Here is a 57671-nt window from a genome sequence, read left to right on the forward strand (position 1 = left end):
GGTATATGAAGAAAATTACCTGGATAGCCTTTGTAGGTTATATTGCAGGTATTCTTTCTTACTATCTTATTCGTTCATTCATATTCAAAACTCCATTGTAAAAAACAAAAGAATATAATAAAATAAGAGAAAGGTTATCATCGTAAAGTTAAATTTAGACTACGATGATGACCTTTTTCAGTCTCACTATTGTGAAACTTTCTAATAAGCTAGACAAGCTATCTAATTCCAAATATCTATTAATCTGAGAAACTTTTTGCAGAAAATATACACAGATGGAAAAGAATTGTGTATATTTGCAACGGAAAAACCTATTTATCCTTAGCGAAAATAGAATTCTTATAACCATTATACAACAACAATTAAAAACAAATCAGATTATGGAAATACCATTTGCTGAATCTTGGAAAATCAAGATGATCGAATCGATTAAGAAAAGTACACGTGAAGAAAGAGAACAATGGCTAAAAGAGGCACATTATAATGTGTTTCAGCTAAAAGCAGAACAAGTTTACATTGATTTACTTACTGATAGTGGCACTGGTGCAATGTCAGATAAACAATGGGCAGCAATGATGTTGGGCGATGAAAGTTATGCAGGAGCTACCTCTTTCTATAAATTTTCAGAAACAGTACAGCGACTTCTTGGAATGAAATATGTTATTCCTACTCATCAAGGACGTGCTGCTGAGAATGTTCTCTTTTCACATCTTGTAAAAGCAGGTAATGTTATACCAGGAAATGCACATTTCGATACAACAAAAGGACATATAGAGAGCAGAAAAGCGCATGCAATTGACGTTACAACTGATGATGCGAAAGATACTCAAAAAGAAGTTCCTTTTAAAGGAAATGTCTGCCTAAATAAACTTGAAAAAGTATTGAAAGAAAACAAGGGTAATGTTCCATTTATGGTACTCACTGTTACAAATAATACAGTAGGAGGCCAGCCCGTTAGTATGAAGAATATAAAAGAAACTTGTGCTCTTTGTCATAAATATGGTGTACCCGTTATTATGGATTCTGCTAGATTTGCAGAAAATGCTTATTTCATAAAAGTGCGCGAAGAAGGTTATGCTGATAAGACTATCAAAGAAATTGTGCACGAAATGTATGAAGCAGCTGATGCTGCTACAATGTCTGCAAAGAAAGATGGCGTAGTAAATATGGGAGGCTTTATTGCTACTAATAATAAAGAATGGTTCGAAGGAGCAAAAATGTTCTGTATCCCAATGGAAGGTTATGTAACTTATGGTGGAATGAGTGGACGTGATCTTAACGCATTGGCACAAGGATTAGAAGAAAATACAGAATTCGATATGCTTCAAACACGTATTCATCAGGTAGAATATTTAGCAAAGAAATTAGATGAATATGGAATTCCTTATCAACGTCCTGCTGGAGGACATGCAATATTTGTAGATGCAAGCAAAGTTCTTACTCACGTTCCTAAAGAAGAATTTCCAGCACAAACATTAACATGTGAACTTTATCTTGAAGCAGGTATTCGTGGCGTAGAAGTTGGTTATATGCTTGCAGATCGTGACCCAGAAACTGGTGAGAATCGCTTTGGAGGACTCGATCTTTTACGTCTAGCAATCCCTCGTCGTGTATATACAGATAATCACATGAATGTTGTTGCGGCTGCTTTGAAGAACGTTTTTGATAGAAGAGAAAGTATTACTCGTGGTGTTGAAATTGAATGGGAAGCTCCATTAATGAGACATTTCACAGTTCAATTGAAACGTCTTCAATAATATCCATTTAATTCTGGTTAGAATATAAGTTCGTAGAAATAGAATCAGATTAAATAAAATCAAAAGAGGGTGTGTCAAAATTGATACATCCTCTTTTTATTCTCCCTTTACCTTGTCTACCACATAATTCGTTAATTACTGCAGCTATGCTGCTAATTTCATATAAAATGATTTATTGGGCTTTAAATAGCCTATATAAACTTGTATAGAGCATCTGAAGGTGCCTAAAAGTACCTCCATAATGTCTTTTAGTTCCTTGAGATTGGTTTTTCTACACATTTTCCCTATGTTAAAGGCTATAGCAAAGAAGGCAAAGTCCATATTGACCTTGTCTTTTCCAAAATGCCTAAACCTCTTGTAGGTCTTATTATATTTTGTTTGTCCAAAAACAGCTTCAGGTTCTATGCACCTTTGTCCTCGATGCTTGATGCCTTCTTTAGAGGTCAGTAGTTCCCGTGCCTTTTGTTTATAGTGCTGTAGTTGGTGGTTTACTTCTATAATTCTGTTCCCTCTTGCCTTAAAACATGAGCCTCTCAACGGACAACCATCACAGCGTTCTGCCTGATAACGTACGCTGTAAGTAACGAATCCGTTAGAGGTTAGGGAACGCTTCATGCCTATACGTTTCATATGCTGTCCCATAGGGCAGACGTAGAAATCCTGTTCCTTATTATAGTAAAGGCTTGCGGGACTGAATGGGTTAGGTGTGTAACGTGGACGCTGCTCTTTATGGAAGTAGTTATACTTCACATAGGCTTCCATATTATGTACGTCCATGAACAGATAGTTCTCCTCGGAGCCATACCCTGAATCGGCTACGACTGTCTTGGCATAACGATGATAGCGTGATTTGAAAGACTCCAAGAAAGAAGGTAGTGTGAGTGTATCTGTACGATTAGCATAGAGTGCAAAGTCGGTGATAAACTGGTTCTCAGTTGCTATCTGCAGATTATATCCAGGCTTAGTCTGTCCGTTCCGCATAGCATCCTCCTTCATGTGCATAAACGTGGCATCAGGATCGGTCTTGCTGTAGGAGTTTCTCTCGCCCATAACCTCAAGGTGTTGGTCATACTCCTGGAGTTTATTACGTTTCTTCTCTAGCTCTTTAAGCTGTTTTTTCTTGGTTCTAACAGCCTGCTTCTCTTCTTTTGTCTTAGGCTCAGGGACTGATTCCAAAGACTTGTTCAATTCCTCGGATATCTCATCGAGCAGAGCTGCAGTAAACTCGACACCTTCTCTCTTAGCGGCATTGTCCTGCGCTATGACATCATCAACTTGAAGCAAGAGTGTGCGTATTTGTTCCTGCAACTTGGCGCGGTTCTTTTCCACGGTTCTCTTCCAAACGAAGGTATACTTGTTGGCTTTCGATTCTATCTTTGTGCCGTCAATATATTCAACGTCAAGACTTATCAAACCTTTGGCTGCAAGTACTAATACGACTTGTGTAAAGATATTGTTGATTTCCTTTTTCGCACGATTACGAAAACGATTGATGGTAATAAAATCAGGCTGCTCATATCCTGCCAGATAGATGAAATGAATGTCACGCTTGAGAAGCGACTCTATACGACGGCAGGAATAGATATTATTCATATAGGCGTAAAGAATCACCTTGAGCATCATTTGTGGATGATAAGGCTTGCGACCACTGGGCTTATAAAGCTTGTAGACATTATCCAACATAAGATTATCCACCAAGGCGTCTAAAAGACGAACAGGGTCGTCTTCTGCGATATCCTTATCAATTCTTTGAGGAAAAAGAATCATTTTCTTGTGTATGTAAGAACGAAAGTGTATCTTTGTCATAATGAGATTTTTTTAATGCCTAAAGGTACAAAAACTTTAGGAAATAGCAAAGCCCTGGCTTGAGAAAGTCGGGGCTTTGTGCATAAAAAGAGGATGTGTACATTTTGACACACCCTCTTTTTTAATTTCTTATTCAATAGCCTTTATCCTTTTTATTTTATAATGCTAATTAAATTCCAAATTTGTTTGGTAATGTGAGTTTTACGCTAAGATTATTTTTCATTCTACCATTAATATATAGTCATTCAAATAACTTTATAAAATCAAAGATGTTATCTGCCTCTTTTTTCATATCTACAGATCCTAATGCGCCAAGATCATTTGAGTATATTGAGTTATTGTTAGGATTGTTTCTAAAAATAAAGAAAGCTAAATCGCCATCTTGTCCAATCATAAAGTATTTAGGTTCAAATTCATAAACTTGGTAAGTCTCATTTCTTTCTTCTAAATCAGAATATGAATACATACATATTCCAGTATTCTTTATTTCAAAAGTGTCACCATCATTTATCTTAGACAAAAAATCGACATAAAGATCAGGGAATTTTACATTTATTTTTCTCTCAAGTTCAATTATTTGTTTTTTAATTTCTTTTGTATCCATAATGATATTTTTTATAAACCTGATTTTTCAATACTTAAAGCAGAAACTGCAAACTCGGTAAAATGAATTCGGCTAACTGATATAGATATTTTTCTTCCATAATGCAAAGGAAAGAAAAATATATCAAATAAAGAAATTTCCCCACCTTTTTCCTACTGAGCCCTTATTTTCTATTGACAAAACACTCTACCTTATTTTCTACAGGGGCATAAAAAAAGAGTTCAGATAAAAAATATCTAAACTCTTTTGTGATTCCGGCGGGATTCAAACCCACAACCTTCTGATCCGTAGTCAGATGCTCTATTCAGTTGAGCTACGGAACCATTTTTTTTAATTGCATATATTAGAGCAATTATATTGTTCCTTAATTGCGAGTGCAAAGGTACGACTTTTTATTATTACTGCCAAATTTTTTTTATATTTTTTCTATATAAAAATTAATCTTCATCTCGTAATATGGGCAATTGAATATGATAATATACAGCTACAAAACGAATTAGAACGATTAAGATAAATGTAGTGATGACTGTAAAGGTAATGCTAAAATTTAATACTAATAGTATCCAATAGAGCACCCCTCCTGCAACACTTGCAATTGCATAAATTTCTTTTTGCAGAATAACGGGTTCATTGTTTAATAGAACATCTCGTATAACACCACCTGCAACTCCCGTAATACACCCCATAACAATAGCAACCCAAAAGGGAAATCCTAAAGTTAAAGTTTTCTGCATTCCTGCAATTGTGAAGAAAGCTAAACCTAATGTATCGAAAACGAACCATGCGTTGTTTAGTTTCTTCATACGTTTTCTTAATATTATAGCAAGAAATAAGGCAATAGCAGTAACAAACAAATAACGGATATCTGTTGTCCAGAAAGGTTTCACGCCTAATATTGTATCACGAATAGTTCCACCACCTATTGCAACAGCAAATCCGCATACATATCCTCCAAACCAGTCGAAATGTTTTTCTGCAGCATGCCTTATTCCTGAAATTGCGAAAGCTAATGTCCCCAATCCTTCAATAAGTTCTAAAAGAGCATCTGCGAATTGTGGATCGTTGAATGTCATAGTTTATTTTTTGTGTTGTGTTGATATTTTAATTTGATATTTATTTGTTTACAACATTTTGCGGATTACCTGCTATAAATGTTTTTATATTTTCAACACAAATATTCATTAGTCGCTGACGTGCTTCAATAGTAGCCCATGCAATATGTGGTGTAATATAAGCATTTGGCTGTTTTATTAATGGATTATCTTTACGTGGAGGTTCTTGTTCCATAACATCGGCACAATAAGCCTTTAAATGTCCCTCTTCTAATGCATTAGCTACAGCTAATTCATCTATCAATGCACCACGTCCGGTATTAATTAAAATTGTACCTGGTAGCATTTGTGCTAATGCTTCTTTATTAATCATGTGTGTATTTTCTTTTGTTAATGGACAATGAAGTGTGATGATATCGGCAGTATGATAAAGTCCTTCCAAAGTTGTCTTGCGAATCCATTCTGGTAAATTACTACTATTTTTACTTGTATATGCCGAAATATCCATTCCTAACATGTGTCCTATCCATGCAACCTTTGTTCCGATATTGCCTAATCCGATTATACCTAATGTTTTTCCTGCAAGTTCAAAGAGAGGTTCGTCCCAATAACAGAAAGTTTTCTTACTACTCCAAACTCCTTTACGTGTTTGACAAGCATAATGATCTGCGTGAGTTGCAACATTTAATAGGTGAGCAAAAACAAACTGTGCAACACTATCTGTGCTATATGCTGGAATGTTAGTAACAATAACACCATGTTCTTTGGCTGCTTGTAGGTCTATATTGTTGTAACCAGTAGCTAATTCTCCAATATATTTTAATTTGGGCAACTGTTCTATAATTTCTCTTGTCATATTTATTTTATTGACAAGAACAATCTCTGCATCTTTTGCCCTTTCTATAATTTGATTATCTTCAGAATAATCGTAAAAGGTAAATTCTCCTAATTCTTTTACACCGTCCCATGAGATATCTCCAGGGTTAGCTGCATAACCATCTAAATCTACTATTTTCATTTTCTTTTATTTTTTATATTTATCTCCCCAACATTGTAACATCCACTGATAGTATTTTTCTTCTTGTGGTGAATGTTGTGGATTCCAAAAACGTTTATTTGTAAGTGTATCTGGCAAATATTGTTGTTCTGTAAAGTGTCCTTGATATTCATGTGGGTTCTTATATCCATCATGATATCCCAATGATGCCATTAATTCTGTAGGTGCATTACATAAATGAAGCGGAACAGGTTGGTTTCCACTGTTGCGAACTTCTGCTAATGCTGCACCAATTCCTTGGTAAGTTGAATTACTTTTTGGTGATACGGCTAGGTAAACTGCTACTTCGGCTAAAGTAATTCTAGCTTCAGGCCAACCAATTTTCATTACACTATCGAAAGCCGCATTTGCTAAAAGTAAGGCATTTGGATTTGCTAATCCTATATCTTCAGCTGCACTAATAATTAATCTTCGAGCAATAAATTGTGGATCTTCCCCTCCTTCTATCATTCTAGCCATCCAATAAAGTGTGGCATCTGGGTCACTTCCACGAATAGATTTTATAAATGCCGAAATAATATTATAGTGCATATCTCCATTTTTATCGTATGCAAGGGGTGTTTGTTGTAAACATTCTATAACAAGCTCATTGGTAATAACTATTTCGTCGTCTTGTTTTGAAGCATCAATTGTAAGTTCGAAGATATTTAATAGTTTTCTAGCATCACCACCACTATATCGTAATAAGGCATCGGTCTCTTTAAGTTTAATGTTCTTTTCTTTGAGATAGATATCTTGTGTAATTGCATTCGTAAGCAATTTAAGCAATTCTTCTTTATTTAGGCTTTTAAGAACATAAACTTGACACCTAGATAATAATGGTTTTATAACCTCGAACGATGGATTTTCGGTTGTTGCGCCTATCAACGTTACTATTCCTTTTTCGACAGCTCCAAGCAATGAGTCTTGTTGAGACTTAGAAAAACGATGAATTTCATCAATAAACAAAATAGGTGAGGGCGAATTAAAAAATCTTCCATTCTTAGCTCTCTCTATTACATTACGTACATCTTTTACACCACTTGCAATAGCCGATAAAGTATAAAAAGGAGTTTCAAGTTTATTAGCTATAATTTGTGCTAATGTGGTTTTTCCTACACCAGGTGGACCCCATAAAATGAATGATGGAATATGTCCTGAGTCAATCATATTCCTCAAAACAGCATTTTTACCCACTAAATGACTTTGTCCAACATATTCGTCAAGTGTGTGTGGGCGCATTCTTTCTGCTAATGGCTCCATTCTGTTCGTTATATTATAGCTGTATGCAAAGATAAGAATTCTATTTTATTTTAGCAACCACTTTGGTTGATTTTTCGTAACAGGTATATTTTTACTAAAATTTTCTTGCAAATTTAGTTTTTAGTATTTACTTTTGCACCGCTATCTATAAGGTATTGTTAATAAAAAGAAGATATGAAGCAACAAGAAAAATCACTTTCATTGAAGAATTTAACAAAATCTACAGTTTGGAATATTCAAGAGAATGATGTATTCCGATTGTGGGCTCAAGCAGAACGTGATGCTGACCTAAAAGATAATGAAAACCATTATCTAGATATTATTAAAAGTGCTTTTACTATTGAAGAAATTAGAGTAGATAAGAAAGAAATAGTAGATAAGTATGAAGAACGCGGTTATAAAGTTGGACAAGTAAGGTTAGACGATGGAGTTGTCGCAAAATGGGCAATAAAGAAAAAACCAATAAATCGGATATCTGACCTCACTAAAGACAATATTCATCATATTTCTGCAAGAAAACTTATAGAAGTTCTCGAAAGAAATTTCGGTGGTGGTTGGGATAGTTTATCAAAAAATGTGCAAGATATTATTTTGAGTGCCTTTGAAGTTACAACAACAACTTTACCAACTACCCGATTGAAACAAAAAGGCGGATTGTATGAAAAGAAAATCTCAGATGGATACGAAGTTCTCGAGATAAATAAAGGTGGTTGGACAGAAGCTATTTTTGTGAAAGATGTAGCAAACACTGTAGATGATAGCGATATTGAACTCGATAAAATGAAAACGCACATTTCAGAGGAGGAAGAAACTGATTTTGATGATGTAGACGATGATGATTTTCCAAAGGATTCTGATGATGAAACCGATGATGAAGATTTTGACGATGATAAATTCATAGAAGAAAGTTATAGAACTACATTTGAAACAGACCCCGAAGACCTTGATATACAAGCAGAAGATATAACAGACGACAGTTTTTAAATTTTAAAGTAACGGTATAGATATCTGCAATAAAAAGAAATAGGTGGGACGTTTTCTCATACCTGTCTTATACAATTCGTAAAAAGATATTAATTTTTCTGCAGATTAAAACTTGCTTAAATTGTAATAATTATGACGGATTCGATAGTGCATTGTAATAATGACCTATCTCCCTAATAATTCAACTTAAATCGGTTATTGGAATAGTGACGAAACACTTTTTCAATAACCGATTTACTTTATACCAGTTATTGAAAAATAATATGCTACAATGTTTATATCAAATGTAATATAAATGTTAGAAAAATTGGAATCTTATTTTTTTATTAAAAAGCAGGTGATTTCTAATTATAATTTTTAATTTTATAATTAAAAATTTTTATTTTCTTATTATAAATTCTGAATAGTCTTCAGTCTTTTGAATTTTCCAGATTTTACTATTCATTTCTTCTGTTATATTAGATATTTCTTTAGACCTTCTTTTTTGTTATACGTGCTATATAACGGGGCACAAAATAACAAATAATGTTAGAATAATATGCCACTTATTTTCCTGCGATGAAATAAATTGGCGAAGAAAAGTTTTATCAGGCGCAATAAAAGTTCTTCACTGTTATTCTTCTGTTTTTATAGAATATTTTAGTTTCTATTATAAAAAACAGTATATTAAGTGGAAGTTCATTAGTTTTTTACTATCTTTGCAAGTTGAAAATTGGTTCCTTCCACACAGGAACAATAAATAAAAAAAATAATCGTGACTGAGACAAAGTACATTTTCGTAACAGGCGGTGTAGTTTCCTCACTTGGAAAGGGAATAATCTCGTCGTCTATTGGAAAACTTCTTCAAGCAAGAGGTTACAATATTACTATCCAAAAGTTCGATCCTTATATTAATATAGATCCAGGAACATTAAATCCCTATGAACATGGTGAATGCTATGTTACAGTTGATGGTATGGAAACCGATCTTGATTTAGGACATTATGAGAGATTTACAGGAATTCAAACTACAAGAGCCAATTCTATGACGACAGGACGCATTTATAAAAGCGTCATTGATAAAGAAAGACATGGAGATTATCTTGGAAAAACAATTCAAGTAGTACCTCATATTACCGATGAAATAAAGCGGAATATCAAACAGTTAGGTCAAAAATACCATTACGACTTTGTTATTACAGAGATTGGTGGAACAATAGGCGATATAGAATCAGCTCCTTTTCTAGAGGCTATCAGACAAATGAAGTGGGAATTAGGAAAACGTGCCATAAATTTGCATCTTACATACGTTCCTTATCTTAGTGCTGCCGGCGAATTGAAAACAAAACCAACACAGCACAGTGTAAAAGAACTACAAAGTGTAGGTATTCAGCCCGATATTTTGGTTTTACGCACAGACAGACATCTTGATAACGATATCCGAAAGAAGGTAGCAGCTTTCTGTAATGTAGATTTAGACTGTGTTGTGCAAAGCGAAAATATGCCAAGCATATACGAAGTTCCAGTAAATATGCAGGCACAAGGTCTTGATGCAGCAATATTGCGTAAATGTGGAGAAGAAGTAAAACCAGCTCCAACATTAGGACCATGGAAAAACTTCCTTGATAAATTGCGTAGTGCAACAAAAGAAGTGCACATTGGACTTGTTGGAAAATACGATTTACAAGATGCTTATAAAAGTATTCGTGAAGGACTTTTACAAGCAGGAACTTACAACGACCATAAAACTATTCTGCATTTTGTAAATTCAGAACATCTAACAGAAGCAAATGTAGCCGAAAAATTGAAAAATCTTGATGGAGTAGTTGTATGTCCAGGATTTGGACAACGAGGTATCGAGGGAAAATTAGTGGCTATAAAATATACCAGAACGAATAATATACCAACTTTTGGTATATGTTTAGGAATGCAAATGATGGTAATAGAGTTTGCACGCAACGTTTTAGGATATAAAGATGCTAATTCGCGCGAAATGGACGAGAAAACCGAACATAATGTTATCGACATTATGGAAGAACAAAAGAATATTACCAATATGGGAGGTACAATGCGCCTTGGTGCTTATGAGTGCGTATTACGACAAAATTCTCGTGTATTTAATATTTATAAACAAGCATGTATTAGTGAACGACACCGCCATAGATACGAATTCAATAACGATTTTGAGAAAGAATTTGAAGAAAATGGAATGATGTGTGTTGGACGCAATCCAGAAAGTGATCTTGTGGAGATAGTAGAAATACCATCTTTAAAATGGTTTATTGGTACACAATTCCACCCAGAATATCAATCAACCGTACTAAAACCACATCCACTTTTCCTCGATTTTATTAAGACGGCAATAGAAAATAAGAAAAAATAAGAAATGGATAAAAATACTATCACAGGGTTTGTGCTTATGGCCCTGGTACTTTTTGGTTTTGCATGGTGGCAAACTCCTTCAGATGAAGAAATTGCTCAGGAACGTGTTGAGTTTGTAAAAGATTCTATTGCAAAAGCTCAAAAAATAGCAGAGCAAAAGCAAGAAGCTTCTAAAGCGGCAAATAAAACAAACACAGCTAATACAGATACAACATCTTTATTCTATACAGCAACAAAAGGTGTTGCAAAAGATATTGTGTTGCAAAACTCAAAAATAGCACTCACATTTAATACAAAAGGTGGAGTAGTAAGAAAAGCTATTATAAAGGGATACAAAGGACATAATGTTGCAAGTAAAGATCGCAAAACAGATAAAAATTATGTTACCCTTTTCGATGAGGCAGATCAGAATTTAAATTTCATTTTGGCTACTAAGAACCAAAATATTGAAACACAAAATCTTTATTTCACCCCATCAAATTTAACCGACTCTACACTAACATTAACAGCTACTGCTGGAAATGGTAAAACACTGACCTTAGATTATAAACTAACCAAAAATTATATGTTGCGTTTAGATGTAAAGGCAACAGGAATGAATGGTTTGTTTAATCCTGGGAAAAATCAATTAATTGTAGATTGGCAAGATAAATGCAAGCAACAAGAACTTGGACATTCTTTTGAAAATCGTTATGCAACAGTTACTTATAAAAAAACTGGTGGTGGCGTAGAACATCTAAGTGAAGCACAAGACGATGATAAAAAAGCAGAAGAAATGATCGATTGGGTTGCATTTAAAAATCAATTCTTCTCTGCAGTAATCATTTCTAAAGATGGTTTCACTACAGGTGCCAATTTAAAAAGTACACCTTTAGCAAAAGAAACACACTATCTGAAATCATATCAAGCAAATTTAAGCACCATATTCGATCCAACTGGCGTAAAAGCTTCAGACTTTGAATTTTACTTCGGACCAAATGATTTCCGTTTATTGCAAAGTATCGATAAAGAAAGTCATTTTGGAAAAGATCTTGAAATGCAACAATTGGTAAACCTTGGTTGGCCTTTATTCCGTATTATTAATCGTTGGTTTACAATCTATGTGTTTGACTGGTTAAGCAAATTCTTCCCAATGGGTGTGGTATTAATTCTCATTACATTGCTTTTGAAGTTTATTACTTATCCAATGGTAAAGAAGAGTTATATGAGTTCTGCTAAAATGCGCGTACTAAAACCAAAACTTGACGAGGCAACAAAGCAGTACAATAAACCAGAAGACCAGATGAAGAAACAGCAAGCAATGATGCAAATGTATTCTGAATATGGCGTTAGTCCATTGTCAGGTTGCTTGCCTATGCTTATTCAGATGCCTATTTGGATTGCGATGTTCAATTTTGTTCCAAATGCAATACAGTTACGAGGTGAAAGTTTCTTATGGATAAACGATTTAAGTACATACGATCCTATTATTTCGTGGAATCACAATCTGTGGTTAATTGGAGACCATCTTTCATTAACCTGTATTCTTTTCTGTTCTGCTAATATTCTTTATACATGGTTTACAATGCAACAACAGAAAGACCAAATGGTTGGACAACAAGCCGACCAGATGAAAGTAATGCAGTATATGATGTTTTTAATGCCTGTATTCTTCTTCTTTATGTTTAATGACTATTCTTCAGGTTTGAATTTCTACTATTTTGTATCGTTGTTCTTCTCAGCTGCTATAATGTGGACATTGCGTAAAACAACGAATGACGAGAAGTTACTATCAATATTGGAAGCTCGACGTGAGGAAAATAAGAAAAATCCAAAGAAAAAAAGCGGATTAGCTGCACGTATGCAGGCTATTCAGGAGATGCAACAAAAACAACAGGCAGAATTAGAGCGCAAAAGGCAGAACCTAAATAAAAATAAATAACTAAAATTATGAACAAAAATGTTTCAATTGCTATTACAGCTGCACTTGTTATGAATGGTGGAATTGTAAATGCTCAAGAAGCAACCAACATCGGAAAGCATAACATAACACTTAGTAAAGATGTTATGACTCCCGAAACATTGTGGGCTATGGGACGAATAGGGAGTGCACAAGCTTCTCCTGATGGTAATAAAATTGTTTACCAAGTGGGTTACTATAGTGTAAAAGAAAATAGAGGACACCAAGTAATCTGTGTAATGGATTCCGATGGACAGAATGTACGTCAGCTAACAACATCTGCAAAGAGCGAAGGAAGTCCTGTATGGTTAGATAACCATACCATTGCTTTTCTTCTTGATGGACAAATTTGGTCTATGAATTCTGATGGAACTAATCGTAAAAAGCTTTCATCTTCAGATATAGAAATAGAAGGATTCCGCTTCTCGCCAGATGGAAAGAAGGTTCTACTTATAAAGAGTATACCTTATTATGGTACAATTAAGAAAAATCCTTCCGACCTTCCAAAAGCTTCAGGTCGTCTTATAACAGATATGAACTATCGCCATTGGGATCATTATGTAGAAACTATAGCACACCCGTTTGTTGCAGAAGTTACTGCCAATGGTATTAGTAAGAACGATGTGGATATTATAGAAGGTGAACCTTACGAAAGTCCACTTGCACCATTTGGTGGAATAGAACAATTCGATTGGAGTAAAGATTCAAAACAGATAGCCTATACTTGTAGAAAGAAAGAAGGTGTGAAATATGCAGTATCAACCGATGCAGACATATACCTTTACAATATAGACACAAAGAAAACAGTGAATTTATGTAAACCTGCTGATTATGTTGAGCCAGAAACAAATATGACAAAGTCGCTTCGTAATCAAAAGGTGAATCATCAAAATGGCGATTTCAATGTAGGTTACGATGTAAATCCTAAGTTCTCTCCTGATGGAAAGTATATTGCATGGCAAAGTATGAAGAACGATGGGTATGAAAGCGATCGTAATCGTCTTTGTGTTTACGACTTTAGTACGGGGAAAAAGACTTATGTAACAGAAAAGTTCGATTCTAATGTAGATGATTATGTTTGGGCTCCAAATTCAAAAGAACTTTATTTTATAGGTGTTTGGCATGCAACAGTAAATGCATATCAAACTAATTTGAAGGGCGAAGTTAAACAATTAACAGATGGCGATCATAACTATGTTTCAATTGCACTCTTAGGCAATAGTGGTAAGAAATTATTAGGATTGCGGCAAAGTATAAAAAGTGCAAACGAAATATTTGCCATTATACCAGCAAATAAAGATAAACAAAGCGAACAAGTACAGTTGAGTTTTGAAAATAAACATATTTATGACCAACTTGCACTTGGTGATGTTAAATCTCGTTGGGTAAAAACTACTGATGGAAAAGATATGTTGGTATGGATTATTACTCCTCCTCATTTCGATCCTAATAAAAAATATCCTGCTCTTCTTTTCTGTGAAGGTGGACCACAAAGTCCAGTATCACAATTCTGGAGCTATCGTTGGAATTTCCAAATAATGGCTGCAAATGGTTATGTTGTAGTTGCACCAAATCGTAGAGGGTTGCCAGGTTTTGGTAGCGAATGGAATGAAGAGATTAGTGGCGATTGGACAGGTCAATGTATGAAAGATTATTTATCGGCAATAGACGATGCTGCAAATAATCTTCCATTTGTAGATAAAGATAGGTTAGGTGCTGTTGGTGCATCATTCGGAGGTTTCTCTGTTTATTATTTGGCAGGACACCATAACAAACGTTTCAAAGCATTCATTTCGCACGATGGAGCATTCAACCTCGAAAGTATGTATACCGATACTGAAGAAGCTTGGTTTAGCAATTGGGAATACGATGATGCATATTGGAATAAGGATCGCACAGCAGCTGCAACTCGTACATACGAAAATAGTCCACATCTTGATGTAGATAAGTGGGATACTCCTATTCTTTGCATTCATGGAGAAAAAGATTATCGTATTAATGCAACACAAGGAATGGGAGCATTTAATGCAGCTCGCTTACGTGGTATTCCTGCCGAGTTATTACTCTTCCCTGATGAGAACCATTGGGTATTGAAGCCACAAAACAGTGTATTATGGCAACGTACATTCTTTAACTGGCTCGACCGTTGGTTGAAGAAATAAATACAAAAGAAACTTTTATCAATAATAAGAAAAACAATTATATATTATGACAGAACAAATTAAAAAAACTCTTAGAGACTCTGCTGCTGCACGTTGGACAGCTCTTTTACTCTTATCGTTGGCAATGTTCTGTTCCTACATCTTCGTAGACATTTTGTCTCCAATCAAAGACTTGATGCTTACTCAAAGAGGTTGGGACTCAACAGCATTCGGAACAATGCAGAGTTCAGAAACATTCTTAAATGTATTTGTATTCTTCCTTATCTTCGCAGGTATCATTCTCGACAAGATGGGTGTTCGTTTTACGGCTCTTCTTTCTGGTGCTGTTATGCTTACAGGTGCATGTATTAAGTATTATGCTATCAGCGAAAGCTTTATGGGAAGCCAACTCGAAGTCTGGTTTAATCAGAATCTAAATCATATTCCTTTGTTTGAACAATTAGGCGTTTCTCCTTTCTACGAAGGAATGCCTGCATCTGCAAAGTTAGCAGCTATTGGTTTTATGCTCTTCGGTTGTGGAACTGAGATGGCAGGTATTATGGTTTCACGCGGTATTGTGAAATGGTTTAAAGGAAAAGAAATGGCACTTGCAATGGGTTCTGAAATGGCATTTGCTCGTTTAGGCGTTGCTACTTGTATGATATTCTCTCCTTTCTTTGCAAAATTAGGTGGTAATGTTGATGTATCTCGTTCAGTAGCTTTTGGTGTTGTTCTTATTTGTATTGCTGTAATGATGTTTGTTGCTTATTTCTTTATGGATAAGAAACTTGACTCTCAAACAGGTGAAGCGGAAGAACAAGAAGAACCATTTAAGATTAGCGATCTTGGTCAGATACTTGGAAGTATGGGTTTCTGGTTGGTATCTTTACTTTGTGTACTTTATTATTCTGCAATCTTCCCATTCCAAAAGTATGCTGTAAATATGTTGCAGTGTAATCTTACCTTTACTCCCGTTGACAAGGAATCTTTCTGGGCTTCAACAGAGGTAACCATTATACAGTATGGTATTATGTTGGTAGTAGCTATTACTGCATTTATGTTCAACTTTATGAAGAATAAGAAAGTTAAGTTCTCTATTCTTTCTCTATCGGTTGTTTTCTTAATTGCTTATTGCTATATGGGTTATATGCGTCAGTCTGCAGAATCTATCTTTGCAGTTTTCCCATTGTTGGCAGTAGGTATCACACCTATTCTTGGTAGCTATGTAGACCATAAAGGTAAGGCTGCTACTATGCTAATCTTGGGTGCTTTATTACTCATTAGCTGCCACCTTACATTTGCATTTATCCTTCCAATGTTTAAAGGGCATGCTATTGGTGGTGTAATAGTTGCTTATTTAACAATTCTTGTACTCGGAGCCTCTTTCTCACTTGTTCCTGCTTCGTTGTGGCCAAGTGTTCCTAAACTTGTCGATCCAAAGATTATAGGTTCTGCATACGCACTTATATTCTGGATTCAGAACATTGGTTTATGGTTGTTCCCATTGCTAATTGGCAAAGTACTCGACAATTCTAATGTTGGAGAAACCGACCCTACTAAATACGATTATACCAATCCGTTGCTTATGTTAGCCGGTCTTGGTGTTGCCGCATTGATTATAGGTATTATCCTAAAGGCTGTAGACAAGAAGAAGGGTCTTGGTTTGGAAGCACCAAACATAACCGAATAAAGTAATTTGCAATTCTATAGATTATAAAGATTGGGCCAATACGGTCCAATCTTTTTTGTTTCTTGTTAGTGTTATTGATAATGTTTGTTTTTATTAACCTGTAAATAGGTATATATAATTGCCTTGCATAACACGCAAAAACCGACTTGAAGGTTGTTTGTCTTACTAAATTATTGTATTTTTGCATTGTAATATTAATGTTTTAATTGTAAACGATACTGTAAAAGAATGAAGATCTACAATCAGCGAGAAGCACAGCAACGCATTAACGACCTTGCAAACGCTGACAAACCATTTGTTTTTGTCATTAGCTACAATATGCAACAAGCATATATAGAGGAGATTGAACACATTGATGCTTCTGAAATGCTTTATGCTTTTCCTATGATAAACAATGTTCCAAACAACGAAATTATAAATAATAAGCCTGTTGAATGGCATTTAAAAGCACCTAATAGAGCGAAGTATCAACGCAGTATTGAATACGTGAAGGCTAACCAACGTAATGGGAATTGCTATTTGGCAAACTTAACTTGCAAAATTCCTGTCCAAACAAATCTTACGATGCGAGATATATTCCTGCGTTCCACTGCCAAATACCGTTGTTGGATTAAAGATAAGTTCGTATGCTTTTCTCCAGAAATATTCGTCCGCATTGAAGGTGAAACCATTCATTCGTTTCCAATGAAAGGTACTATTGCTGCTAGTGTGCCCAATGCAGCCAATGTGTTAATGAACAATGCGAAGGAAGCTGCAGAACATGCAACTATTGTAGACTTGATACGAAACGATTTAAGCATTGTTGCCAACAAAGTAAGCGTAGAGAAGTATCGATACATCGACAAGCTAACCACGAATAAAGGCGATATCCTGCAAACTAGTTCCGAAATAGTGGGACAGCTTCTCCCATATTATCGTACGAACATAGGCGAAATGCTTTTTAACCTGCTGCCTGCTGGTTCAATTACAGGTGCACCAAAACCCATAACTACTCGTATAATTGCAGAAGCCGAACACTACGAGCGTGGTTTCTACACGGGGATAATGGGACATTGGGCGTATGGAAACCTTGATAGTGCTGTAATGATACGTTTTATTGATACCGATGGAAAGCAACTTTTCTACAAAGCAGGGGGAGGAATTACAGCACAGAGCAACAACAACGATGAGTATAACGAGATAATAGAAAAGGTATATGTGCCAATTTATTGAGACAATGTGTGTGGAGCAGGGCAGAATAATAAATCTCGACTACCATTTAGCACGAATAATGCGCACACGAAAACATTTTTGGAATGTGCAAGCGTCAATCCCCGTAAACAGACTTTTAGCCATTGCAGCCACACAAACAGAAAGGGCAAAGCTACGTTTTGAATACGATGGCTACAATATATACAACCTTTCTTGTACACCTTATAATATAAAAAAGGTGGAAACACTTAGGTTAGTAATAAACGACGACATAGAGTACACATATAAAAATACCAATCGTTGTGTTCTTAGCCAACTTAAATCGCAAGCAGATGGAGCAGACGAGATAATTATTGTGAAACAAAACCACATAACCGATACGTCTTATACCAATATTGCTCTTTTCGATGGAACACAATGGGTAACACCTTCAACGCCTTTACTTAACGGTACCCGACGTGCCCAATTGATCGATGCAGGACGGTTGATAGAACAAGAAGTGTGTATAACCAACCTAAGTTCGTTTCAATCTATATCGCTCATCAATGCAATGATGGATCTAAACGAACTTGTATTGCCAATATCAAGCATTGTGGGTTAATGTTGAGTTTACTATCTTTTCCTATCTTATAAAATTACTTATATCTTGTTTCTTCCTCATCATTGTTATTGCATATAGATTTTTTCTTCTACCTTTGCACTTATCAATAATTCCACATTGTAAAACAATAAAACCATAGCGATACAGCTCATAGTGTTGCACATAATATTTAAGAAGCATTATTGGAGTATTTAGTACAAACAGATTAGATGGTACTTTTTAAAGAGAACAAAGACTTAACAAACAAGCAATACTCTTAAAGTAAACTACATATATAAGAATATGATAAAATTAGTAAAACAAATAAAGCAGAACCTTTTTGATGGTTACGACAACGATTGTTGGGATAAAACATTCGTGGTTGGTGGTAAGGAAATAAGGTTACTTGATATATGCAACAATCCGTTATGGAAGTTGAAAGATAGAATAAGCATAAACGACTTTAACACAGTGGTTGCTTCGGAAAACTTAAAGTCAGATAATATTGTTATCGATTCGTATAAAACGTCCAAAGGTTTAAGTACATATTATCTGTTCAATAATACTCTCCTCTATATATTCTCTTTTGTAGAATGGCAACCAACACGGTTTATCTTGAATATAGAAAGTATTTGGGAGATAGAGTAAAACCATTTTATTGCCCCTTTAGAATACAATACTTATAATTCATTTATCATAGCTTTCTCCGTATTCAATATTTGCCGATTTGCGCTTTAAAGAAAGAAGAGCAAATAAAAAGTTATACATTTACAATAATGAATAGGGCGATATAAGAAAGAAAGTTTACACACAAGATAATTTCTAATTCTATTGATATAATAAAAAAATCATAATTCTCATCAGAATAATTCTCTTTCAGATATTACGATATAAGCCTATAACAGTTGTTTTTTTTTGTGATATCTAATTTGCAACTGATAGATATCTGAGACGAATGCGATAGATATCTAAGACGAGCGTTACAGATATCTAAGACGAGCGTTACAGATATCTGAGATGAGAGTAGCAAAAAACTGACAGTTTTTCTAAATTTCTGAGGTGTTCTATTTGGTTTGTGAGTAAAAAAGTAAACACTATTAATAATTTCTCCATCTATATTCTACAGGGCCTTTATCATACCTATACAATGCATTCAATCGAACTAAATATCTTGTATTTTGTCAGAACAATTCGCATATTGTAGATTCTACCTTATTGTGCAGCCAATCTCTTTGTGAACTTTTTGTTCGGACTATTTTTTTTATGTAAATTTGCACCTATACTTAAAAATGAAATGGTGATTACCATTCTTATCTTAAATATTTAAATTATGGCGTTGCAAAGCCCATCTATAATGATGAAACGAATACAATCGACACTTTTTGGAGTTCTAATGTGTGCAACATCGTTTGCCCAATATGTGCCACCAACGGTGAAAGATACAACCAGAGTAGGAATCCTTAACGATATCAACTATAAAGTAGAGATGCAAGGTAGCTTCTCTAATACTAAAACGCCTCTGTGGCTAAATGCTAATAAATACGGACTTAGTTCGCTTGAGAAAACAAATGGTTATATTCGTACTGCTGTTTATCGACCTTTGTCTGTAGACGATGGACACAAATGGGGGATAGGCTATGGAGTTGATGTAGCAGTCCCTTTAAATTACACCAGCAATTTTGTAGTTCAGCAAGCATACATAGAAGGGCGTTGGCTGCACGGTACACTTACCATTGGGGCAAAGCAACAGCCAATGCAATTAAAGAACAATAGTTTAAGCTCTGGTTCGCAAACCTTAGGCATTAATGCGCGCCCCGTCCCACAAGTTCGTATAGCATTGGCAGACTATTGGACGCTACCTTTTGCTAATGGTTGGTTGCACTTGAAGGGACATATTGCCTATGGGAAAATGACCGACGATAATTGGCAACACAACTTTACCAATCGGCAGAATAAATATGCCGACAATGTGCTCTATCATTCTAAAGCAGGCTATCTTAAATTAGGCAACGATGAGGTGTTCTGTCCTTGGTCGTTAGAGGTTGGTTTAGAGATGGCTTCACTGTTTGGTGGCACTGCCTATCGTCCTATTGCAGGTGGTGGAATGGAGACTTTAAAGGGCGAAACAGGATTGAAAGCTTTTTGGAAAGCCTTTCTGCCAGGAGGGGCAGATATTGGCGAAACCACTTATCAGAATGCAGAAGGCGACCAATTGGGGTCGTGGGTAGCACGCTTAAAATACGAAGGCGAAATGAATAGCTATTCTCTTTATGCCGATAAATTCTTTGAAGACCACTCTGGAATGTTCTTCCTCGACTACGATGGCTACGGTACTGGCAATGAATGGCAGCAAAAAAAGAAACGTCGCTATCTTACATACGGAATGAAAGACTGGTTGTTAGGATTCGAATATCATCGCCGTGCAGACAGTTGGTTGAATACCATAGTGTTAGAGTACATTTATTCAAAGTATCAAAGTGGACCAATCTATCACGACCATACACAAACCATTGCCGACCATATTGGTGGAAACGACGACTATTACAACCATTACATTTATCCAGGCTATCAGCATTGGGGGCAGACTATGGGAAATCCACTCTATCGTTCGCCCATCTATAATAACAATGGAAAAATAGAGTTTACCGATAATAGATTTGTAGCATACCATCTTGGGCTGGCAGGTGCTCCAACCGAGTATGTTAATTGGCGAATGCTAGCCTCTTTACAAAAAGGTTTAGGAACCTATACGGAACCTTATTCTAGAGAACGCCACAATGTTAGCATTTTAGCAGAAGTAGGCTATAAAGCGCATAGTATTTCTGCAACGTGGCTAAACGGAATAGATATAAAAGCAGCATACGGAATGGATTTTGGCTCTATTCTTGGTGGTATTAATTATGGTTTCCAGCTAACTATAACTAAGACAGGAGTATTTAATTTCTAAATATATGAAAATAAAAAACATAAAACTAACCTTGTGGTCGTTCATAGTTATGCTTTGCTTTTCGGCTTGTACTCTAGAGAGCGACAGTAAGGCAGCAGGCGATTTGGCAGGAATGTGGCATTGTGTTTATATAGAAAAAGGTGCGGCAAGCGTAGAACTGAAAGATCAAAAAGTATATTGGTCGTTTCAAGGAAATCTGTTATTGCTAGAAGATAAAGCAGGCAATCACAGTAGAATATTGTATCATTTTACAAAGAATGGTAACACCTTAGAACTGAAAGAACCTTACCGCTACGACCGTGAGAATGGCGATGAACTACTTACTACACCTTCTCTTTTAAGTTTCTATGGCATCGACACTTTGGCTATAACATTTACCATTCAGCAGTCAGAAAATACAATGGCACTTGTAAGCAACAATGTAACGTTGCACTTCAAGCGATTTTAATAAAAGCTTAGTCAGAGTTTAACTAATCTTCTTGAAAAGGCTGTTTGTTGTTGCGTTTAATAATAGGGTTCAGCACGAATACATTGAGCAGAACAAAAAGTGTAATGTCTATCAAAATAATGATAGTAGGACTTATCCAACAGAACATTACCGTATTCAGAATAATAAATGCAATGGCAAGCGCTAAGATAGCTATTAATGCCTGGTGTTGCGTAAGTCCTGTTCGCATAAACTTGTGGTGAATGTGGTTTTTGTCTGGGTGAAATATACCATGTCCGTGCATTATTCTAACAATAATTACACGACAAACATCGAATATTGGTATAATGAGCAAGGTTATTGAGAAAAGAATAGAACCTTTTCGGTAAGCCATAACGTTTGGATTAACCATGCAGAACTTTACGAGCAATACACCAAGTATATAGCCTAACGTGAGTGAACCTGAGTCGCCCATAAATATTTTCCTATTCTTTTCTAACTTTCCAAAGATATTATAATAAAGAAAAGGTACCAAGACACCCATTAAGCCAGCTATCAATATGCAGTAAATCCACATTCCTTCTACGAGAAAACAATAAAAGAACCCCCCCAATGCTATAAACGATAAACTAGCAGAAAGTCCATCGATTCCATCAATCAGGTTAGTGGCATTCATAATAAATACCAATATAAATACAGTTAGCGGTGCTCCCACCCAAAAAGAAATGCTGTGTATGCCCATAAAGCCATACAAGTTGTTTATGAAGAGCCACGATATTGGAAGTAGAGATGACACAAAGATTTGTACAATAAACTTCTTTTTAGCTTTAACACCAAATATATCATCAATGAGTCCTGTAACATAGATAACGGCTAAACCCACTGCAAAATAAATGGTCCACGGACTAATTTCTATTTTTTTTCCGTTATAAGCAAACGACCATACAAGCAGCGCAACAATAGTAGCAGCAAGCATACTGGGTAGAAACGAAACTCCACCTAATCGTGGAATAGCTTGTTTGTGCACTTTTCGCGAATCAGGAATATCATATAAGTTCCTGTTCTTACAGAAGTTCAAGATGCGAGGAATAAAGAAAAAACCGCACACAATGCTTAAGCTAAAAGCAATAAGGCTAACTATTATATAGATGTATATGCTCATGTTACTATAAAAACTCTTTACAGGTTTAATTACATAACACGTTTTTCCGTCTTTTATTGTCTATAATATAAAATTAATGGTAAAACATTAAAATATTTTTTAAGCTTGTGCGTTATAAGAACAATAACTGGAAAACAGTAAACTATAAGAATGAAGATTTCAATCATAACAGCTACATATAATAGCGAAGCAACTATTGCCGATACTATAAACTCTGTATTAAGTCAAGATTATTCTGATATAGAGTATTTGGTAATAGATGGAGGTTCGTCTGATGCAACTTTAGATATTGTGAAAGCCAACGCTTCGAGATTTGGTGGAAGACTTCGTTGGATATCTGAGAACGACCATGGAATATACGATGCTATGAATAAGGGTATAAGAATGGCTACAGGCGATATTGTTGGTATTCTTAATTCTGATGACTATTACACAAGCAACGATGTGTTGTCTACCTATGCAAATGCCTTTAGAACAAGTAAGGTAGATGCCGTTTATGGCGATATTCATTTTATACGCGATGGACAACCGCACAAAGTTGCCCGATACTATTCTTCTAAAATATTCCGTCCAACATTGTTAAGATTTGGCTTTATGCCTGCTCACCCTTCTTTCTATGTTCGGCGTTCTGTTTACGAACAAGCAGGAAACTATAGTCTTGACTATAAAATTGGGGCAGACTTTGAAATGATGGTACGTCTGTTTAAGAAACATCGCATAAGTTATAAATATATTCAGAAAGATATGGTAACAATGCGTATGGGTGGTGCGAGCACAAGTGGAGTAAGTAGTCATAAGCTATTACTGAAAGAAGATGCGCGTGCTTGCAGAGAGAACCGTATCTATTCTAATACGTTTCTAATAGCCTTAAAATACTTTTATAAAATATTCGAATTTAAGTTTTAGAGCTCCTATTAAAATTGGGCGTATGGCTCAAATTGCAGGCTATTTTTTTGTATTAGATGTTCAATAGCTCAAATTGCAGGCTAGTTTTATTCAGAAAATTCAAGGAGTTTATATACCTTTGGAATGCAGTCTGAAGCATAGTGGGGCTCTGCTGGGGAGCAACTCCATGAGGAATAGGATTGTATAAAACGACAAGTATGAGCAGGAGCCGCTATGTATGTGGTCCCTGCTTTTTCATACTTAGAGTTTCTATTAATGCCAAGAAAAACCCATTAATGAACCTTTTTCGGTTCTCTTGCGTAAGCCCGCTATGATTGTTCAAGTTCTTCTTTAGGTCAGTGAATGTTCCTTCAATCTTGTTGTTGGTATTGGACATCCCCTGGCAGTCCTCCCGCTGGCAGGTAAAGAGATAAGGTAAGTAGAAATCAAGGCTGTTCATAGCTGCTCTCAACCGCTGGTGCACATAATGTAGCCTACCGTCCTTGTGCAGGCTTCGACGAGCTATCGTGTCTTTCCACTTCTCCTTCCATGCTTGATATTCGCTCCTGAAATCAGCCTCATAGATTCGGTGCAGCTTGTCCACAAGTGTCTTTAAATCTCGGCTGGCCAGCATTCTTGGATTCAGAGTAAGATACCTTCTGACAATCTGCTTCATGTGAAACTGACACATCTGTACATGGTATTTAGAGAAAGACTTGAAGAGACTCTTTTTTCCGTCAATGATCAGACCGCGTATGACATACCCACGCTTTTCAATACTGGCGACCGCATCTTCATAGTCCTTCACGGTCTCGCTTTTTACAAAGGACAAATAGAGAGGCTTTCCATTCTCCGTGTCCAATGCAAGTAGCACTCCGAAATTTCGGCCCCAATAGGTTACGTCCAGATGGACAAACCCGCTTCCCTTTAATGGAGGTTGCACCCACTCACACTTGATATTATGTAACCTGCGCTTGACTGTCGAGACACTTATCTTGAAACGCACCGATAGTTCTTTAATCGTCTGCTTCTGTTGTTGATAGGCCGTCCACAATTCATCATTGCTCACTTGGGAACCAGAGCGAAACTGATAACCGCAATCCTGACATTTATACAGTTGTAATCCTTTACGAACACCATTCTTTTTCGTGTGTGTACTGCCACACACACGACATCTCATTTTGAACATACTAGCTTTAAATTTTAAGGCATATTAAATACCCATAAAGTTAGTATACATCGGTAAGTTAGCAATGTCTAAGCCTGCAAAATGAGCTATTGAGCAATTTAAACCATCAATTTAGTGCTGAAGGTATATTGAATGGGTGAAACATAAGTAAATATCGAATGCAGAGAGCTTTTCAGCCTGCAAAATGAGCTATAGGTCGAAATTTCGGCCCCAATAGGTTACGTCCAGATGGACAAACCCGCTTCCCTTTAATGGAGGTTGCACCCACTCACACTTGATATTATGTAACCTGCGCTTGACTGTCGAGACACTTATCTTGAAACGCACCGATAGTTCTTTAATCGTCTGCTTCTGTTGTTGATAGGCCGTCCACAATTCATCATTGCTCACTTGGGAACCAGAGCGAAACTGATAACCGCAATCCTGACATTTATACAGTTGTAATCCTTTACGAACACCATTCTTTTTCGTGTGTGTACTGCCACACACACGACATCTCATTTTGAACATACTAGCTTTAAATTTTAAGGCATATTAAATACCCATAAAGTTAGTATACATCGGTAAGTTAGCAATGTCTAAGCCTGCAAAATGAGCTATTGAGCAATTTAAACCATCAATTTAGTGCTGAAGGTATATTGAATGGGTGAAACATAAGTAAATATCGAATGCAGAGAGCTTTTCAGCCTGCAAAATGAGCTATAGGTCTAAAATTGAGTTAATTCGATATAGTTGCTGTTGATAAGCTTTTATTCAGTTCTGTCTCCGTATAATTCTCTTATATGGTTCAATATTGGCTTAACATCTTTTGTCTGATTTCCTATTTTAATACTCCCATTATCAATACCTACTAAAACCTGATAAGGTGAGAACAATGTTCCTTTTTTAAATGGGTCTAAGCCTAAATCAAGAAGTTTAATGATATTTGGGGTGTACTCAATGTCATGTGCTAAAGCATATCCAAGCAAAGGAGGCTCAACCTGAATATTGATATTGGGATTGGACAATAGATAATTGAACATTTCATAGTTCTTAGAAGTAATGCAGTAATGGAGTGCAACATGCCCATTTATATCCGGTTTGTTTATATCTGCACCTAATTCTATTAGTCGTTTTGCATACCCATTTGCAAAAGGAAAGTCAACCATTACATTACTATAGTTGATAATACATTCTAAAAAGGCGCTCGTTCCTCTTTCGCTAACAGCATCAATTCCACCATGATTATTTAAGTAAGAAAGAAAATCTTCAAAGCTAACTCCATCACTAAACAGAGTGAAAATATCGATTACCTTGAAATCACTTTTTTTATTTATCTTATTTGTTTTCATAATAGCCCATAATATATTTAGCGCTTACAGAAGGCTAATACTTTTTCTTCAAACAACTTGTAGTCAGAATAGAAATCTTTAAGAAGTTTTTTTCTGTTTTCTTCATATTCTTCTTTATCAAAGGAATTGAGATATTCCTTTATATTTTCCGCCAGATTGGTTGTATTGCTTATAGCAAGTCCTAATTTATAGTCTTTAGTATATTTGCCTTGAATGGTGTCAGCGGTTGTTATCATTGGTTTTCGGAAAAATATAGAATTATAGAAACGGTTTGATAATGCTATATCGTGCGATAGTTTGCGCGGATAGAAAATATTCATCATCGTACTCTTATTGATAATTGAAGACTCGTCTTTCTTATCGTAATAACCAGAGAATACAACGTGTTTATAATTTCCTTCTTTGGCAAATTCTTCCAATCGCAGAGCATCAATACCTCTGCCAACAAACGAAACAATGAAGTCTTCTTCGTTGCCTAATGCTGAAATTATAGCCGCATTCTGTTCGTAATCCCTAATTCCGCCAATTGTTAGAACATTAATTTGCTTAGAGCTGATGGAGTACGATAAATCGTTATCATCAATAGCTTGCTTCAATATATTTATATCAAAGTTATGACTTAATACAGACTCACAGACATTGGGTAGGCATTTTATAAAACCTGGAGACGAAACAATATGTAAAGCTGCCAATTTCATAAGTCCCTCGTATATACCTTTGAAATTCTGTTCAATAGATAAATCGCGATAATCTAGTATAAATTCATTCTTATAGTGCTTCTTTAAGAACGACTTTAAGAAGATTGCTACTTGAGGACCAAAAACGATTAGCTTGTCGTATTGCTCTTTTTTGATAGTCTTACGCAAAAACCTTGAATAGTCCCAATAGTATAATAGCTTGGCAATTTTATTTGACTTGTCGTCTATCTTGCGTGTATATCTGTATGCAGCTTCTTCTTTGAGTCCTCTCTTGTCAGGATAAATAATATCGTATTGAATATTGTTTTTGTCTAATATGTCAGTATAAATCTTGACGTAAGGACAAAAATAAATGTTTGTAGGTAACAGTAGTCCAAGCTTCATAATGGATTCAATTTATAAACTTAACAAGATATTGACAATTCTTTCACAGGCTTTCCCGTCTCCATAAGGATTAATAGCCTTTGCCATTTGCTGATAGTGGTTGTGGTTTGTCAATAGTTTGCTTACGTTGCTGACAATTTTTTCTTTGTCAGTTCCAACAAGAATGACGGTTCCTGCCTCAACAGCTTCTGGACGTTCGGTTGTATCTCTCATTACCAAAACTGGTTTTTTAAGGCTGGGAGCTTCTTCTTGTATTCCGCCACTGTCTGTTAGAACAAGGTCTGCCTTCTCCATCATATATATGAAGCTAAGGTATTCCAATGGTTCTATAAAGAACATATTGGAGAAGTGCAACAAGTCGTTGCCCAATACCTCGTGTATAGACTTGCGTACATTGGGGTTAAGGTGCATAGGATATACGAAGTCTACATCAGGGAATTGAGTTGAAAGTTCTTGAATAGCTTGTGCGATATGAATGAAGCCATCGCCAAGATTTTCGCGTCGATGCCCAGTTATTAAAACCATACGTCTGTTGCCTTGCAGTCTGTCAATATCGTAACCAAAAGTTTTTATTTCGTCTTTTAGTTCAATGTTTAACTGTTCATCAGACTTTATTTTATTAACTACCCAATACAAACTATCAATAACAGTATTTCCAGTAATATGGATTGTTTCTTTGTTTACTCCTTCATTTATCAAGTTAGTAGAACTTGTTGAAGTAGGGGAGAAGTTATAGTTTGAAATTCTACCTATTAACTGACGGTTTATTTCTTCAGGCCAAGGACTATATATATTATATGTGCGCAATCCTGCTTCAACATGTCCAACAGGTATTTGTTGATAGTATGCAGCTAAAGCAGCAGCCATAGAAGTTGTGGTATCGCCGTGAACCAATACAATATCGGGTTGAGTTTGTTTAAAGATATCTCGTAATCCCAATAAAACTTTACTTGTAATATCGTATAAGTCTTGACCTTTTTTCATAATATTCAGGTCATAATCGGGTTTTATTTTAAATATCGATAAAACTTGATCAAGCATTTCACGATGCTGCCCGGTTACACATACTATTGTTTTAACCTTATCACGATGTTTGTTTAGTTCTAAGATAAGCGGTGCCATCTTTATGGCTTCTGGACGTGTCCCAAATGTCAGAAGTATTTTTTTCATAATATATTTTCCTTTATAGCATTTAAATAAGCATGACCATACTTTAAGTCTGGCTCAACATAATTACCTTCTCCCCATTCATTCCAAGATTTCAAGAATAGAATTTTATGTTCTTGTGGTTTGGTATCTATTATATTTAAAGCTTGTTCGATATGTTTTTTGAAATTCTCTGGTGTTGAGTTTACATATATACCTTCGCTATTTCCTGCGCGTGGTGTTCTGTCCCAGCCAGGTATAATCATAGGATAAACATTGTCCCATTTATCTTCAGGGGCAAAGAAATTGCTTACAACTTTAGAATAATCTAATTTGAGCGATGGCAAGAATGGAAGTTTCTTATGTAAAACTTGTTTCGCTATACGCATACTTTTGCCTTGATAACACATTTCTCCTCTCGATTTACCGTAAGAATTGATACCATCAAATCCTAAAGCAAGAATATTGTTATATACATCCTTACTATTTTTTAAATTAGGAATGACACGAACTAAAGTTCCATCAGTATTGCGTTTAATAGTTGAAGTATTAGCTATTTGAGCAATAAAATAGACTCCAGGTAATCCATTTTCTTTTGCCAGCTTTCTCCATATCTCCATAAAGATACTTACCTCTTTAAAATGGTAAGGATCATATATTACGAAAATAGGTTTCCCATCTATTGTAATATATCTCTTGTCTTTAAAAGCTGGAAGTACATAATTAAAATGTTTAGTATAATCTTCTTCTCCACCATATTCCATCGGAGCAATTACTGTGTTTTTTCCATCTTTCTGCCAAGTTTTTGTTGTCCATTCATGGTTTGCCCAACAAAGGCAGAAAGGAAAGTCAGGCTTACCCAATTCCAATACTTCTTGAAAAGGACGCTGAAGTAGTAATCTGCCATTTCCCATCCAATAATGGTAATAGCAAAAGCCTTCAATGCCACATTCTCTTGCTAATGCTGCTTGTTGTTCTCTGACTTCGGGCAGACGTAAATCGTAGAAACCAAGGTCAGCAGGAATATGTGGTTGATAATGTCCTCTGAATTGTGGTTTTGCTTTTGCAACATTTGTCCATTCAGTAAAACCTTTACCCCATACCTCGTCATTTTCAGGAATAGGATGAAACTGTGGTAAATAATATGCTATAACTCTTGCTTTCATTGTATACTTTAAATCTTAACTAAATCTTTTAATCCCATGTGGGGTAATCCAAAGGCATAGAATCCGATGCAAATTATGGCTATTATTAATAGACCAGCCCAACGTGGTTTTATAGTATAATAAAGTGAACCTATCATATAAATATTTACTATGTAGTAAAGTTCGCTAAGGCGTAATGATAATACAGGTAAGAACCCCAATGATGTATAAAGAACTAATCCAATAGCATATACTTTGAGTAAGAGAGGAGAATACTTAATTTTCCGTGTAATTGTATTGTGAAATATAAGTAAGAAATAGAATATTAGAACGTTTAAAAGGTATACAGGATTGAATAATTCCATTTCTACAATACCAATACCTTTTTCAGTTGCTTCTTGATATATTGACAATTTATCTCCAATAAGTGGAATATCGAGATTAAACAGTATAGAAGTTCCAGTGAAGTAGATAAAATACCCCATAGGAACCGATAGATATAAAATGAGTTGTGTCTTCTTATTAAGAGGCTTGTTCCCTAATAGAAGTGTTGGCAAAAGAGCAATTGCTGAAATATGGAATAGAGTCCCTAAAATAATAAGAAGTGCTGCTATTCTTCTTTTCCGTTCTGCTGTGTAAAGAACAGATATGAGAAAAAAACCAGAAGCAACTCCGGCTCTAATCTGAGTTAGTTCATGAAGTTCATAGAAATAGCACAAGTAAATAGCAAGCATTAATATATAGTGATCGGAATATTTTTTAAAAGCAAACATCTTTAATGATACCCCCATAATAGCATATACCAGAAAGATAGCATGCGGAGAGTCTGTTATGCTGTTTAAAATGGTTGCAAATAAAATAAATGAGTATTCAATATGATCAGTAATATTTGAACTATATGGATTTTGATATAAAGCTGCATAATTTTGGGAATCAGGATCTACACCTATTTCACGAAAGGCAGCCACAAGAATTAATATAACTCCTAAAAAAATAAATGTAGGAAATTGTGCCCGTTTCATATATTGTTCTATGAAACATGCCAATAGTGTGGATATGAATATTATTGCAAGAATAGCTCCCATTATCTTTTTTTAGTAATATAACGGTAAATAAATCTTCGTTCTTCGTGTGAAGTATTAATAAAATATGCTATCAGCATAGTTAATATGGGGGAAGCTATACTGACGACAAAAAGTCTAAGCATTACATTATGTATTAGTAGGTGGAAATATAATATGCAGCTATAAGTAATAGAGAATGTTACTATAGCAGGTAGAATATTTTTTAGAAAATAGTCAGTAACTCTAAAGTCTGGATAATTTTCTTTGAGAATTAATAATCGAGCAATGTGGGCGATAAAACATATCGCTATCATAGTGTAGAATAAATATGGGGGTGGAAATCCCATTTTGAATAAACCCCATGAAATGGGGAGACATAGAATAGTCATAGATTCTACAATTATAGAATAACGTTTCACATTTCCAGTTGCCTGAATGATAATGGTAATTGGGTTATGTAAAGTTAATATAACTTCATAAATGATATATAATTGTGTGAAGATTACCATATCATCGGTTATATCTCCTAACCATAAGGTGAGAATAGACCTTGTCTCTAATAGTAAAGGATTTGTAATACAAATAAGAAGATTAATTAATACTCTATTATTTATGGAGAAAAGTTTTCCTAAATAACTATATTTTTCTCCAGAATAAGCTTTTATCATTGCAGGGCGGAAAGCAAAAACAATACTATTGCTAAGTGTACTTAGTGCATTATATACTTGATTTCCTATGTTGAAAGCAGCATTAACAATTGGACCAAAAAAGATATTAAGTAAGATAGTACTGCCTTGTGTCATACCCACTCCTGCAACTGAACCATAAAAAGTCCACCCTGAGAAGGAGATTAATTTTTTCATTGTTTCTTTTGATTTCACTTTCACATATCTGCACTCCTTATATCTGCGTTTAGCAATAACGATATAAGCTAATAGGTCGAATAAAGCAATAATGGAGAACCCTATTCCATAAAAGATCAGGCTATCTATTGGTGTATTCTGTATATTGATTGCAACCATTAATTTTAGTAAGCAATCTAAAATAGATATGAATGCATAAATTTTCATATCCTCGTGTGCGAATACGGCACCCATATATGGGATTTGTAAGACACTAAAGATAAATGAAATAAGGGATAATATTAGTAACCATTTTGCAGCGGACAGCCTAATGATAGGGATACTTAACTGTGTATTTACAAACCATAATCCCAGAGTAACAAATATGATAAAAAGAATGATAGATAAAATAACAACCAGATTAATACTTACAGAGAATATTTCCTTAAGATGTTCAAATTGTCCTTTTCCGATTGCAAAAGAATAAAAACGTTGAGTAGAAAGTGCTAATACACTACTAAGGCATGTACTTGCGGTAACAATGCCAGCAACTGCATTTAAGATACCATAGTCAATAAGTCCTAATCCATTTAAAACACAGCGTACAGTATAGAGATTCACTAATGTCATAAACAGCATTCGTACAAATAGTACGAATGTATTAGATGCTATGGCTTTTACTCCATTTTTTTCCTCTTCTATTATTTTATTCTTTTTTAGGAAGGAAAACATTATTCAGCAAACATTATGTCTCGTATTGCGTATATTGTGATAATGATAGATGCTATGAAAAGAGAGCCTAATACAAACAGCACTCTTTTAGGTCCCGAAGGCTTTACAGGAACTTCTGCTCCTTGAATAGTTGTAAAGACTGGAGTACGTTCTTGTAACTTTGCATCAGCAGCCTTAAGTTGTGCAACAAGAGTAGTATAGGTGTTATATTTTAGTTGCATATCGTTCTCTAAGTCATTTTGTTTAAGTTTTACACTTTCCAATACAACATCCATATCAGCATCACTGATTTTCCCATATTCTTTACGAACCTTTTCGTAGTCGCGTTTAGCCTGATTTACTAAACTTTGATAATGGTCTACATCGTTTCTTAATTTTCTTGTTCTATATTCGATAATATATTTTTGTAGCTGTGTCCTAGTTGCATCGGCAAGCATTTTTGCTACCATAGGGTCTTGTGCTACAGTTGCAATACTTATGATACCAGTTTTCTTATCGGTACTAATTTTAATATTATCTCTCATTCCATTCACAAGATCGTTGTCTGCCTTTGAAAGTTGGTAAGGATTAAATTTCTCAGGAGCAAAATTATTGGTATTTTTAGGTGCTAATTTTTTAAGCATCCATATATAAGTTTTTTGCCACCAAGTTATTTTTGTATGATATTTAAGATAATTATAATAATCGGTATTGACCTTTTTGTCAATGGTTTGCACATTAACTTTAAATAATGCAGTTGCAAAACCATTATCTTTCATCAAGTCTGGATACAACAACGGAGAAATAGCATCGGAACTTTTCCCTGTTGGTAAATCGAAACCAAACGAAGAGGCTATATCTCCTAAAGAACTAACATCCATAGATGGACTTGCTTCTGGTGCCATAGCTGTTTCGCTTGTGTATGTTCTTGGTACACAAAGAATGATATAAGATGATAATGCAATAACAATTGGCAATATTATAAAGAATAATTTCTTATGCTCTCCGATTTTCTTAAATACCAATCGTAAATCTATTTGTTTTACATTCTCTTCGTTTTCCATTAATTCAATATTTTAAATATATGGTAGTTGTTAAAACAGAGCGATTTATTATTTCAAAATATTAGCAAGTGTTGCAAGCACGGCTGCCATACTTGATGTGCTTGAGCCGATGGTCATAAGTTCTGCAAGGCTCATTCTTGCACGAGACTTACTTGGGACAATAATTTCACACCCCGGTCGTACCTTTGCGTTGTGTCCAACTTTTGCAAGTGTACCATTCATATATAATATGTAAGTACGGCTTTTCTTTGCATCAGATGAAAAACCACCAGCTTGGTCTATATAATAAGCAACGTTTTTGCCATCGCGGTAGCTTACAGTATTCGGATACATTACTGCTCCATTTATTTTTACTGTACCATTATATTGTGGAATGATAATACGATCTCCTTCACGAAGAATTAGGTCAGCGTCGCTTCCAGGAGCGGCTAGAGCTTTATCCAATTCTATACCCACAGGATAAGTTTCAGGTATTTGGAACTTCTTCATTAGCGAATCTTGTGTTTGCTGTGAAGCTTGCAAAATACCTGCTGCATTTGAACTTTTAGCTGCAAGGTCGAGGAAACTCTTATTTTCTTGTTCCATCTGCATTTTGTAAACAGCTTCCATACGCATTTTTTCAATCTTATTTGGTCTGCGTTCCAATCTAGCTCCTTGAATATAAGCTAAATTAGTTGCTCCACCAGCAGCTTTAAATATATCGGTTAAACGCGTATTACGTCCTGTAAGCGAATAGCTTCCTTCAAACAATACTTCTCCCTCAATACTTACATTCTGTTGTTTTGTTGTACCAGGACTTTTACGTACAAATACTTGGTCGAAAGGTGCGAGAATAAATCCAGGCTGACCATCTATAACAAAACCATCTTTCAAACTAAAGGTAAAACTTTGTGCTATAATAGAGTCAGAAGTTGTTGCTTGCGGGTTTACAATTCTTCGTGATACATCTACTCTTACTGTAGATGCTGTTTGTTTTAATCCACCAGCTTGTAGAATAAAATCTTCAAGAGTTTCGTTGTCGGCATATTTATATCTCCCTGGATATTGAACTTCTCCATGAATAGTTAGGATTCGTTCTTCTTGAACATCTGTTCTTGTAGGAACAAACAGAACGTCTTCGTTTTGTAGAGGAATGTCTGCAACTTTACCAAGTAAAATTCCTTCTACATCTACAGAAATTACTTCCAAAGTACGATCAGCCTTCATACGGTGCATAACCGCATGAGGTCCGAAAGCAACCTCTGTTAAACCTTCTGCAGCTTCAACCAAATCGCGTACAGTATTTATTTGTCCACCTACTTCATACATACCAGGTCGGAATACGGCTCCTTTTATTTCTACCATATTTTCATAGCGTGGAATAACTGAATCTACACTTACCGAGTCTTCATCGGCAAGTTTAAAACGGTTCATATCAAACTCGCTTACATTATATATCGAATATTGGCGTCCCGTTTTTCTTCTTACGCGAACAGATTTAGTATAAGCATCTCCAGCAAAACCACCTGCGTAATTAATGAGTGCCCCTAAGTTTTCGTTACGTTTCATTTCGTAATACATAGGGCGTTTTACTTTACCACTGATATTAACAAGAACTTCGTAGGCATCTACAGCAATTACATCGTTATCAGCCAATCGAACATTTCCTGTTAATTTTCCACGTTTTAGGAAGTCGTATATATCCACGGTGCTTATAAGTCGTCCCTGTCTATAAACTTTAATATTACGAAGCGTACCAAGGTCAGTAATACCTCCTGCCATATATAAAGCATTGAAAACAGTGGTAAATGCAGACAGTGTATAAGTTCCGGGTGCTTTTACTTCGCCTACCACATTCACTAAAATGGTGTGTGTTTGTCCAACTGATAGTCTTATTTTCGAGTTACTATAACGTTTTCCCAATTTAGCCCTAATTCTATCATTAGCTTGTTTTACAGTGAGTCCACTTACTTGAATAGGTCCGAATCCTTCTATAGTAACATTTCCATCGGGAGCAACAGTGGTATCATACGATTTTTGTGATGCTCCATAAATATCAATAAATACAGCATCTCCAGGTCCTAATCGATAGTTTGCAGGGAGTGCCATATTCATATTAGGTTCAAATGATAGATTTCTATTGTTGAATATATCACGCCCCCAAACTTTCTTCTTTTTCTTTTTTAGTTGCTTTAAAAGGTTTTTATACATCGTAGCTGTATCTTGTGGCAACCAATCGTCCATTTCATCTCTCATTAAGAGATAATCTTTGTCGTCCTCATCATAAGTGTTTTGGTGGTTAGTCTCAGCATCTAATCTTTTATCTGAATATTTTCTTGCTTCGTTTTCCGAATCTTCATAGTCTTGCATTGTTTTTTCTGCAATCTTCTTCTTGTCAAGTCCGGGACGTGTTTGTCCATTATTCTTTCTACTTCTATCGTTATTTCCATCTTTACTTGATACATTTCCTAACGAAGAATTACCTTTCTTCATCTTCTCGTATGTGTCTCTCACTCTTCTTATTTGAGAGATATCTACACCATTCTGCATCAACTTTGTTACTATTTGTGCTTGTGATGTTCCTTTATTATGTTCTTTCACAATGAATTCCATTACTTGTGAATCGGACATATTCGATTGTGCATAGGTATTTAATGCGCTTAGCATTATGAAGAATAAAAGGACGTATCTTTTCATATCTTATTTAAAATTTATTTCCACTAATGATATTTACGAATGTTTTGATAATTATTTTGAAGTCTAGCCAAAGAGAACGCCTTTCGAAATAACTTATATCCATCTGAAGACGTTTCAGCATTTTTTCCATTGTGTCAGTATATCCATTATATAATGTAGCCTCGGATGTTAATCCCGGTCGCATATTATAGATAACAGTGTAGAGGTCTGTATGCTCCATAATTTTGTCTATAAAATATTTACGTTCCGGTCTTGGTCCTACTAACGACATATCACCCACCAATACGTTCCATAATTGTGGTAATTCATCAAGGTGGTGTTCACGAAGGAATTTCTCAAATGGGGTAGAACTTTTGCAACTTGTTTTTGCAATTAGTTGTGGCGTATTTTTTTCAGTCTTCTTACTAATTGTGCGAAATTTGAGAATTACGAAAGGTTTCCCTTTATATCCAATGCGTATTTGACGAAAGAATATAGGACCATTCCCTTGAAACTTCATCAACACAGAAATAATTATAAATATGGGAGAAAGCAATATTAATCCCAAAGCAGACATAACAAAATCTAAGGTTCTTTTTATACCTCGTTGTATGCTACCCATGGCATCGGTTTGTGTTGCTTTACTCATTGTTATTCGATTCTTATTTCAGTCTGATTCAAAGTTTTCTGAAAACTCATTTCTTAAACGAGTGTATCAGATGTAAATGGCTATAATTTAAGACGCCACTTAATATAAACTCTGTTTTCCAAAATTTGTTGCAAAGATAATGTTTTTTTCTTAAATACTTTTGTTTTTTGTGTATCTTTGCATAAGAAAAGATTCAACATTGCGTAAAATAATCCACATAGATATGGATGCCTTTTTTGCTTCTGTAGAGCAAAGAGATAATCCAAAATTAAAAGGTTTACCTTTGGTAGTATGCCGCGATTTACCTCGTAGTGTCGTAACTACAGCGAGTTATGAGGCTAGAAAATATGGTATACATTCGGCAATGTCATTAGCTCAGGCTAAGAATCGTTGTCCTAATCTTGTTATTGTTGAACCTCATTTTCAAAAATATAAAGAGGTCTCACAACAAATTCATTATATTTTTCATAAATATACTGATTTGGTTGAACCAATTTCGTTAGATGAGGCTTTCCTTGATGTAACTTATAATAAATATGGTATAGACTTAGCTGTCGATTTAGCTAAAAGAATAAAGGAAGATATATACCGCGAAACTAATTTAACAGCTTCTGCAGGTATCAGTTATAATAAATTATTAGCAAAAATAGCTTCCGATTATCGTAAACCTGATGGTATTTTTTCAATTCACCCCGATAACGCATTAAGTTTCATTGGCGATTTACCTATTGCTAAATTTTGGGGAGTTGGTCCTAAAACTGCGCAAACAATGTATAAAATGGGAATTTATAAAGGCGAACAATTACGTAAAGTCTCACTTATACATTTAACACAAGTTTTTGGTAAAATGGGCTCCATATTTTTTAACTTTGCTCGTGGAAAAGATAATCGTCCTGTTGAAGCTTTTCATGAACGCAAGTCGGTAGGGTGTGAAGAAACTTATTTGGAAAATCTTAATAAAGAATCTCAAGTAGTAATAGCATTATATCATCTCGTTATAGAATTAGTTGTGCGCATAGATAAAGCTAAATTTGAGGGACGTACATTGTCGTTAAAAATAAAGTGGGATACTAAAAATCAAGTGTCAAGAAGTATCACGACAGGTAAGTTGTTGAAAACGAAAAAAGATATTCTCCCATTGGCTAAATATCTTTTACGACAAACTGAATATCGTCATCGTACCATTCGTCTACTTGGTCTTTCTGTAAGTGGCGACGCTTCGCATAAGTGGGAAGAAGGCTTTTTAGATTTCAAAGAATAGTTCTTCTCCTAATTAACTGGAACAACTGCTATTCTTGCGTTGTTTCACACCAGTTTAATACTCTATCATCGTATAATCTCACTGTTATCGTTCTTTTGGTGTTTTAGCTATGGACTTTGTATACTACATTTTTATTTTTATAAGGTAGTGTCTGTCTTAACTTTGATTTATCGTATATAAATAGTGCTTGTTCTGAAGGAGGACCACATAGCCATATCTGTACGATATCTCTTTATCAAGTTTAATGGGAAAATAATTTCGTCTGTTAAACTTAGGATAAAACTTGTGCACAAAACTTGTTGTTCTGCAATAAATTATAATACAGAACAACCGCCATCATTAAGTTTCTAGCTCTTTGATAGCGGTTGTTCTTGTTAATAGATATAAAGTAACTCCTTTTATCTATTGTGTTTGTGAAGAAGTCTACTTTATAAAAGTTTTATTTCATAACTTTCTTTACTTTACCATTGCTCATACGAAGTATATTCACGCCATTTTGCATTTCAGATAGTTTTTTACCGTCGAGCGAATAGATACCTACAATAGTTGTGTCTGTGTTATCTATAGATTTATTTATACCATCGACAGTTTTCTTAGTGAAGTATCCTGTTTCAGGATTAGCCATTTTCACGTCTACTTTATTTTCATCGTAAGCAACAGCACCTTTCAACTTTGAACAATAACTAAACATACTTGTAGATTCTGCACATTTCCAAGCGTAGTCGCAATAAATAGTCTTCATTTCTTCGCAAGCAAAGAACATTGACCCCATATCGGTTACTTTCTCTAACTTAAAGCTTGAAAGATTGAGCGAAGTAAGTGCATCACACGAAAAGAACATAGTGTTTGTGTTGGTTACATTCTCTGTATTGAAATGAGAAAGATCGAGAGAAGTAATTTTTCTACAACCAGAGAACATACCACGCATATTTGTTACCTTTTCTGTATTGAACTTAGATACATCTATCTTTTCCATTTCGAGGCAATATTTAAACATTGCACCCATATCGGTTACATTCTCTGTATTGAAACCAGAAAGATCGAGTGATGGAAGTGAAGAACAATAGAAGAACATAAACGACATATTTTTTACATTCTTTGTATCAAAGCTCGATATCTTTAACGATTTCAGTGCTTTGCAATATGCAAACATACTATACATATCGGTTACATTTTCTGTATCGAAATGAGAAAGATCGAGAGAAGGTAATGCTTCACAATTGAAGAACATTCCATACATATCGGTAACTTTGGCAGTATTAAAGTTAGATATATTGAGTGAAGTTAAAGCGGAACAACCAGAAAACATACCTTTCATAGTAGTTACTTCTGGAGTATTGAAACTTGAAAGATCAAGCGAGGTAAGAGCTTTGCTATTTGCAAACATACCATACATACTAGTAACTTTTTCTGTGTTAAAGTTAGGAACTTTTAGTTCTGCAAGTACAGTACAAGCAGAGAACATAGAAGTCATATCTGTTACGTTTATTGTATTAAAATTCGAAAGGTCTAAAGCTGTTAGTTCTGAACAGTTTGCAAACATACCATTCATATCGGTAACATTTGCTGTATTGAAGCCTGATAAATTAAGATTAGTAAGAGCTGTACAACTAGCAAACATTCCGTTCATTGTTGTTACATTTTCCGTATTGAATTTAGATACATCTAAAGAAGTAAGTCCGCTACAACCAGAGAACATTCCTTTCATATTAGTAACTTTCGCTGTGTTGAATCCTGAAAGATTAAGTGATGTAATACCTTTACAATAAAAGAACATAACACCCATATCTGTTACATTCTCTGTATTAAACTTAGAAAGATCGAGCGAAGTTAATCCAGTACAGCAAAAGAACATAGCTCGCATATCTTTAACTTTTGCAGTATTAAAATTAGAAAGATTGAGTGAAGTTAATCCGGCGCAGAAATTAAACATAGAGTTCATATCTGTAACATTCTTTGTATCGAATGTAGAGAGATTAAGTGAAGTTAGCGAAGCACATTCTGAGAACATAGAATTCATATCGGTAACTTTCTCTGTGTTAAAGTGTGAAAGATCAACAGAAGGTAAAGCATCGCAATGATAAAACATGTGCGACATGTTGGTTACATCAGTTGTGTTTAAGTTTTCAATTCCTTTCAACTCTTTTAATACAGTATACTGAGCAAACCAATAATCGGTGCTTATAGGATGAAAATCTTTAAACGATTCATCGAAAACAACCTTTGTAGTTGTTTTCTCTCCATCTTGCGAATTACCAGACCAAGCAGGTATTTCGAGCCCACTTTCTGTTTTTTGCTTTTCGTTAATGCTATAAACAATTCCTTTTCTACTACTTTTCTGGTCGTCGTAATAGAAAGTCATAACCTTTTCGTTTAGGTTTTTCTCTACGTAAGCTTCTTTACTTTGTGCGTACAACTGTTGCGGTAAAGCAAAAAGTGCAGTAGACAGTAAACTAAAAACTGCACAAGTAGTTTTTAATAGTTTGTTTTTCATTGATTTTCAATATCTCTCCTTAACTCTCTATTAGAGAGAACGTCTTACAGAGACTGGGACGTTAGGGTTATTAATATTACTTTTTTCTTAAATATCTACGATATAAAAACGTAAAGCCTTATCCTCAACCCTAATAATAGAGTTTTGGATAGAAACTTTTAAATTACATAAAGGATAACTTTAAAAACAAATTATTCACATCTATACTCTCATTCATTATAATGAATGAAACATAGTGTAACTTTTTCGTTCTTCTCTTCATTATTCTTATATATGGTTTAGGACGATGGTTTATTATACGATTGCAAATATAAGGTTTTCCTCTTAAATTTACAAAGAAATAATAAGAAAAGGTTTAAGTTTCATCTAATGAAAAAACAGACGATGTCTATATTTATAACGACATCGTCTGTTTTCTTATACATTATTATATTATAATTGTATTATAGATATCTCGGAAAAATAACCATTAATAAGACTTATTTATGTTATAGAGAAATAAAAATGATTATAGTTTTATTTTCTTTTTCTTGCCTACACTTTCGTTACTCATTCTGTCGAGTGCTGTAACTACATAAGTATATTTTGTATCTCCTCCATTATAATTCAACCGAAGTGCAGTTTGATATGTAATAGCTACAATCTTCATTGGATTATCTAAATCTATTTCTTCGTCAGGCCCAAATTTATAAACAACATATTTATAAGCTTCGTTTTCCCAACCTTTTCCTTTTGGAGCTTTCCAATGTAATAAACACCCATCGTCTGACCAACTTACTTTTAATGCTCGTGGTTTTTTGGGAGCTTTATTATCTATAAATGGCATTAAAGGTTGCAAAGCAGGATAACGCCAATAATTGCTTTGTAATAGTTTGGCATAATTACCAGGATTATTTACTACAGCAGCCGCATACCATAAAACTGTTCCTTGAACATTTGAACATTGTTCGTGTAATTTATGTTTTGCAGGTAATTGATGAGAATTTGGATTCTGTGGATCGGCAGCTTTTACTGTACGTAAAACATCTTCGCCTATATATAAAGGACGATTTGATGCATAACGATTCCACCATGTAATAAGTTCTTTATAATCGGCAGCTTTATTTCCTATTTCCCAATAAATTTGTGGTACACAATAGTCTATCCAGCCATTATTTACCCATTTTAAAACATCAGCATAAAGGTCGTCATAGTTTTGTAGTCCGTTTGTTTTGCTTCCAATATTGGGTGCACTTTTTTCATTTCTGTATATTCCAAATGGCGATACTCCAAATTTTACCCATGGTTTAACTTTATGAATAGTTTCTCCAAGTTGTTTTATAAATATATCAACATTATCGCGACGCCAATCTTGAATACGACCAAATCCTCCTCCATATAAACTAAATTCTTTTAAATCTGGAATGCGTTGTCCTGCTGCTGGATAAGGGTAGAAATAATCGTCAATGTGCAAACCATCTACATCATAACGTTGTAATATGTCTGTTACTATATTGCAGATATAATCTCGATTTTCGGGAATACCTGGATTAAGAATTTTTAGACCATCATAATCGAAAACTCGTTCAGGGTGTTGTATTGCTATATGATTAGAAGCAAGCTGTGTAGTTCCTTTTGTTTTTGCCCGAAAAGGATTTATCCATGCATGAAGTTCCATTCCACGTTTATGGCATTGTTCTATCATCCATTGTAAAGGATCCCAATAAGGAGATGGGGCACTGCCTTGTTTCCCCGTTAAAAATTTACTCCATGGTTCGTATTTACTGGGATAAAGTGCATCGCATTCGGCACGAATTTGGAAAATGATTGCATTTACTCCCACCTGTTGCAATTTATCGAGTTGGTAAATAAGTGTCCGTTGCATTTGTTCGCTCCCAAGATTTTGGAACTGACCATTAACACATTGAATCCATGCCCCTCTAAATTGACGTTTTTTAGGGAGACTCGCAGAAAAAGAATAACTACTTACAAATAGTAGGAACAGAATTAAAACTGTTTTTGCAAATTGCGAACAACGTAATTTCATTATAAATTTTATAGATTAAATTTAAATGGATTAATAAATTCTTTTTATTATTAATTTGGATAGAGTTTAACTACCTCTTCTGTGCGGCATTACGAAAATATTGTTTATGGAAATATCGTTCAGCTTTTAATACTTCTGCTAATTTTATAGCAGAAATTACACGAAGCATCTTTAAATGATAAGTTTTTTCTATCTGTTTTATTTGTATATGTAAATTGTCTATCTGAAGAATAATATTTTTAGCCTTCGCATTATTTTGTAGATTGCTATCTTGCAATTTGTGCAATTTTTTATGTAGCAAACGTTGTTTATTTATCATTTCATCGTAGATAGGTAGCAATTTTGCTGACTCTTGTTCTGTTAAATTAGCTGAAGTTACAATATATTGATGTATCTCCATTCTAAACTTATTAGGATCGAATTTACGTTGTGCAGACAAATTGATTGCACTAATAAATACTATAATAGCTATTAATATTCTTCTCATTATCAAAATGTTATATGTATTTGTTCTATCAATTAATTGTCTGCTAAATATGAATAAACATCATCTTTATCAAGCATCATATATTCTGTTACATCGTCTAAATATTCATTATTTGCAGATTTTGCTTTTGCAGTTGTGGCTGCAGAAGTAGCTTCTGTGTTATGAGTATTTTCTATATTATTATGTCCCTGAATAAAGAACTGTATAGCTATTCCGCCAATAATTAGTCCGATAAAAGAGGCTGCTATTATTAATGGGCGTAGATATCTGGCAAATGTATGATGTTTTTTTTCACCATTTTCTTTTACCTCGTTGTTATTTGTCTCTTCGGCTTTTATTTGCGACATAACTCGCATTTCTAAATTGTCGAAATAACCTTCAGGCGTCTTAAATGGTCGTCTGTTTCCAAATTTTGTAAGTAATTGTTTTTCTAAGTTTATCACAATTATTATTCCTTGCTTTAGTTTATTACTGATAGTTCGACAAATATAATGCGTTTTGGTTTAATTTGGTTGTTGAAATTTATTCGTTTTCCTTTATATATTGCGATATTTTTTTTACTGCAATATGGTAAGATGCTTTTAAAGCGCCTTCACTTGTTCCAAGTATTTGGTGTATTTCGGGATATTTTAAACCATCGTAATATTTCATTATAAATACAGTACGTTGAACCTCTGGTAAGGTCGCAATTGCTTCTTGTAATATAGCTTGTCCTTTATTTCCATCGAAATAACAATCAGCTAAAAGCGAATTACTAATGCTATTATAATTACTAATATTAATGGTTTCTTTTTGAGAACGTAATAAGTTTAACGATTCATTAATAGCAATACTATATAGCCACGTAGATATTTTTGATTTCCCTTCAAAACGTTCTATGTTTTTCCATGCTTTCAAAAAGGTATTTTGAAGAATATCGTCTGTATCGTCGTGCGACAAAACAAAGCTTCGTATTTTCCAATACAAAGGTTTACTATATTCGTTTACCAATAATGTAAATGCCTTGTAACGTGTTTTAGGATCTGCTAATGCTTTTAGGAGTTTTGATTCTTCTATTTCGTGCACCACAGATAAAAAATGGATTAGTTTCTATATAAGTAAGATTTATCGAATAGAAATCTTACGAACAACTTTACCAACTTTTACAATATAACACCCTTTGGGCAAATTAAGATTGTAGCGTTTATCTTGTCCATCTACTCTAAGACTCATAACACATACACCTGTTACATTATATATTTGTAGCATTTCGTCGTTTGCACCTTCAATACGAAGAACAGACCCATAAACAGAAATAGAAATATTATGAATGTCCTGTTCTATCATTTCTAACGACGTTTCGGCTTTTATAGTCGTTGGTAATGCAAAACTTAAAAGGGCTATAGCAAATAAAAAAGTATATATTCTTCTTTTCATACGCATTATATGTTTGAATGCAAAGATAATACTTTTATTTTAAAAACTACGCTTTTATTCAGGCTTATTCTTGTTTTAATATTTATTAAGGTACATTCTGTGAAATCCATACAAAGAAGTGGTTGATATAACTATATTTTCTTTTGAATTTGCTTGGTATATTTCGTATTTATTTTCAGTAGCATACCTTGCTTATACCTTAAATATAAGTGGAAAACGATAAATCTTTCGTTAAAAGAAGAATTTGTCAAAGGTAACGTGTCTATTATTTTTGGTGTGGATTATCCTTTTTTGTTCAACTATTCAGTAAGCATAACACAAAATAATCTACAGAAGTAGCTACTATAATAAGACGTGTATAGTAATAAAAAACAGGAAAAGACAGATTTAGAACTTAACTTAAAATAGCTTTTAAAGTAAGCTATGGATTTTTTTTATGATAAAATTAAAATTTTGTAATTATAAATTTTAATTTTCTTATTATAAATCTCCCGAGTTTTTATTATAAATTTTAGAAACATAATTATGGCAGATTTTATGAGAGAAGAATTAAGTTTGAAAACACTCACAGAAATATTAAAATTTGAAAGTTTCCCTAATATTTATATGGTTCTACTATAGAGCTTTGTGAAGATATTTACAGCTCCAAGGGAATGAAGTGGGGTATATGTTTATAAGAAAATCAGCACGTCAAAGAGATGTTTGACGTGCTGACATTAAAAGATATAGTATTCAACGAATATAAACTATTGTATGGAAAGAGATTTCTAAATGGAGGAATGTTTAGAAAGTCCACTTTGCAGCAATTGTTGGAATGGCATAAAACTTATTGTGTTTGCCCTTATTGTTCCAAACAAAATTGTTGCTAATTTCAACTTCTGAGCCTAAAGAGAGATTTACTCCTTGCATACCTTTTAGTGTGTTTAAATTAAACCAGAATTGAGGCTCAGATATTAAAATAAGTTTTCCACTTACATTTGGGTCGTACCATAAGTCGCAGAAACCATTGAAAGAACATAATCCTTTTGCGAAATTTAATCCCCACACTTCGGTAAGTTGGAAACCATTAAATGGGTGTGCACCTGTAGTTTTATTTTTGAAATAGTATTTATACATAAGTTGCACGCTGAAAGTTTTTGAGAAATCCTTATTAGCCCAATTCCATGCACCACCAAAAAGAGCTGCATGTTGAAAACGATTTCCATAATATCCAGTTGCAAGTTCGCCAGTTGCAGCACCACCATTATATTCAATATGGGCTGCCCAGCGTTTATTTTTAGTAATAGAAAATTCTCTTGAAATTTCCCAGTAAGCACCTACAGCACCATCGTTTTTATAATCAATATCTGTAAATAGGAAAGTAGACCCCCATTTATCGGGTTTAAACATTTCTACAGTAGTGGTAACAGCTGGCCTGTTGCTTAAATCTTTTGAAAGATTATGGCCAAGGTCATAGTGGAATTGCACATTTTGTGCTTGAGAACCACAAAAGAATGCCATACAGCTGATGGCGAGAGTAAAGATTTTTTTCATAAGTATCTTTGTTTCGATTAGAATTTGAGTACAAAGTTACAAAAAAAACTTAAAGGCTATATCTTTTCGTTGAAAATATTGGTAACTTTGTATTTACAATATGAGAATAGATATAATAACAGTATTACCCGAGATGCTTGAAGGCTTTGTGCATGAGAGTATTTTGGCACGAGCAGAAAAGAAAGGTTTAGCAGAAATACATTTGCATAACCTTCGCGATTACAGTAAAGATAAGTGGCGTCGTGTAGATGATTATCCTTTTGGAGGGCAAGCGGGAATGGTGATGCAGATAGAACCAATAGACCGTTGTATAAGTGCATTGAAAGCAGAAAGAGAATATGACGAAGTTATATTTACATCGCCTGATGGAGAACTGTTTAATCAGAAAATGGCAAACGACCTTTCTTTAGGTGGTAATTTTATTATATTGGCTGGTCATTATAAAGGAGTTGATCAGCGAGTAAGAGAACACTTAATAACAAAGGAAATTTCGGTAGGCGATTTTGTTTTAACAGGCGGAGAATTACCAGCAGCCATTATTGCAGATGCTGTAATTCGAATTATTCCAGGTGTAATTGGAGATGAGCAAAGTGCATTGTCTGATTGTTTTCAAGATAATATACTGTCGGCTCCTATTTATACGCGTCCACGAAGTTATAAAGGGTGGGATGTTCCAGAGATATTGTTGAGTGGGCACGAAGCAAAAATAAATCAATGGGAATTTGAACAAGCAATGGAAAGAACAAAACGTTTGCGCCCTGATTTATTAAAGTAGCTTATTTAGTTATTAGCTAGTTTTAGGTTAGCCCTACAGAATTCTTCTCCAATATTAAATCCTTCGTTGTAGAGGGATTCTAACTTTTCTATATCTTTTTCCATTCTTCCAACTTCAACAGGTCTTATAGGTCGCAATACTATTATTCTTCCTTCTTTTTCGTATTTGTCTATCATATCTAATTGCTTATTATAAGCATCTATTCTATGACTCAACACAACGCGTAAACGTGGATAATTCCGATAGATAAACTTTGGTATTTTAAAATCTTTGCTAGTTTCGCGCCACCCTTTATTGCGTGTGCAAATAACAACATTTTGGCTGTGTCCTTTCTCTATAGCATGAAGAAGAGGAATTGAGTCGATAATTCCACCATCAAGCATAGGAATACCATCTATCTCTACAATTTTGCTAACGTATGGTAAACTACTCGAAGCACGTGCAATTTCGTTGAGTCTATGTTTATTACCATTACGTTCTTGTAAATATTCGCATCTTCCAGTTTCACAATTGGTTGTTACCATTTCGAAAGAATAACCTAAATTCATCTTTTCAAAAAAAGTATCGTAATCGAAAGGAATTATCTCGTAAGGAAAACGTTCATAAAGAAATTCAGGGTCGAAAATGCAACCCTGTGTAACAAGATGCCGAATTCCAATATAATCATATTTAGCTAATAAATCGATATTTGAAACTCTAGCCCTACGTGGTTGTCTGCTCATATACGAAAGTCCGTTACATGCTCCGGCAGAAACTGCAACTACATATTTAAAATAGATATTAAACTTCATAAAAGCATCAAGAACACCAGAAGTAAACACTCCTCGCATACCTCCTCCCTCTAATACTAATCCTGTATTTATATCGATTTCCATAAAAAATAAATAAAAGCACTGCAAAGTTAGTGTTTTTATGAGAATATTTATTATCTTTGCAGCTAAACTAATATATGAAAGCAGTTATGTTTAATAAAGAGACGTATATACAGCGCCGTGCAGAGCTTAAGAAGCTTGTGAAAGACGGCATTATCTTATTGTTTGGAAACAACGAATCGCCAGTAAATTCACCAGCGAATGGGTATTCTCCCTTCCGTCAGGATTCGTCGTTTTTATATTATTTTGGTCAACAACGTGATGGTCTTGTTGGTGTTATTGATGTTAATGACAACAAAGAAATACTGATAGGCAATGATATTGACATTGAAGACATTGTATGGTTTGGTAGTGTTGATGCTGTTAGTGACCTTGCTGCTCAGGTAGGAGTAAGTAATTCTGCTCCAATGAGCGAATTGAAAACTATTTGCGATAAAGCCAAAGCATCAAATAGAAAAATACATTTCTTGCCACCTTATCGTTCTGATATTAAGATTCAAATTTGTGATTTACTTGGTATCCACCCCAATAAACAAAAAGAAGAAGCAAGTTTAGAACTTATTAATGCAGTAGTAAAGATGCGCTCTGTAAAAACTGCAGAAGAAATAGAAGAACTAGAACGTGCAGCTGTTATTGGTTATAAGATGCACACTACTGCAATGCGCATTACAAAGCCAGGACTTACAGAAAAATATGTAGCTGGTCAGGTAGAAGGAATTGCTAATTCTTATGGTTCAATGGTATCTTTCCCGATAATTTTCTCACAACATGGAGAAATAATGCATGGAAATCCATCAATGGCAGAATTAGAAGATGGCAGACTTGTTTTGTGCGATTGTGGTGGAGAAACGATGAGTCACTATTGTTCTGATAATACACGAACATTCCCTGTAAATGGAAAATTTACGCAACGCCAACTCGATATATATAATGTAGTAGTAGAAGCTCATGATGCAGCTTTGAAATTATCGAAACCAGGAGTGAAATATGCTGATGTACACTTTGCAGTTTGTCGTATTATCTTTGAGCGTATGAAAGAATTAGGTTTAGCAAAAGGAGATACTAATGCTGCTGTAGCTGCTGGTGCACATGCAATGTTCTTACCTCATGGATTAGGACACATGATGGGCCTTGATGTTCACGATATGGAAGCTTTAGGACAGATATATGTAGGGTTTGATGAAGAAACTCGTCCTAACCTTGAACAATTTGGAACAAATTGTTTGCGTATGGGACGTCGTTTACAAGAAGGTTTTGTTGTAACAGATGAGCCTGGTATCTATTTCATTCCTGCACTTATTGATGAATGGCGTGCAAAGAAACATTGCGCAGAGTTCCTAAACTTTGATAAGCTTGATACATATAAAGATTTTGGTGGTATTCGTATAGAGGACGATATACTTGTTACAAAAGAAGGTTGTCGTTTCATAGGTAAAGACCGTATACCTTATTATCCAAAAGATATTGAAGATTTTATGAATGCTTAATTTAGATATAAAGAAAAAATAATTATTAACAACTTAAATTTTTAAAGAAAACCAGAATGTAAACTTACTGGTAAGCATTTTAGAATTATGAAAAAAACTTTAGTGCTCGCACTTTTCGCAATTTTTGCAGCTAGTGCGAATGCAGCTCCTAAAAAAGTTGCAAAGAAGGTGGACAACAGTCCGGTATTTACAGTGATTAAGGAGAATCCTATCACAAGCATTAAAAATCAAAATCGTTCAGGTACGTGTTGGGATTATTCAACATTGGCCTACTTTGAATCAGAAATCTTAAAAGCAACAGGTAAAACCTATGATCTTTGTGAAAGTTTTGTAGCTAATAAGACTTATATGGATCGCGCTATTCAAGTGGTTCGTATGCACGGCGATGCTCAGTTTGCACAAGGTGGTTCATGCTATGATCCTCTTTTCTGTCTTGAAAATTATGGTATTTGTCCCGAAGGAGCAATGCCATTCCCTGGTTCTTTAACAGGTGATTCTTTATTTAACTTTAATGAATTCTTCTCTGTAATGGAACCATACGTAAATGCTGTAGCAAAGAATAAGTCAAGTAAAATTTCTAATCAGTGGAAACCAGGTCTTCAAGGGATTATTGATTCTTATTTAGGTAAATGTCCTGAGAAATTCACCTATGAAGGAAAGACATATACTCCGAAGCAATTTGCTGCAAGTTTAGGTTTAGATTGGAATAATTATGTAACTATAACCTCTTATACACATCATCCATTCTATACTTCGTTTGCTGTAGAAGTACAAGATAATTGGCGTATGCCACAATCTTATAATGTACCTATGGACGAAATGATGAAGATTATAGATAATGCTGTAATGAATGGTTATTGTATAGCATGGGGAGGTGATGTTAGTGAACCTGGTTTCACACGCGATGGTCTTGCATATATGGTAGATGGAAATAAAGTTCAAAGCCTACAAGGTAGCGATATGGCACGTTGGTTGGGACTTTCTCCTGCAAAACAACGTAGTCTTATTGATGAACTTGGTGCAAAAGTTCCAGAAGTAACTCCTACACAGAAGATGCGTCAAGACCGTTACGATACATGGGAACTTACAGACGACCACGGTATGCTTATCTTTGGTATCGCTAAAGATCAATTTGGTAAGGAATATTATATGGTAAAGAACTCTTGGGGTGAAACTGGTAAATATAAAGGTATCTGGTATATGACTAAGAACTTTATTGCTGCAAACACAATGGACTTTATGGTTAACAAGAATGCTATTCCTTCAGACATTCGCAAAAAGTTAGGTTTGTAATTAAATGCTAACTATTGAGCTTTCTTAGAGTTTTACTGAAGCTTTAATGGAGCTATATAGAATTAAAAAGTGTAAGTCTTTTGAGACTTACACTTTTTTTTGTACCTTTACAAGCAGAAATAAAAATAATAAAGATGCAATTAAAATGGAATTATACACCATCTACATCTGAACAGGCTAACGCAGCAATAGAGTTAGGAGAAAAACTTAATATAAGTCCTATTCTTGCTTCGTTACTTATAAGGCGTGGGATAACAACTGAAAGTGCTGCAAAACGATTTTTCCGGCCACAACTTTCAGATCTTATCGACCCTTTCTTAATGCAAGATATGGACGTTGCCGTTGATAGATTAAACGATGCAATGGGGCGTAAAGAGCGTATTATGGTCTACGGAGATTATGATGTAGATGGTTGTACAGCTGTAGCATTGGTATATAAATTTTTACGACAATTTTATTCTAATATAGATTATTATATTCCAGATCGTTACGATGAGGGTTATGGAGTAAGTAAGAAAGGAATAGATTTTGCGAAAGATACAGGGGTAAAACTTATTATTATACTAGACTGTGGTATAAAAGCAGTTGAAGAGATTAGTTATGCAAAAGAACAAGGCATTGATTTTATTATTTGCGATCATCATGTTCCTGATAATAATATGCCACCGGCTGTTGCTATATTAAATCCAAAACGCATTGATGATAGTTTCCCTTTTAAAGATTTATGTGGCTGTGGGGTTGGTTTTAAGTTTATGCAGGCATTTGCAAAGAACAATAATATACCATTCTCGCGCCTTATTCCATTTCTTGATTTCTGCTCTGTAAGCATTGCCGCAGATCTTGTTCCTGTTGTAGGTGAAAATAGGATACTTGCTTTTCATGGTTTAAAACAATTAAATCAAAATCCCAGTGTGGGATTACAAGCTATAATAGATATATGTGGGCTTACGGGAAGAGAAATTTCAATGAGCGATATAATCTTTAAGATAGGTCCACGTATTAATGCAAGTGGACGTATGGAGAGTGGTCGAGAAAGTGTAGACTTACTTGTGGAACGTGATTTAGCTTCTGCACTATTAGAAGCAAAGCATATAGATAAGTATAATGATAAGCGAAAAGATGTTGATAGACAAATGACAGAGGAGGCTAATCAAATTGTAGAACGTTTGGAAAGTCAGAAACATCAAAATAGTATTGTGCTTTACGATGAACATTGGAAAAAAGGTGTTATTGGTATTGTTGCTTCTCGTCTAACAGAAATTTACTATCGTCCAACTATCGTTATTACTCGTGAAGGTGATTTTGCTACGGGTTCTGCACGAACGGCTGCGGGTTTTGATCTTTATTCTGCTATAGAGAGTTGTAGTGATTTGCTTACAAACTTTGGTGGTCATACTTATGCAGCTGGTTTAACGTTAAGATGGGAGAATGTAAAAGAGTTTCGAGATCGATTTCAAAAGTATGTTGATGAGCATATTGAACCTCATCAGACAGAAGCTACATTAGATATTGATGCTGTTATTGATTTTAAAGATATTACGAAAAAATTCCATAATGATTTAAAACGCTTTGCACCATTTGGTCCAGAAAATGTAAAACCATTATTTTGTACAAAAGAAGTATTTGATTTTGGGACCAGTAAAGTTGTAGGTAGAGAACAAGAACATATAAAATTGGAACTTGTAGACTCTAAATCGAATAATGTTATGAATGGTATTGCTTTTGGACAAAGTCGTTCTGCACGCTATATAAAATCAAAACGCTCGTTCGATATAGTTTATACAATAGAGGATAATGTATTTAAACGTGGTGCTGTACAACTTCAGATAGAAGGTATTCGTCCTTCAGAGAATGCATAAGCAAATATTCTTATTTGTGAAATAATTTTACTATGACCTACAAGGAGATACTTCATAAATATTGGAACTATCCTGATTTTCGAGGTATACAGAAAGAAATTATAGAGAGTATAGGGAGTGGGAAAGATACATTAGGTCTTATGCCTACTGGTGGTGGTAAATCTATTACCTTTCAAGTTCCAGCCTTAGCTAAAGAAGGTGTGTGTATTGTTATTACTCCTTTAATTTCACTAATGAAAGATCAGGTAGATAATCTTCGTCGTCGACATATTAAAGCTGCTGCAATTCATTCGGGATTATCACGTGATGAAATAGTATCAATACTCGAGAATTGTATCTTTGGTGGTATAAAATTGCTCTATATATCTCCAGAACGTCTTAGCTCTGAACTCTTTCAAGTAAAATTAAAACACATAAAAGTGTGTTTTATCACTGTAGATGAAGCCCACTGTATTAGTCAATGGGGATATGATTTTCGTCCTTCTTATCTTGAGATCATAAAGATTAGAAGTTTACTTCCTACAGTCCCATTACTTGCGCTTACTGCAACAGCAACACCAGAAGTAGTAAAAGATATTCAGGCGCTATTAGGATTTGCAGCGGAGAATGTCTTTCGAATGAGTTTTGAGCGGAAGAATCTTTCTTATGTTTTACGCACAACACAAGAAAAGTTCAATGAGATGCTTCATATATTACAATCAGTAGAAGGTCCGGCTATAGTATATTGTCAAAGCAGAAGACGTACAAAAGAAGCTGCAGAATTCTTAATCAAAAATGGAGTATCTGCAACGTGGTATCATGCAGGGTTGGAAAATATAGATAAGAATAATCGTCAAAATGAATGGCAGGCTAACGAAAAACGAGTTATTGTTGCTACTAATGCTTTTGGAATGGGTATTGACAAGGCGGATGTTCGTTTAGTTATACATCTAGATCCACCAAGTTCTATCGAAGCCTATTTTCAAGAAGCAGGTCGCGCAGGTAGAGATGGTAAAAAATCGTATGCTATTTTGCTTTACAATTCAGGTAATGACGAGCGTAATTTAAAGAAACGGATTAAGGAGAACTTTCCTGAAAAAGACGAAATACGTACTATCTACGAACATTTAGCATACTTCTATCAAATAGGTGTAGATAGTGGAAGAGATGCTACCTTTGAATTTCCCATAGATAAATTTTGTATTTATTTCCATCACTTTCCTATACAAGTAGATGCTGCTCTACATATTTTGACTCGTGCTGGATATATTTATTATAATTCTGAACCAGATACTAAGGCACGTATTCATTTTATTCTATCCCGCGATGAATTATATAGATTAGGAGAACAAACAGGCGAAGAAGAAATGGTAATTTCTGCTTTGTTAAGAAGCTATCCTGGTCTGTTTACAGATTATCGTTATGTTGATGAAAGCTATATTGCCGATTTAGTAGGTTTGGATAGAAATCAGACTTATCATATATTGCAAAATCTCAGCCGAAAACGGATTATAAATTTTATACCACGTAAGAATATTCCTATAATAAAATATCTTCGAGAACGTGTTGATAGTGAGGAAATAAAAATACCGAAGACTATTTACGAAGATCGAAAAGAAAAATTTGAAGAGCGTATCGCTGCGATGATAAACTATATGAAGAATAGTTATATATGTCGTAGCAGACAACTTTTACGCTATTTTGGTGAAAAATGCAGCACTGACTGTGGTTGTTGCGATGTTTGTCTTGCTTATAAAGACGAAGATAAGGAATTGAAAAAGGTATTACGAGAGACTATATGTTCTTTGTTATCAGATGGAAAGAAACACCATATTACCGAATTAAAGAATATAGATAAAAATGCTTCTTTAACTAATCAAGACTCTTTGCAAACTGTATTAAAAGAACTTATTGCAGAAGAATATATATATATGGAAGGTAGTTTCCTTTATTGGAATTTTAAATGAGCAATCTTTTTTAATTAAACTATTTATGCCAAATATGGCATATTGCTACTGACAATCTTGGCAGTTTTACAATGTAATTCTATCTTATGGCTTAATATCACTTTTTCTTTCCTTTTTCATTCGAGAATCTAATTACATAAAGAATCTTTTAAAGAATATATATGAGCCTATAGAGATACTTTTGAATTCCTTTTAAATATAATCATATAATTACCAGGCTTTCATATATTTACAATAAATATGAAAATCTGTTTTTTGGACGATATAGTTGTATCAGGTAGAAATTACTTTTTTAGGTATAGTCGTGTTTATATTGGTCTACCTAAATAATTTATTTACCATTTAGTTATATTATCTCTATAATGATTTTTGGCATAGTTTTCGTATATGAACTGTCGAACATTCAATAGAGATGTTTTTATTATACGAACATTCAAAACTTAAAAAATAAATAATTATGAAAATTAAACCATTAGCAGATCGAGTTCTGATTCTTCCTGTTGAGGTAGAACAAAAAGTAGGCGGAATAATTATTCCAGACACAGCAAAAGAGAAACCACAGCGTGGTAAAGTTGTTGCTGTTGGTAACGGTACGAAGGACGAAGATATGATTTTGAAAGTCGGAGATGAAGTTTTCTATGGTAAGTATGCTGGTACAGAAATAGAAAACGATGGTGAGAAGTATCTTATGATGCGTCAAAGCGATATTCTAGCTATTGTAGAATAAAAAAGATATATTCTTGATGTTTCTATTATAATATTATTATTAGATGTAGAACATAACAAATATCAATGAAATTTAAATAAATAGACATATAAATAAGATAAATACAGATGGCTAAAGATATAAAATTTAATAAAGATGCACGTGAATTGCTAAAGAGTGGTGTAGACCAATTAGCAGATGCTGTAAAAGTAACATTAGGTCCTAAGGGACGTAATGTAGTTATTGGGAAGAAATTTGGTGCTCCACAGATTACAAAAGATGGTGTTACAGTAGCAAAAGAAATAGAACTTGAAGATAGTTTTGAAAATGCAGGAGCACAACTTGTGAAAAGTGTAGCAAGTAAAACAGGAGACGATGCTGGAGATGGTACGACAACTGCAACCATTCTGACACAAGCAATTGTAACTGAAGGCTTAAAAAATGTGGCTGCTGGTGCAAATCCAATGGATTTGAAGCGCGGTATTGATAAAGCTGTAAACAAAGTTGTAGATTTTATTAAGGAAAATGCAGAAATTGTTGGTAATAATTATGACAAGATCGAACAAGTTGCCACAGTAAGTGCAAATAATGATCCTGAAATAGGTAAGTTGCTAGCCGATGCAATGCGTAAAGTATCAAAAGATGGTGTTATTACTATTGAAGAAAGTAAAACACGCGATACAAATATTGATGTTGTAGAAGGTATGCAGTTCGATCGTGGCTATCTCTCAAGCTATTTCGTAACAGATACAGATAAGATGGAAGTTCTTATGGAAAATCCATATATTCTTATCTATGATAAAAAAATATCTAATGTAAAAGATTTCTTACCAATCTTACAACCTGCAGCTGAAAGTGGTCGTCCATTGTTAGTTATAGCAGAAGATGTTGATTCAGAAGCATTGACCACATTGGTTGTTAACCGTTTGCGTGGTGGATTAAAGATTTGTGCAGTAAAAGCTCCAGGTTTTGGTGATCGTCGTAAAGCAATGTTGGAAGATATAGCAGTGTTGACAGGTGGTGTTGTTATTAGCGAAGATAAAGGATTAACTCTCGATAAGGCAACACTTGAGATGTTAGGCTCTGCTAAGAAAGTTACAGTTTCAAAGGATTTCACGACAATTGTAGATGGTGCAGCTTCCAAAGAAGCTATTGCTGATCGTGTAAATATAATTAAAAGCGAAATTGCAAATACAAAGAGTCAATACGATAAAGAGAAACTTCAAGAACGCTTAGCAAAACTTGCTGGTGGAGTAGCTGTTCTCTATGTAGGAGCTAACTCTGAAGTTGAAATGAAAGAGAAGAAAGATCGTGTAGACGATGCACTTTGTGCTACTCGTGCAGCAACTGAAGAAGGTGTTGTTATTGGTGGTGGTACAACCTATATTCGTGCTCAAGAGGTATTAAAGAATCTTAAGGGCGACAACTCTGACGAACAAACAGGTATTAATATCGTTTGTCGCGCTATAGAGGAACCTCTTCGTCAGATAGTTTCTAATGCTGGAGGCGAAGGAGCTGTAGTTGTTAATAAGGTTCGTGAAAGCAAAGGCGATTTTGGTTATAATGCTCGTCGCGACCAATATGAAGATTTACGTGTAGCTGGTGTTATCGATCCAGCAAAAGTAGCTCGTGTTGCATTGGAGAACGCTGCATCTATTGCTGGAATGTTCCTTACAACAGAATGTATTGTTGTGGATAAACCAGAGGAAACCCCTGCTGCTCCTATGAATCCTGGTATGGGTGGTATGATGTAAGCTAATTGATAAAAAGATGATAAGGAGAGAAAATATAGTTTATAGATTTATTTTTCTCTTGATCAATAAAAATAAAACCCTGTTAGAATTTTCTATAATTCTGGCAGGGTCTTTTAATTAAAAGAGCCAAATAATATATTATGACAATAAATTAAGCTTATATGACAAAAATGTGCTTAAAATCCTTGTAATTCACTAATAATCATTCTCTTTGTTCTATTTATATTTTTATGGCAAAGGAATAGTCAAATATTACTTTTGTTTTAGACATCTGTCAGTTGCATTTCAGATATCTATTATTTATAAGTTAGACATCATAGCGTAAACTACAACCTTTTTTGTCTTTATTTTATAATATCGAAAGACCTTTATTGAGATGAATATTATAGATTTCTTCTGTGATGTCTAATATTTCTATTTAGGTATTATTATACAAACAAAGCGAAATATGTTGTTCTAATATTTCTTCTATTGAAGTAGAAATTGTTATAATCGCTATCTTTTAAAAATATATATTTACTTCTTTCATACTAACCTATAGGAATTTTGCTTCCATAATACAGAGGAAGGAAAAATATAGATATTAAGAATTTTTCCCCACCTTTTTCCTACTGAGCCCAGATATTCCTTTCTTTTTATATAGACTTATGAAATTGTGTGCTTAAGAGTATAGGCTTGCAACTGGGTTTTAGGACTGACCCAAAAAAATATCATAACCTTAGAAGATTATGATATAGTAACTTTATTTGAAAATCCTAATTTTCTTTCAAAGTATTTAAAGCGGTGCGTACGAGACTCGAACTCGTGACCTCCTGCGTGACAGGCAGGCATTCTAACCAACTGAACTAACGCACCAAAAGCGTTTTATTAGAAAAGTAGTTGCGGTGCGTACGAGACTCGAACTCGTGACCTCCTGCGTGACAGGCAGGCATTCTAACCAACTGAACTAACGCACCAAAAGCGTGTAAACTACATTTCTGTTTAGCGAGTGCAAAGGTAGTAAAATTATTTATTATAACCAAATGTATGATAGTTTTTTATAAAAAAAATTGCATTACA

46 protein-coding genes, 3 tRNA genes and 1 pseudogene (2 of these 50 cut by a window edge) are annotated in these 57671 nt (G+C 34.6%); 21 read left to right on the forward strand and 29 right to left on the reverse strand.

Features of this window, described 5'->3' with window-relative positions; genetic code table 11:
* A protein-coding gene (gene nhaD / locus DX009_RS04220; protein WP_112316932.1) for a sodium:proton antiporter NhaD crosses the window boundary here: on the forward strand, window positions 1-101 show its end. It extends 1282 nt beyond the left edge of the window; 101 of the gene's 1383 nt are visible here — the last part of the coding sequence; its start codon lies off the left edge, out of view; its stop codon occupies window positions 99-101.
* 279 nt (window positions 102-380) lie between these two features.
* A complete protein-coding gene (locus DX009_RS04225) occupies window positions 381-1757 on the forward strand; it encodes a tryptophanase (RefSeq protein ID WP_115083810.1) in 1377 nt (458 codons plus the stop codon).
* Between the two features lie 144 nt (window positions 1758-1901).
* On the opposite strand, the gene DX009_RS04230 is transcribed toward DX009_RS04225, so the two are convergent.
* The 6 genes from DX009_RS04230 to DX009_RS04255 all read right to left on the reverse strand — a co-directional run bounded on the left by DX009_RS04230 (window position 1902) and on the right by DX009_RS04255 (window position 7518).
* Window positions 1902-3563, reverse strand: coding sequence for an IS1182 family transposase (locus DX009_RS04230; protein ID WP_115083120.1), 1662 nt, complete (start codon window positions 3561-3563; stop codon window positions 1902-1904).
* Between the two features lie 241 nt (window positions 3564-3804).
* Window positions 3805-4167, reverse strand: a complete 363-nt coding sequence (locus DX009_RS04235; RefSeq protein ID WP_112316973.1) for an SMI1/KNR4 family protein — start codon at window positions 4165-4167, stop codon at window positions 3805-3807.
* Window positions 4168-4416: 249 nt separating this feature from the next.
* A tRNA-Arg gene (locus DX009_RS04240) sits at window positions 4417-4490 on the reverse strand.
* A gap of 114 nt (window positions 4491-4604) precedes the next feature.
* The gene (locus DX009_RS04245) at window positions 4605-5240 is read right to left on the reverse strand and encodes a trimeric intracellular cation channel family protein (RefSeq protein ID WP_006045192.1); all 636 of its coding nucleotides are present in this window, start codon (window positions 5238-5240) and stop codon (window positions 4605-4607) included.
* 40 nt (window positions 5241-5280) lie between these two features.
* Window positions 5281-6237: a D-2-hydroxyacid dehydrogenase gene (locus DX009_RS04250; RefSeq protein WP_006045191.1), complete on the reverse strand. Its 957-nt coding sequence runs from the start codon at window positions 6235-6237 to the stop codon at window positions 5281-5283.
* A gap of 6 nt (window positions 6238-6243) precedes the next feature.
* The gene (locus DX009_RS04255; RefSeq protein ID WP_115083121.1) at window positions 6244-7518 is read right to left on the reverse strand and encodes a replication-associated recombination protein A; all 1275 of its coding nucleotides are present in this window, start codon (window positions 7516-7518) and stop codon (window positions 6244-6246) included.
* A 174-nt stretch (window positions 7519-7692) separates the two neighbouring features.
* Between DX009_RS04255 and DX009_RS04260 the strand changes: the two genes are divergently transcribed.
* From DX009_RS04260 to DX009_RS04305, 10 genes are all read left to right on the forward strand, one after another.
* Window positions 7693-8502 carry a hypothetical protein gene (locus DX009_RS04260; protein WP_115083122.1) on the forward strand — a complete coding sequence of 270 codons (810 nt, stop codon included), beginning with the start codon at window positions 7693-7695 and terminating at the stop codon, window positions 8500-8502.
* A 754-nt stretch (window positions 8503-9256) separates the two neighbouring features.
* Complete coding sequence (locus tag DX009_RS04265) at window positions 9257-10864, forward strand: CTP synthase (RefSeq protein WP_115083123.1); 1608 nt, start codon at window positions 9257-9259, stop codon at window positions 10862-10864.
* Between the two features lie 3 nt (window positions 10865-10867).
* A complete protein-coding gene (gene yidC / locus DX009_RS04270) occupies window positions 10868-12784 on the forward strand; it encodes a membrane protein insertase YidC (protein ID WP_115083124.1) in 1917 nt (638 codons plus the stop codon).
* 8 nt (window positions 12785-12792) lie between these two features.
* Window positions 12793-14964, forward strand: a complete 2172-nt coding sequence (locus DX009_RS04275) for a S9 family peptidase (protein ID WP_115083125.1) — start codon at window positions 12793-12795, stop codon at window positions 14962-14964.
* 46 nt (window positions 14965-15010) lie between these two features.
* Window positions 15011-16633 carry an MFS transporter gene (locus tag DX009_RS04280; RefSeq protein WP_115083126.1) on the forward strand — a complete coding sequence of 541 codons (1623 nt, stop codon included), beginning with the start codon at window positions 15011-15013 and terminating at the stop codon, window positions 16631-16633.
* A 228-nt stretch (window positions 16634-16861) separates the two neighbouring features.
* Entirely contained in the window at window positions 16862-17845 is a 984-nt protein-coding gene (locus DX009_RS04285) for an aminodeoxychorismate synthase component I (protein WP_115083127.1), read from the forward strand.
* Window positions 17829-18425, forward strand: a complete 597-nt coding sequence (locus tag DX009_RS04290; protein ID WP_115083128.1) for an aminotransferase class IV — start codon at window positions 17829-17831, stop codon at window positions 18423-18425. The genes DX009_RS04285 and DX009_RS04290 overlap by 17 nt, the downstream gene beginning before the upstream one ends.
* Before the next feature lie 282 nt (window positions 18426-18707).
* Window positions 18708-19052, forward strand: coding sequence for a hypothetical protein (locus DX009_RS04295; protein WP_115083129.1), 345 nt, complete (start codon window positions 18708-18710; stop codon window positions 19050-19052).
* A gap of 709 nt (window positions 19053-19761) precedes the next feature.
* A complete protein-coding gene (locus DX009_RS04300) occupies window positions 19762-21351 on the forward strand; it encodes a capsule assembly Wzi family protein (protein ID WP_410525572.1) in 1590 nt (529 codons plus the stop codon).
* Between the two features lie 4 nt (window positions 21352-21355).
* Window positions 21356-21799 (forward strand): lipocalin-like domain-containing protein, encoded by a 444-nt coding sequence (locus DX009_RS04305; RefSeq protein WP_115083131.1) that lies wholly within the window; start codon window positions 21356-21358, stop codon window positions 21797-21799.
* Between the two features lie 22 nt (window positions 21800-21821).
* Here the strand turns inward: DX009_RS04305 and DX009_RS04310 are convergent, their stop codons facing one another.
* Window positions 21822-22940 carry an MraY family glycosyltransferase gene (locus DX009_RS04310; RefSeq protein WP_115083132.1) on the reverse strand — a complete coding sequence of 373 codons (1119 nt, stop codon included), beginning with the start codon at window positions 22938-22940 and terminating at the stop codon, window positions 21822-21824.
* Between the two features lie 150 nt (window positions 22941-23090).
* On the opposite strand from DX009_RS04310, the gene DX009_RS04315 reads away from it, so the two are divergent.
* Window positions 23091-23846: a glycosyltransferase family 2 protein gene (locus tag DX009_RS04315; RefSeq protein WP_006045177.1), complete on the forward strand. Its 756-nt coding sequence runs from the start codon at window positions 23091-23093 to the stop codon at window positions 23844-23846.
* A gap of 211 nt (window positions 23847-24057) precedes the next feature.
* Here DX009_RS04315 and DX009_RS04320 read toward each other — a convergent pair whose 3' ends face one another.
* The 11 genes and pseudogenes from DX009_RS04320 to DX009_RS04380 form a co-directional block, all read right to left on the reverse strand.
* Window positions 24058-25014: an IS256 family transposase, variant Zn-binding type gene (locus tag DX009_RS04320; protein ID WP_115083133.1), complete on the reverse strand. Its 957-nt coding sequence runs from the start codon at window positions 25012-25014 to the stop codon at window positions 24058-24060.
* 198 nt (window positions 25015-25212) lie between these two features.
* Window positions 25213-25524: pseudogene (locus DX009_RS04330) on the reverse strand (transposase); the annotation flags it as partial.
* A 239-nt stretch (window positions 25525-25763) separates the two neighbouring features.
* Window positions 25764-26345, reverse strand: coding sequence for an ankyrin repeat domain-containing protein (locus tag DX009_RS04340; RefSeq protein ID WP_115083134.1), 582 nt, complete (start codon window positions 26343-26345; stop codon window positions 25764-25766).
* A 17-nt stretch (window positions 26346-26362) separates the two neighbouring features.
* On the reverse strand, window positions 26363-27427 hold the full coding sequence (locus DX009_RS04345; RefSeq protein WP_115083135.1) for a glycosyltransferase family protein: 1065 nt from the start codon (window positions 27425-27427) through the stop codon (window positions 26363-26365).
* Window positions 27428-27439: 12 nt separating this feature from the next.
* Window positions 27440-28597, reverse strand: coding sequence for a non-hydrolyzing UDP-N-acetylglucosamine 2-epimerase (wecB, locus tag DX009_RS04350; RefSeq protein WP_115083136.1), 1158 nt, complete (start codon window positions 28595-28597; stop codon window positions 27440-27442).
* Complete coding sequence (locus tag DX009_RS04355; protein WP_115083137.1) at window positions 28594-29739, reverse strand: glycosyltransferase WbsX family protein; 1146 nt, start codon at window positions 29737-29739, stop codon at window positions 28594-28596. The genes wecB and DX009_RS04355 overlap by 4 nt, the downstream gene beginning before the upstream one ends.
* Before the next feature lie 8 nt (window positions 29740-29747).
* Entirely contained in the window at window positions 29748-30803 is a 1056-nt protein-coding gene (locus tag DX009_RS04360; protein WP_115083138.1) for an EpsG family protein, read from the reverse strand.
* Window positions 30803-32356: a lipopolysaccharide biosynthesis protein gene (locus DX009_RS04365; protein ID WP_115083139.1), complete on the reverse strand. Its 1554-nt coding sequence runs from the start codon at window positions 32354-32356 to the stop codon at window positions 30803-30805. The genes DX009_RS04360 and DX009_RS04365 overlap by 1 nt, the downstream gene beginning before the upstream one ends.
* The gene (locus DX009_RS04370) at window positions 32356-33399 is read right to left on the reverse strand and encodes a chain-length determining protein (protein WP_115083140.1); all 1044 of its coding nucleotides are present in this window, start codon (window positions 33397-33399) and stop codon (window positions 32356-32358) included. The genes DX009_RS04365 and DX009_RS04370 overlap by 1 nt, the downstream gene beginning before the upstream one ends.
* 48 nt (window positions 33400-33447) lie before the next feature.
* Complete coding sequence (locus DX009_RS04375; RefSeq protein WP_115083141.1) at window positions 33448-36075, reverse strand: SLBB domain-containing protein; 2628 nt, start codon at window positions 36073-36075, stop codon at window positions 33448-33450.
* Between the two features lie 7 nt (window positions 36076-36082).
* Window positions 36083-36703 (reverse strand): sugar transferase, encoded by a 621-nt coding sequence (locus DX009_RS04380; protein ID WP_006045168.1) that lies wholly within the window; start codon window positions 36701-36703, stop codon window positions 36083-36085.
* 199 nt (window positions 36704-36902) lie between these two features.
* Here DX009_RS04380 and dinB point away from each other — a divergent pair, with 199 nt between their 5' ends.
* Entirely contained in the window at window positions 36903-37964 is a 1062-nt protein-coding gene (dinB, locus tag DX009_RS04385) for a DNA polymerase IV (RefSeq protein WP_115083142.1), read from the forward strand.
* A 439-nt stretch (window positions 37965-38403) separates the two neighbouring features.
* On the opposite strand, the gene DX009_RS04390 is transcribed toward dinB, so the two are convergent.
* The 7 genes from DX009_RS04390 to DX009_RS04420 form a co-directional block, all read right to left on the reverse strand.
* The gene (locus tag DX009_RS04390; protein ID WP_115083143.1) at window positions 38404-40458 is read right to left on the reverse strand and encodes a BspA family leucine-rich repeat surface protein; all 2055 of its coding nucleotides are present in this window, start codon (window positions 40456-40458) and stop codon (window positions 38404-38406) included.
* A gap of 508 nt (window positions 40459-40966) precedes the next feature.
* The gene (locus DX009_RS04395; protein ID WP_115083144.1) at window positions 40967-42484 is read right to left on the reverse strand and encodes a glycoside hydrolase family 10 protein; all 1518 of its coding nucleotides are present in this window, start codon (window positions 42482-42484) and stop codon (window positions 40967-40969) included.
* A gap of 70 nt (window positions 42485-42554) precedes the next feature.
* Window positions 42555-42971: a hypothetical protein gene (locus DX009_RS04400; protein ID WP_006045163.1), complete on the reverse strand. Its 417-nt coding sequence runs from the start codon at window positions 42969-42971 to the stop codon at window positions 42555-42557.
* 32 nt (window positions 42972-43003) lie between these two features.
* Window positions 43004-43414: a hypothetical protein gene (locus DX009_RS04405; protein ID WP_006045162.1), complete on the reverse strand. Its 411-nt coding sequence runs from the start codon at window positions 43412-43414 to the stop codon at window positions 43004-43006.
* Window positions 43415-43493: 79 nt separating this feature from the next.
* Entirely contained in the window at window positions 43494-44039 is a 546-nt protein-coding gene (locus DX009_RS04410; RefSeq protein WP_115083145.1) for an RNA polymerase sigma factor, read from the reverse strand.
* Window positions 44040-44075: 36 nt separating this feature from the next.
* Complete coding sequence (locus DX009_RS04415; protein WP_040595632.1) at window positions 44076-44387, reverse strand: T9SS type A sorting domain-containing protein; 312 nt, start codon at window positions 44385-44387, stop codon at window positions 44076-44078.
* A 783-nt stretch (window positions 44388-45170) separates the two neighbouring features.
* Window positions 45171-45920 (reverse strand): nucleoside-specific channel-forming Tsx family protein, encoded by a 750-nt coding sequence (locus DX009_RS04420; RefSeq protein WP_115083146.1) that lies wholly within the window; start codon window positions 45918-45920, stop codon window positions 45171-45173.
* Between the two features lie 100 nt (window positions 45921-46020).
* Here DX009_RS04420 and trmD point away from each other — a divergent pair, with 100 nt between their 5' ends.
* Window positions 46021-46695, forward strand: a complete 675-nt coding sequence (gene trmD / locus DX009_RS04425) for a tRNA (guanosine(37)-N1)-methyltransferase TrmD (protein WP_115083147.1) — start codon at window positions 46021-46023, stop codon at window positions 46693-46695.
* 5 nt (window positions 46696-46700) lie between these two features.
* On the opposite strand, the gene DX009_RS04430 is transcribed toward trmD, so the two are convergent.
* Window positions 46701-47570 carry a patatin-like phospholipase family protein gene (locus tag DX009_RS04430; RefSeq protein ID WP_040595410.1) on the reverse strand — a complete coding sequence of 290 codons (870 nt, stop codon included), beginning with the start codon at window positions 47568-47570 and terminating at the stop codon, window positions 46701-46703.
* Window positions 47571-47656: 86 nt separating this feature from the next.
* On the opposite strand from DX009_RS04430, the gene DX009_RS04435 reads away from it, so the two are divergent.
* The 6 genes from DX009_RS04435 (at window position 47657) to groL (ending at window position 56612) form a co-directional block, all read left to right on the forward strand.
* Window positions 47657-49054, forward strand: coding sequence for an aminopeptidase P family protein (locus tag DX009_RS04435; protein ID WP_040595630.1), 1398 nt, complete (start codon window positions 47657-47659; stop codon window positions 49052-49054).
* 87 nt (window positions 49055-49141) lie between these two features.
* Window positions 49142-50347: a C1 family peptidase gene (locus DX009_RS04440; protein ID WP_006045154.1), complete on the forward strand. Its 1206-nt coding sequence runs from the start codon at window positions 49142-49144 to the stop codon at window positions 50345-50347.
* Between the two features lie 134 nt (window positions 50348-50481).
* Window positions 50482-52206: a single-stranded-DNA-specific exonuclease RecJ gene (gene recJ / locus DX009_RS04445; RefSeq protein WP_174262604.1), complete on the forward strand. Its 1725-nt coding sequence runs from the start codon at window positions 50482-50484 to the stop codon at window positions 52204-52206.
* 32 nt (window positions 52207-52238) lie between these two features.
* On the forward strand, window positions 52239-54152 hold the full coding sequence (locus DX009_RS04450; protein ID WP_115083148.1) for a RecQ family ATP-dependent DNA helicase: 1914 nt from the start codon (window positions 52239-52241) through the stop codon (window positions 54150-54152).
* A gap of 457 nt (window positions 54153-54609) precedes the next feature.
* Window positions 54610-54879: a co-chaperone GroES gene (locus tag DX009_RS04455; protein ID WP_006045151.1), complete on the forward strand. Its 270-nt coding sequence runs from the start codon at window positions 54610-54612 to the stop codon at window positions 54877-54879.
* Between the two features lie 107 nt (window positions 54880-54986).
* On the forward strand, window positions 54987-56612 hold the full coding sequence (groL, locus tag DX009_RS04460) for a chaperonin GroEL (protein ID WP_112316975.1): 1626 nt from the start codon (window positions 54987-54989) through the stop codon (window positions 56610-56612).
* Between the two features lie 781 nt (window positions 56613-57393).
* On the opposite strand, the gene DX009_RS04465 is transcribed toward groL, so the two are convergent.
* The 3 genes from DX009_RS04465 to DX009_RS04475 form a co-directional block, all read right to left on the reverse strand.
* Window positions 57394-57467: transfer RNA gene (locus tag DX009_RS04465), tRNA-Asp, on the reverse strand.
* A gap of 27 nt (window positions 57468-57494) precedes the next feature.
* Window positions 57495-57568 (reverse strand) — tRNA-Asp (locus tag DX009_RS04470).
* A gap of 81 nt (window positions 57569-57649) precedes the next feature.
* Window positions 57650-57671 carry the final stretch of a GNAT family N-acetyltransferase gene (locus DX009_RS04475; protein WP_115083149.1) on the reverse strand. The gene runs 488 nt beyond the window's last position, so 22 of the gene's 510 nt are visible here — the last part of the coding sequence; its start codon lies beyond the right edge, outside the window; the stop codon is at window positions 57650-57652.

The sequence above is a fragment of the Prevotella pallens genome (assembly GCF_900454935.1).
Lineage (GTDB): Bacteria > Bacteroidota > Bacteroidia > Bacteroidales > Bacteroidaceae > Prevotella > Prevotella pallens.

What these genes read in the sequence shown, in the direction of transcription:
- DX009_RS04420 (WP_115083146.1), bottom strand. Translation starts at nt 45,920, where the DNA reads ATGAAAAAAATCTTTACTCTCGCCATCAGCTGTATGGCATTCTTTTGT.
- DX009_RS04275 (WP_115083125.1), top strand. Translation starts at nt 12,793, where the DNA reads ATGAACAAAAATGTTTCAATTGCTATTACAGCTGCACTTGTTATGAAT.
- DX009_RS04455 (WP_006045151.1), top strand. Translation starts at nt 54,610, where the DNA reads ATGAAAATTAAACCATTAGCAGATCGAGTTCTGATTCTTCCTGTTGAG.
- DX009_RS04435 (WP_040595630.1), top strand. Translation starts at nt 47,657, where the DNA reads ATGTTTAATAAAGAGACGTATATACAGCGCCGTGCAGAGCTTAAGAAG.
- DX009_RS04305 (WP_115083131.1), top strand. Translation starts at nt 21,356, where the DNA reads ATGAAAATAAAAAACATAAAACTAACCTTGTGGTCGTTCATAGTTATG.
- DX009_RS04260 (WP_115083122.1), top strand. Translation starts at nt 7,693, where the DNA reads ATGAAGCAACAAGAAAAATCACTTTCATTGAAGAATTTAACAAAATCT.
- DX009_RS04315 (WP_006045177.1), top strand. Translation starts at nt 23,091, where the DNA reads ATGAAGATTTCAATCATAACAGCTACATATAATAGCGAAGCAACTATT.
- DX009_RS04440 (WP_006045154.1), top strand. Translation starts at nt 49,142, where the DNA reads ATGAAAAAAACTTTAGTGCTCGCACTTTTCGCAATTTTTGCAGCTAGT.
- DX009_RS04360 (WP_115083138.1), bottom strand. Translation starts at nt 30,803, where the DNA reads ATGGGAGCTATTCTTGCAATAATATTCATATCCACACTATTGGCATGT.
- yidC (WP_115083124.1), top strand. Translation starts at nt 10,868, where the DNA reads ATGGATAAAAATACTATCACAGGGTTTGTGCTTATGGCCCTGGTACTT.
- DX009_RS04380 (WP_006045168.1), bottom strand. Translation starts at nt 36,703, where the DNA reads ATGAGTAAAGCAACACAAACCGATGCCATGGGTAGCATACAACGAGGT.
- DX009_RS04395 (WP_115083144.1), bottom strand. Translation starts at nt 42,484, where the DNA reads ATGAAATTACGTTGTTCGCAATTTGCAAAAACAGTTTTAATTCTGTTC.
- DX009_RS04365 (WP_115083139.1), bottom strand. Translation starts at nt 32,356, where the DNA reads ATGTTTTCCTTCCTAAAAAAGAATAAAATAATAGAAGAGGAAAAAAAT.
- DX009_RS04280 (WP_115083126.1), top strand. Translation starts at nt 15,011, where the DNA reads ATGACAGAACAAATTAAAAAAACTCTTAGAGACTCTGCTGCTGCACGT.
- DX009_RS04390 (WP_115083143.1), bottom strand. Translation starts at nt 40,458, where the DNA reads ATGAAAAACAAACTATTAAAAACTACTTGTGCAGTTTTTAGTTTACTG.
- DX009_RS04250 (WP_006045191.1), bottom strand. Translation starts at nt 6,237, where the DNA reads ATGAAAATAGTAGATTTAGATGGTTATGCAGCTAACCCTGGAGATATC.
- DX009_RS04290 (WP_115083128.1), top strand. Translation starts at nt 17,829, where the DNA reads ATGTGCCAATTTATTGAGACAATGTGTGTGGAGCAGGGCAGAATAATA.
- wecB (WP_115083136.1), bottom strand. Translation starts at nt 28,597, where the DNA reads ATGAAAAAAATACTTCTGACATTTGGGACACGTCCAGAAGCCATAAAG.
- DX009_RS04375 (WP_115083141.1), bottom strand. Translation starts at nt 36,075, where the DNA reads ATGAAAAGATACGTCCTTTTATTCTTCATAATGCTAAGCGCATTAAAT.
- DX009_RS04245 (WP_006045192.1), bottom strand. Translation starts at nt 5,240, where the DNA reads ATGACATTCAACGATCCACAATTCGCAGATGCTCTTTTAGAACTTATT.
- DX009_RS04310 (WP_115083132.1), bottom strand. Translation starts at nt 22,940, where the DNA reads ATGAGCATATACATCTATATAATAGTTAGCCTTATTGCTTTTAGCTTA.
- DX009_RS04235 (WP_112316973.1), bottom strand. Translation starts at nt 4,167, where the DNA reads ATGGATACAAAAGAAATTAAAAAACAAATAATTGAACTTGAGAGAAAA.
- DX009_RS04340 (WP_115083134.1), bottom strand. Translation starts at nt 26,345, where the DNA reads ATGAAAACAAATAAGATAAATAAAAAAAGTGATTTCAAGGTAATCGAT.
- DX009_RS04295 (WP_115083129.1), top strand. Translation starts at nt 18,708, where the DNA reads ATGATAAAATTAGTAAAACAAATAAAGCAGAACCTTTTTGATGGTTAC.
- recJ (WP_174262604.1), top strand. Translation starts at nt 50,482, where the DNA reads ATGCAATTAAAATGGAATTATACACCATCTACATCTGAACAGGCTAAC.
- DX009_RS04370 (WP_115083140.1), bottom strand. Translation starts at nt 33,399, where the DNA reads ATGGAAAACGAAGAGAATGTAAAACAAATAGATTTACGATTGGTATTT.
- DX009_RS04300 (WP_410525572.1), top strand. Translation starts at nt 19,762, where the DNA reads ATGAAACGAATACAATCGACACTTTTTGGAGTTCTAATGTGTGCAACA.
- groL (WP_112316975.1), top strand. Translation starts at nt 54,987, where the DNA reads ATGGCTAAAGATATAAAATTTAATAAAGATGCACGTGAATTGCTAAAG.
- DX009_RS04225 (WP_115083810.1), top strand. Translation starts at nt 381, where the DNA reads ATGGAAATACCATTTGCTGAATCTTGGAAAATCAAGATGATCGAATCG.
- DX009_RS04430 (WP_040595410.1), bottom strand. Translation starts at nt 47,570, where the DNA reads ATGGAAATCGATATAAATACAGGATTAGTATTAGAGGGAGGAGGTATG.
- DX009_RS04355 (WP_115083137.1), bottom strand. Translation starts at nt 29,739, where the DNA reads ATGAAAGCAAGAGTTATAGCATATTATTTACCACAGTTTCATCCTATT.
- DX009_RS04230 (WP_115083120.1), bottom strand. Translation starts at nt 3,563, where the DNA reads ATGACAAAGATACACTTTCGTTCTTACATACACAAGAAAATGATTCTT.
- DX009_RS04320 (WP_115083133.1), bottom strand. Translation starts at nt 25,014, where the DNA reads ATGTTCAAAATGAGATGTCGTGTGTGTGGCAGTACACACACGAAAAAG.
- DX009_RS04450 (WP_115083148.1), top strand. Translation starts at nt 52,239, where the DNA reads ATGACCTACAAGGAGATACTTCATAAATATTGGAACTATCCTGATTTT.
- DX009_RS04255 (WP_115083121.1), bottom strand. Translation starts at nt 7,518, where the DNA reads ATGGAGCCATTAGCAGAAAGAATGCGCCCACACACACTTGACGAATAT.
- DX009_RS04415 (WP_040595632.1), bottom strand. Translation starts at nt 44,387, where the DNA reads ATGAAAAGAAGAATATATACTTTTTTATTTGCTATAGCCCTTTTAAGT.
- trmD (WP_115083147.1), top strand. Translation starts at nt 46,021, where the DNA reads ATGAGAATAGATATAATAACAGTATTACCCGAGATGCTTGAAGGCTTT.
- DX009_RS04285 (WP_115083127.1), top strand. Translation starts at nt 16,862, where the DNA reads ATGAAGATCTACAATCAGCGAGAAGCACAGCAACGCATTAACGACCTT.
- DX009_RS04345 (WP_115083135.1), bottom strand. Translation starts at nt 27,427, where the DNA reads ATGAAGCTTGGACTACTGTTACCTACAAACATTTATTTTTGTCCTTAC.
- DX009_RS04400 (WP_006045163.1), bottom strand. Translation starts at nt 42,971, where the DNA reads ATGAGAAGAATATTAATAGCTATTATAGTATTTATTAGTGCAATCAAT.